The sequence below is a fragment of the Mycoplana ramosa genome, from assembly GCF_041930185.1.
Classification (GTDB): Bacteria; Pseudomonadota; Alphaproteobacteria; order Rhizobiales; family Rhizobiaceae; genus Mycoplana; species Mycoplana ramosa.
This window is the reverse complement of sequence record NZ_JBHEEW010000010.1, coordinates 56,609-111,419: the sequence shown is the minus strand read 5'-3', so window position 1 is coordinate 111,419 and position 54,811 is coordinate 56,609. Positions and strand designations below refer to the sequence as shown.

The following is a 54,811-nucleotide window of genomic DNA, read 5'->3' as shown; positions in this document are numbered from 1 at the left end:
GTGATCTGACCGAGGTCGCGGGCGTCGATGTAGCTCCAGGCGATCCGCTTGCGGAAGCCGGGATCGGCGAACCATTTCGGAAACAGCTCGTATTCGTGCGGTTCGATGACGTTGCCGATCCTCAGCGCATAAATGTCGAAGCCGCTGCGCAGGGCGAAGGCGCGCGCCGTCTTTTCGTTGACGACCTTGGAAAGCGCGTAGCTGTCCATCGGGTCGACGTCATAATCCTCGTCGAGCGGGAAATAGGCGGGATTGCGCGGTTCGTTGGCGAAAACGAGGCCATAGGTCGTCTCGCTCGAGGCGATGACGATCTTGCGGATGCCGAGCTTCACCGCCGCCTCGATGACGTTGTAGGTGCCGAGCGCGTTGATGCGGAACAGTTCGTTGTCCGGCGTCAGCATGATGCGCGGAACGGCGGCGAAATGGATGACGGCATCAACCGGCTCCGGGCGCAGCGACGGATCGAACTCGTGCAGGCCCATGTAGCTGGAAAGCGCGTTGAACACCTGGCCACTGTCGGTGATGTCGGTGATAAGGGTGCGGACTTTTGGATTGTCGAGCGGCCTTGTGTCGAGGTTGAGGACCTGGTGGCCCTGCTCGAGGAGGTAGCGGACCACATGTCGTCCCGCCTTGCCGCTGCCACCGGTGAACATGATCCGTTTCGCCATGATGCTCTCCAAGCCGACGTCGTGTAGGCTGTTCCGGGTCCCCTTGCGGAGAAGCGACGGAATAGGGGCGCCGCGTCCGCAGCGCCCCGGAGCCGATGCTATTTCTGGATGCAGGTGTCGACCGTATCCTTGGTGCATTCGTCAAGGCCGGTGAAGACAGGGTCTTCCACCGGTTTGCCGGCGATCAGGTCGAGCATCACGGATGGCGCCTTGTAACCCATCTCGAACGGCCGCTGGCCGACGAGCGCGGTGACGAGGCCCTCCCTGGCGATCGCCACCTCGTCGCCGATCGTGTCGGCGGCGCCGATGACGAACTCGTTCTTGGCGATCTTGTCGGCCATCGGCCTGAACAGGTCGCGATAGGGCTGCGGGGCGCCGAACAGCGGCCAGCCGCCCATGATGCCGAAGGCGTCGAGGTCGGGATTGGCGGCGAGGATGTCCGTCATCGCCTGCACGCCCTTGGCGCCGTCGTCATTGGTGAAGACCGGGCAGCCGGCCACTTCCGTCCAGCCGCCTTCGCCCTTCAGTTCGGTCAGGCCCTTCTGCCCGGTCAGCGTGTCGCGCATGCCCTGGGCGCGGCGCAAGATGTTGTCGGCGCCCGGATTGCCCTCGATCGTGCAGATCTTGCCGCCGTTGGGCTTGGCCTTCTTGATGTACTCGCCGATCCGGGCTCCCATCAGGTAGTTGTCGGTGCCGAGATAGGTCTTGCGCAGCGCCGAATCCTCCGCCGCGAGGTCGGCGTCGAGCGTCATAACGGGCACTTGCGGGTTGGCGGTCTTGAGGGTCTGGGCGATCAGCTTGGCGTTGGAAGGCGAGATCGCGATGGCGGCCGTGCTCGCCTTGCCGAGCATGTCCTGTACGATCTGTGCCTCGCCGGCTTCATCGGAGGTCGATGCCGGTCCGGTATAGAAGCACTCGTATTCGGAGCTGGCATTCTCCTTGTTCCATTTCTGGCAACCCTGGTTGATCGCCTCGAAGAACGGGTTGTCGAGGCCCTTGACGACGATCACGAGCTGCTTCTTCTCCTGGGCCCCGGCCTGGCTGGCAACGACTGCCAGCGCCGCGACTGCAAGCAATAATGCCTTCCTCATTGGTTCCTCCCATTGAAACAGGCGGGCGGCGCGTGCCCGCCACACGATCGACCCGGACATCGACGATGCGGGCACCGCTCGGCGGACACTCGCAACACGTCGCCGGATCAATAAGCATCTCGCGGTCGCGGCGGGGTGCTGGTCGGTCATGGAGGCAGGTGCAGATCTTCGCGCGGACAGCCCCTTGCCGCCATCTCCCTCGCTCAGCCGGACAAACGATCAGGCCGGGCATATTGGCGCTCCGCCGTGACGGCGCATATGAGCCACCGAAACCGATTTCTTGCCCTCCGCTACAGTGAATATCCGCAGGTTCGGCGCGTCAACTTCTATTTGTCATACTATAATAATATTTATTGCGTACGGGCTGCACAGCCGGTTGCATGATTGACGCTGTCGCAAGCCTTTGCGTAAATATGTCGATCGCTTGCTGAGGAAGCCGGCAAGCGCGATCGAGTCTGCCGGGACGCGTGGCGCCGGCAGGTCGCGAGCGGAGGGTTTCCGGGAGGCTGGACGCGGGTGGCCGTACTCGAGCTCACCGACATCTCCAAACACTTCGGCGCCATCCAGGCGGTCAACGACATATCGCTGTCGCTTGAGGCGGGGGAAGTGGTCGGCCTGATGGGTGACAACGGTGCCGGCAAGACGACACTGGTCAAGATGATTGCCGGCAACTTCCGGCCGAGCGGCGGGACCATGCGCCTGGATGGGCGCGAGATCGTCCTCCATCGCCCGCTGGACGCGCGTCGGCACGGGATCGAAATCGTCCACCAGGACCTGGCGTTGTGCGACAACCTGACGGCTGCGGCGAACGTCTTCCTCGGGCGTGAGCTGCGCCTCGGCCTCGGCCCGCTCAGTGTGCTCGACTACCGGTCGATGTATCGGCGCGCCGGCGCACTGTTCGCGGAGCTGAAATCCGAGACCCGCCCCCGCGACGTCGTCCGGCAGATGTCCGGCGGTCAGCGGCAGGCGGTGGCGATCGCTCGCACGATGCTGTCGGAGGCCAAGATCGTGCTGATGGACGAGCCGACGGCGGCGATCTCGGTGCGCCAGGTGGCGGAGGTGCTGAACCATATCCGGCACTTGCGTGACCGCGGCATCGCGGTGGTGCTGATCAGCCACCGCATGCCGGACGTCTTTGCCGTCGCCGATCGGGTGATCGTCATGCGGCGCGGCCGCAAGGTGGCCGACAAGCCGATCGCACTCAGTTCGCCCGAGGAAGTCACCGGGCTGATCACCGGCGCCATAGACATGGGATGATTGGAACGCCCCTGGCAGGCAAGGAAACGAGGTCGAGGATGGCAATAACCCTTGATCAGAGCATCGAGCAGAAGCAGCAATCCTTGCTGGGCTCCATCCTGGGCCACCAGACCTTCTGGGTGCTGGTCGCCGTCATCCTGGCTTGCATCTTCCTGTCGCTCACCACCGACGCGTTCGCGACCTCGACAAACCTCTACAACATCACCCGTAACGTCACCTTCGTCGCCATCATCGCGCTTGGGATGACGCTCGTCATCATCACCGGCGGCATCGACCTGTCGGTGGGCTCGGTGCTCTGCCTGTGCAGCATGATCCTCGCCGTCGTCATGCATGCCGGCTACGGCATCGGGGTCGGCATTGCAGCCTCGCTCGCCACCGCTCTGGTGATCGGCGCCTTCAACGGCGTGCTGATCGCCTATCTCAATTTTCCCCCCTTCGTCGTGACGCTCGGCATGCTGTCGATCGCCCGCAGCCTGGCCATGGTGGCGTCCAACAACACCGTCGTCTTCCAGTTCGGTCCCGACCACGACAAGCTGCTGGCGCTGGGCGGCGGCGCCTGGTTCTTCGGTATCGCCAATCCGGTGCTGTTCATGATCGCGCTGGCGCTGCTGACCGGGTTCGTTCTGCGCTGGACTCGGTTCGGCCGCTATCTGTTCGCTATCGGCGGCAACGAGCATGCGGCGACGCTGACCGGCGTGCCCGTCCGCAAGATCAAGGTGATCGTCTACATGGTCTCGGCGCTCTCGGCCGGCATCGCCGGCATCATCCAGACCGGATGGCTCGGCGCGGTGACGACCAATATCGGCGCCGGCATGGAACTGCAGGTGATCGCCGCAGCGGTCATCGGCGGCGCCAATCTCGCCGGCGGCACCGGCACGGCATTCGGCGCACTGGTCGGTGCGGCGCTGATCGAGGTGATCCGCAACAGCCTCGGGCTGCTCGGCATCAGCGCCTTCTGGCAGGGCACGTTCATCGGCGGCGCGACGATCCTCGCCGTCCTGTTCGACCGCATCCGCAACTTCCGCCAGAGTGAGTAGCGCTTGCAGGAAGAAGCTGTTCAGGGCCTACGCCAGAATTCGCTCCAGGATCATGTCTGCGATCGGGATGGCGGAGGTTGCGGCGGGCGAGGGGGCGTTGCACACATGCAGCATCCGATCGGTGCTGGCGAAGAGAAAATCGTGCACGAGCGTCCCGTCGCGCCTGACCGCCTGCGCCCGGATGCCGGCTTCGTGGGGATTGAGATCGGACAACTCCAGACTCGGGCAGTATTTGCGGCATTCCTCGAGATAGCCGCGCTTCCACAATGAGTTCCGCAGTTCAGTGACGGCGGAGCTGCGGTTGCGCAGGATCGTCCGCCAGAAGCCCGGAAAGAAGGCATAGTCGAGGACATCCCTTGGCGCGACCGACAGGCGCGGGTAACCTTCGCGCGCGAACCCGATGACGGCGTTCGGACCGACCGTCACGCTGCCGTCGATCATCCGCGTCAGGTGGATGCCGAGGAAGGGCAGGTCGGGATCGGGAATCGGATAGATCAGGTGGTTCACGATCCGGCTCTTGCTGGCCGGCAGCTTGTAGTACTCCCCGCGGAACGGAACGATGCGATGGTCGATCGCCAGGCCGGCCAACATCGCCAGCCGGTCGGACTGCAGGCCCGCGCAGGCGATCAATTTCCGCGCGCGCCAGCTCTCGCCGGCTGCGGAGATCGTCACGTCGCTCGACGCCTCCTTGATCGCACGCACCTCGGTGCCCAGACGGATCTCCCCGCCTCCGGCTTGAATGCAGCGCCCCATCGCGTGGCAAACTTCGCCGTAGTCGACGATGCCGGTCGAGGGAACGAACAAGGCGCCGAGCCCGGTGATCTTGGGCTCGCGTTCGCGAAGCTCGTCCGCGTCGACGCGGTGGACCTCGACGGCGTTGTTTCGTGAGCGTTCCAGCAGCGCTTCCATCCGCTTCATCTCCAGCGCGGTGGTCGCGACCAGAAGCTTGCCGCAGGTGTCGAAGGCGATCCCGTTTTCGGCGCAGAACTCCTTCGTCGCCTGTGCGCCCTTGCGGCAGAGCTCTGCCTTGAGGCTGCCTGGCGGATAGTAGATGCCGGCATGGATGACGCCGCTGTTGTGCCCCGTCTGGTGCCGGCCGAGGCTGCCCTCCTTCTCCAGCAGAAGAAGACTGCAACCGGGGCGTGCCTGGAGCAGCCGCATCGCGGTTGCCAGCCCGACGATGCCGCCGCCGATTACGCAGTAGTCATAGAGCATTGGCGGTCGATCCTTCAGCGGCGTGAGAGGGTTGCAGATCTTTTTCGATCATAGCGCAATCCAAAGCGTGCGGGAGTCCATCAGCAACCGTCGGCGGTGATCCTAACCATTCGGGCGGCTGAGGATAAACAACAATGGAAAGGCCAGGACCGTCGCAACAAAGATGGCCGTCATCACCTGCGGGGCGCTGAAGAACACAAACAGGACATAGCTTGTGGCCATGAGAGCAACCGAAGTCGCCTTGGCCCGCGGCGAAATGGCCCCCTTTTCGCGCCAGCGGCGCAAGGTCTCACCGAACACGGGATGGTTGAGGAGCCATTGCTCGAAGCGGGGCGACGAGCGGGCAAACAGGCCGGCGGCCAGCAGCAGGAACGGCGTCGTCGGCAGAAGCGGCAGAAATACGCCGGCTATGGCAAGCGCGACCATCAGCCAGCCAAGGCAAAGACAGAGGATCTGCAGCGGCAGCTTCATCGGCGACACCTGGCCTTCAGGATGGAGCCCCACTGTTAGCACGCTTGCGCGGCCGCCGACAGTTGCGCAAGCCGAAACAGAATGTCGCCCGTTAAAACGCGCGGAAATTCGAATTAACCCCGCTTTGCAACAGAGTTTTTCACGACTACTCTGTCTCCTGCATGAAAACAGAACCGAGCCGTATCCTCAGGAGGATGTCGCATGCGGGTTCCGGGACTTCAGGTCATCCTGTTTTTGCTGCTTGCGGTCCTGTCAGGCGACCCAGCCCAAGCCCAACAGGCTCCGGCGGTCATCGTCGTGCCAGCCAAGGTCATTGATCTCCGTGAGAGTGCGGACTTCACCGGGCGGCTCGTGGCGATCCAGAAGGTCGATATCCGCGCCCGCGTCTCGGGTTTTCTCGAAAGCATCAATTTCTCAGAGGGTCAGAAAGTAACGGCCGGTACCCTCCTTTATAAGGTCGAGGATGGCACCTATGCGGCCGCCGTGCAGGAAATCGAAGGCTCGATCCAGGCGGCGCAAGCGCAGCTTAACTTGGCCGTGATCGAGCGGGACCGTTCAGTCCGCCTGCTCGCGAGCAATACGGCGCCCCAGTCGCAGGTCGATATCGCCAAGGCGCAGGTGCAGAAGGCCGAGGCCGATCTCGTGCGGCTGAATGGAGCCAAGGCGCAAGCCGAACTGAACCTGTCCTATACGAGGATAACGGCTCCCTTCGACGGGGTCGTCGGGCTGACCGCGGTGAATGTTGGGGCCCTGGTCGGGCCTGAGGCGGGGGCGCTGACGACGTTGACGCGGCTCGACCCGATGTATGCCGAATTTTCCGTCGCGACGTCCCTGCTTCTCACCTATCGCGAGCAAGTCAGGCAAGGAAAGGTGTCCAGCGGCGCCAATGTGCAGATCATTCTCCCGAACGGAACCATTTACCCGTCGAAGGGAACGCTCAATTTCGTTTCGAGCAACGTGTCGCAGGGAACCGATACGGTTACGGTGCGGGCCGAGTTCCCCAACCCCGACGGCTTGTTGCTCGACGGCACGCTGGTGCGGGTCATGCTCGAGCAGTCCGACAAGCAGGAAGTGCTCGCAGTCCCGCAGGAGGCGGTGCAGCGTGACCAGCAGGGGGCCTTCGTGATGGTCGTCGGCCCGGATTCCAAGGTCGAGCTTCGCCGGGTCGATATCTCCCGTTCCACACGGGGTCAGTCGGTGGTCGCATCCGGGTTGAAGGAGGGTGAGAACGTCATCACCGATGGCGTGGGCAAGGTGCGGCCGGGCATGGTGGTGGATGCGGCGCCGGCGGCGGGTGGTTGAACGATGATTTCCGAGATCTTCATCGACCGGCCGCGGTTTGCCGCCGTCATCTCCATCGTTCTCACCCTTGCCGGTTTCATCGCACTGACCCAGTTGCCGGTGTCGCAATTTCCCGACATCGTCCCCCCGCAGGTCAGCGTCACCGCGAGTTACGCCGGTGCCGGGGCCGACGTGGTCGAAGCGACGGTCGCCCAGCCGATCGAGAGCAAGGTCGTCGGCGTTGACGACATGCTCTACATGAAGTCGACCAGTGGGGCAGACGGTTCGTACAATCTCACCGTGACCTTTGCCGTTGGCACGGACCCGGATATCGCGACCGTGAACGTGCAGAATCGCGTGTCGCTTGCGGAGGCGGGGCTACCGGCCGAGGTCAAGCAGACGGGCGTCAGCGTTCGCAAGAAGTCGTCCGCGCTGATGCAGGTGATCGCGATCTACGGCAAGGACGAGCAGTTCGACAATCTGTTTCTGTCGAACTATGCGACGATCAACGTGCTGGACACGATCAAGCGCGTTGGCGGCGTCGGCGACGCCTCGCTGTTCGGCGCGCAGGACTATTCGATGCGGATCGTCCTGGATGTCGACCGGATGACCAGCCTGAAGCTGACGCCAACGGACGTGGCCAATGCCCTGCGGGCACAGAACGTCCAGGCTGCAATCGGTCGTATCGGCGCGCAGCCGATGACCGATGATCCGCTGTTCCAGCTCAACATACAGACCCAGGGGCGCCTCACCGATCCGGCACAGTTCGAGGATATCGTCTTGCGGGCCGAGCCGGATGGCTCGTTCTTGCGGGTTAGAGACATTGCGAAGGTGGAGTTGGGAGCGGCGAGTTCGGACTCGCTCGCCCGTTTCAACGGCAAACCGGTCGCGATGATCGGAACCTACCAGGCGCCGGGCGCCAATGCGCTTGCCGCCGCGCGCGGCGTCAACGAGGCGATGGAGCGGCTCTCCAAGAGTTTTCCCGAGGGGCTGACCTATCAGGTCTCCTACGATACCGCCCAGTTCGTCGAGGCGAGCGTGGAGAATGTCCAGCACACGCTGATCGAGGCGTTCATCCTCGTCATCATCGTCGTCTTCCTGTTCCTCGGCAACTGGCGGGCGGCGCTGATCCCGCTCATTGCCGTTCCCGTCGCGTTGATCGGCACGTTCGCCGTCATCCTGGCACTCGGTTTCTCGCTCAATACGATCTCGCTTCTCGCTCTCGTGCTCGCGATCGGCATCGTCGTCGACGACGCGATCGTGGTCGTGGAGAACGTCGAGCGGGTGATGGAGGAAAATCCGGGAATGGCCGCGGGGCAGGCCGCGCGCCTGGCCATGGGCGAAATCACCGGCGCGATCGTCGCCATCACCCTCGTCCTGCTTTCCGTCTTCGTGCCGGTGGCGTTCATTCCGGGGCTCAGCGGGCAGCTGTTCCAGCAGTTCGCCGTCGCGGTTTCCGTTTCGATGGTGCTCTCGGCCATCAACGCGCTGACGCTCAGTCCGGCCCTTTGCGCGATCCTGTTGAAGCCGCACCATGGGCCGAAGCGCGGTGTCCTTGGCTGGATTTCGCGCGGCATCGATCGGGGCCGCGACGGATACGTCTATGTCGCGGGGCGCATCGCCAGAAGAGCGGTCATCGGCCTGCTGCTGTTGGCGGTCGCGGGCGGCGTGGCCGGCGGACTGTTTCGCATCGTCCCGACCGGCTTCCTGCCCAGCGAGGATCAGGGCGCGTATTTCGTCGAGATCCGACTGCCGGAAGGGGCCTCCTTCAACCGCACCGATGCCGTGGTCAAGCGCGTGGAGGCGATGCTGGGCGGCATCGATGGTGTCGCCAACGTGATCAGCGTCAGCGGCTACAGCTTCCTCGACGGTCTCTCCAAGTCGAATTCCGGCTTCGCCGTCGTGACGATGAAGCCGTTCGCGGAGCGCACGAGCGCCGAGGCCTCGGTCGATGCGGCAGTCGTCACCACGATGGTAAAGGGTGCGGCGATCCGCGAGGCGCAAATCTTCGCCTTCAACCTGCCGCCGATCATGGGTCTGGGCACTGGTTCCGGTTTTGAGTACCAGTTGCTGGATCTGCAGGGGCGATCGCCGGCCGACCTGGCAGCCACGGCGGGCGGTCTGATTATTGCCGCAAACCAGAATCCGTTGCTTGGGCCGACCTTCACCACCTATTCGGCGAGCTCGCCGCAACTATATCTCGACCTGGATCGCGATCGGCTGCAGGCGCTCGGGGTGTCGGTGAGTGATCTGTTCGCCACGCTGCAGGGCGCGCTGGGGTCCTACTACATCAATGACTTCAACATGTTCGGCCGCAGCTGGCGCGTCACCATGCAGGCATCGCAGGCCGACCGGCGCTCGGTCGATGACATCTCAAGGCTGCATGTGCGCAACGCATCCGGCCAGATGGTCCCGGTCGCCTCTGTTGCACGGGTCAGTTATATCGTCGGGCCGCAATCGATCGTGCGCTACAACAATTTCCGTTCGATCACGCTGAACGGCCAGCCGGCGCCAGGCGTGTCCTCCGGCCAGGCACTGGCGGCAATGGAAGCGATCTCGGCGGCGACGCTGCCCCCTGGATACAGCTATGAATGGACCGGAACCGCCCTGCAGGAATTGGAGGCGGCGGGCAAGACCAACGTCATTCTCGCACTCGCGATCCTGTTCGCTTACCTGTTCCTGGTTGCGCTCTACGAGAGCTGGACGATTCCGGTTCCCGTCCTGCTTTCGGTGACGGTCGGCATCGCCGGTGCGCTTGTCTCCATTCTCGTCGCCGGACTGTCGTTCGACATCTATGCGCAGATCGGGCTGGTGGTGTTGATTGCGCTTGCCTCGAAGAACGCGATCCTGATCGTCGAGTTCGCCAAGTTCCGCCGCGAGCGGGGCGAGAGCATCCTCGACGCGGCGATCGACGGCGCGCGTACCCGCTTCCGCGCGGTGATGATGACGAGCTTCGCCTTCATCGTCGGGCTGATCCCGCTGGTCACGGCGACGGGCGCGGGGATGCTGAGCCGCCGGGCGGTCGGCACCGGGGTCGCCGGCGGGATGCTCGCAGCGTCGCTGATTGGGATATTCCTGATCCCCGCGCTCTACGTCGTCTTCCAGTGGTTGCGTGAGAGGGCACATCGGCTGACGGGAACAGGGCGTGGTCCGATTGTCGATGCCGACCACCACGAGACGGCCGCGGCTGCAAGTGAGGATCAGGCCGCGCAATAGCGACCTTGCGGTGACAGTCTATCCACCCTGGGCGGGGCAGGGGATCCAGCGATCCGCCTGCCCCTTTCGGGTCTCAATACCGGCTGAGCGCGAGATCCGCAGCTTCGATGTCCGGCTTGCGGCCGCTGATGATGTCGGCGAGCACACGGCCTGAGCCGCAGGCCATCGTCCAGCCAAGGGTGCCGTGGCCGGAATTGATGAAGAGGTTCTTGAACCGCGTGCCGCCAATGACCGGCGTGCCGTCGGGCGTCATCGGCCGCAGACCCGACCAGAACGTCGCCTTCGACTGGTCGCCCGCGCCGCCGAACAGATCTTCCACCGAATGCTCCAGCGTAGCGCGGCGCGCGGCCGGCAGGTCGTGACTGAAGCCTGCGATCTCGGCCATGCCGCCGACGCGTATCCGATCGCCGAGGCGGGTGATGGCAATCTTGTAGGTCTCGTCCATGATCGTGGAGACGGGCGCGCGGCTTTCGTCGACGATCGGCACGGTGATCGAGTAACCCTTGACCGGATAGATCGGTGCATTCAGGCCAAGCGGCTTGATCAGGGCCGGCGTGTAGCTGCCGAGCGCGGTGACGAAGAGGTCCGCTTCCACGAGGCCATCGGCGGTCTCGACGGCGACGATGCGGTCACCGAGATGCTTCAGCCGGCGGATGTCGACGCCGAAGCGGAAGGTGACGCCGAGCGCTTCGGCATGCTCCTGCAGGATGGTGGTGAACTTGAAGCAGTCGCCGGTCTCGTCATTCGGCAGGCGCAGGCCGCCAACGAACTTTTGCTTGACGCGTGCAAGCGCCGGTTCTGCGGCGATGCAACCGGCGGGATCGAGAACCTCGAAGGGAACGCCGTCGGCGCGCAGCACCTCCACGTCCTTGCCGATGCCGTCCAGTTGCTTCTGGGTCCGGAACAGCTGAAGGGTGCCCTGGGTGCGATGGTCATAGGAAATGCCGATCTCCTCGCGAAGTGCGATCAGGCAGTCGCGGCTGTATTCGGCAAGGCGGACCATGCGCCCCTTGTTCGTGGCGTAGCGGGCGCTCGTGCAGTTTGCCAGCATCGACATCATCCAGCGCCAGGTGGCGGCATCGGCCATCGGCCGGATGATCAGCGGCGCATGCTTCATGAACAGCCACTTGATCGCCTTCTGCGGTATCCCGGGCGCAGCCCACGGAGAGGCGTAGCCGGGCGAGATCTCGCCCGCATTGGCAAAGCTCGTTTCCAGTGCGGAACCCGGCTGTCGGTCGAGCACGGTAACCTCATGACCTGCCTTGGCGAGATAGTAGGCGGTGGTCACGCCGATGACGCCGGCGCCCAGTACGGTGATTTTCATGATTGCCCCATTGATCTAGGTATGCGCTCTCGAACGATCATCGGTAATCGCGATGGTAGCGATCGCCGAGCCCCGTCAGGATTTCGTAGGATATGGTGCCCGCATCGGCGGCGAGGGCCTCCAGCGTCTGGTTCGGACCGATCAGTTCGACCAGGCTGCCGAGCTTCAGCGTGCCTGGCGGAAGGGCGCTGACGTCGATCGTGATGCTGTCCATCGACACGCGCCCGACGATCGGCAGCCGCACCCCGCCATGATAGGCCGCACCCTTGTGGCTGAGACTGCGCGGCAGGCCATCGGCATAGCCGGCCGCAATCGTCGCCAAACGGGTTTCGCCCGTCGTGACGTGCGCACCGCCGTAGCCGACATGTGTGCCGGCGGGAACCGTCCGCGTCTGGACCACGCGGACATCGAGCCGGACCACCGGGCGCATCGGGTTTTCGATGGCGTCGGTCGGGGCGCCGCCATAAAGCGCAATCCCCGGGCGCGCCATCGCGCCGTGGAAATCGCCGCCGAGGAAGATGCCGCCGGAATTGGCAAAGCTGAGCGGGAGCGAGGGGAACAGGGCCGAGGCGGCGCGTAAAGCCGCCAGTTGGTCGGCGTTTTGGGGATTCTCCGATTCGTCGCCACTTGCGAGATGGCTCATGAGAAAGAGCAAGTCTACGCCATCGAGCAGGCTCGGATCGGCCGCCAGCGCCGTCACCTCTTCAGGCGGCAGGCCGAGCCGCGACATGCCGCTGTCGATCTGCAGCATCGCGGGTAGGCGAGTCCGGCGTGCTTTTGCCGTCCGCGACCAGTTCTCGACCTGCTCAAGCGAATTGAGGACGGGGATGATCCCTTCGTCGGCGCATGTTTCCTCCGCGCCGGGCTGCAAGCCGTTCAGAACAAAGATCCGGGCTCTGTCGCCGATCGATGGCTTGAGCCGCAGCGCCTCGCCGATGTGTGCGACGAAGAAATCGCGGCAGCCGGCATCGTACAAGACAGGGGCGACGCGGGCTGCATCCAGGCCGTAGGCGTTCGCCTTGACCACGGCCGCGACGGCGGCCGGGGCTGCACGCTCGACCAACTGACGATAGTTCTGCCGCAAGGCCTTCAGGTCGATCGCAAGGTATCCCGAAGCGCCGTTCTGGTTGATGATCTCACGTGGTTGTGTGTTCACGTCCCTACTCCCGATATCGGAGTAGGCTATTGATACGATCGGTTGCTTTTCTTCGAATTATTGCTCTGTTATTGCATTTCGCAATAACGAACAGAATTTTGTGCGAATAGATGGAAGATTCTGCATGAGGGGTTTGGACTCGATCGATCGCAATATCATTCGCCAGCTCCGGTTGAATGCGCGCATCACAAACGCGAAGCTGTCGGAGGAGGTCGGCCTGTCGCCGTCGGCCTGCCTGCGGCGGATCAGCCTGCTCGAACAATCGGGCGTCATTCGCGGCTACACGGCGCTCGTCGGCAACTCGGAAGGCGAGAACCCGATCGCAGTCATCATCAACATCACGCTCGAGCGTCAGACCGAAGAACACCTGAACCGCTTCGAATCGGCGGTCAAACGGCATCCGGAAATCCAGGAATGCTATCTGATGACCGGCGGGTCGGACTATCTGCTGCGGGTCGAGGTGGAAAACGCCGGTGACTTCGAGCGGATCCACAAGGAGATCCTGGCGAAGCTGCCGGGGGTCCTGCGCATCCATTCGAGTTTCTCGATCCGCAACGTCCTGGCAACCCGGGTTCAGCCGCGCTGAGCGTGTCAAGCTGGGATCGCGAGCTTCGAGGCGGCTCCCTAGGCCTTCAATTCTTCCAGCGTCCTGTCCGACCGGGCAGACGGGTGTTTCGACGGCTTGGCGAATCTCACCAGTTGAAGACCCCGGGTAAAGAGCTTGTGGTCCGGAAGCGGCCGTCCGATGCTGACGATTGTCGAGCCTTGCAGGTCCTTTTGCAGGATCGACAAAGCCCGCCGTTGGGCCGGAGGTTCCATCGATTCCAGAACCTCGTCGATGAAGATCCAACGCGGCTTGTGCAGGGATAGCCTCGCAAACGAGAGAAGGCGCTCGTCCTCGTCGCTCAGTTCACGATCCCAACGCGCCTCGGTGTCGAGGTTGGACGCCAGGCGCTGGAGGCCGACCTTTGACAGCGCTTCGGACAGTTGCGCGTCGTCGAAAACGTCAGACTGGGGATAGGAGAGAACATCACGAAGCTTGCCGGGTGGCAGATAGGGGGTGCGCGGCAGGAAAGTGATCGGCTCGTCGTTGGGCAGACCGACGCGCCCGCTGCCCCACGGCCAGAGACCTGCCAATGCACGAAAAAGCAGGGTCTTGCCGGTTCCGGGATCTCCGATGATGACGATCCGCTCGCCCGGCGCGATCTCGACGCGGGGCTCTTCCAGGCGGGTATGGCCGCTCGGCGAGGCAACTTCGAGGTCGTCGATCGTCAGGCGGTTGCTGTCGTTCAACGAAAATTCGATGCGTCCCTCGGTGTCGTTCAGGGCGTCGGTGCCAATCAGGGCGCTTCGGAATGACGTGATCCGCTGCAGTGTCGCCCGCCAGTCGGTGATGGCGCCGATATTGGCGATGAACCAGCGCAGCGACGTGTGCACCTGGTTGAAGGCGCCGACTGCCATCATCAGCCCGCCGAAGCTGATATGTCCGGCAAAGTAGACGGGTGCGGCCACCAGGATCGGCGCGACGACCGTCACCCAGCCATAGCCGTCGACCACCCAGGCGAGGTTGATCTGTGCCCGAAAAATGTTGCGCATCGCCGTGAGGACGGATCCGAGGTCGTTTTCCAGCCGCTGCTGCTCGGCGGCCTCGCCGCCGGCAAGCGAAATGGAATCGATGTGCTCGTTGACGCGCATCATGGTGAAGCGCAGTGCCGCCTCGCGATTGTAGCGCTCGCCGTTGAGGTTGATCAGCGGGCGTCCGACCAGCCAGCTGAGCCAGGATGCGGAGCCGGCATAGATGATCGCCGCCCAGACCATGTAGCCGGGGATGTCGAAGCTCCGTTCACCGACGTGAAATACGAAACCGTCCGAGAGCGACCAAAGAACGCCGACGAAGGAAAACAGCAGGATCGACGACTGCAGCAGACCGAAGGCAAGGTCGGTCGTCAGGTCGGCGAGGTGGCCAGCGTCTTCCTGCATGCGCTGGTCCGGATTGATGCCGATCGCGCCGACACTGGCTAGTCGGAAGGCGCGTCGCGGGCGCATCCACTCGGCAATGAGGTCTCTGGTCAGGCCTTCGCGCAGCTTGAGGCGAAACATCTGGTTCAGCCATTGTTGCGAGACGTTGAACAGAACAAGCACGCCGGCAATTCCGGCAAAGATGGTCAACTGGTGAAAGAAGGCATCGGTGTCGCGGCGTTCGATCGCGTCGTAAAATGGCTTGTACCACTGGTTCAGCACAATCTGGCCGAGCGCCGTTGCCACGACGACCACGAAGCTGCCCGCGGAGATTGCAAAGAGCACCTTGAACACCGGCGATGCCATGTAGATCCGCCGCATCATCATCATTTGCGCCCACAGGCTTTCCTCCACTCCTGCGGGGTTGGCAGGTCTGGCATTCTCCGCGGTGACATTCGACATCGTCGGATCCTTCTTCGCAGTGCGCCGGCCCTGAGAACGGGCGGCCGATTGCGGGGGCATCGCAGCGCGCGAGTGACAGGGTCGATTTGGTGTCGAAGATTAGCGCCTGCCGCCGAGGCCGCCACATCATTTTGACGCTCGAACAATCAATTTTATGCCGAGCGTCCACGCGCCGAACTGAGGCAGGCATGTCGAGTGACACTGCTCGATGGGTGCGATGATCGGACAGGTTGCTTCCGGAGCGCAATTCGATACAAGCGGGGCGCACCCAAATACCCGGCGCCGCAGCGGCGCCCTGCCGAAGCTCGGAGAATATGATGACGACGCATGCATATCGAGACACGACGCTTTTGATCAACGGCGAATGGCGCGGCTCCTCGGACGGCGCGACGATTCCGGTGCTCGATCCGGCAACAGGCGAGGAGATCGGCAAGGTGTCGAAGGCAACGCGCGCGGACCTCGATGCCGCGGTTGCCGCGGCCGATGCCGGCTTCAGGGTCTGGAGCAACGTTTCGGCCTACGAACGCTCGAAGATCATGCGCCGGGCCGCCGACATCCTGCGCGAGCGCCGGGAAGGCATTGCCGTCCTGATGACGCGCGAGCAGGGCAAGCCGCTCGGCGAGGCGATGGGCGAAATCGCCGCCGCCAGCGACCTGATCGAATGGTTCGCCGAGGAGGGCCGGCGCACCTACGGCCAGGTGATCCCCGGCCGCAGCCCCAACGTCTCGCAGACCGCAATCAAGCTGCCCGTCGGTCCGGCCGCGGCCTTTACGCCGTGGAATTTCCCGATCAATCAGGTTGTTCGCAAGCTGTCCGGGGCGCTTGCCGCAGGTTGCTCGATCATCGTCAAGGCGCCGGAAGAAACGCCGGCTTCGCCTGCCGAACTGATCCGCGCCTTCGTCGATGCCGGGGTTCCCGCCGGCGTCATCGGGCTCGTCTTCGGCGTCCCTTCCGAGATCTCCGAATACCTGATCGCGCACCCGGTCATCCGCAAGATCTCGTTCACCGGCTCGACCCCGATCGGCAAGCAACTGGCGGCGCTCGCCGGCCTGCACATGAAGCGGGCGACGATGGAGCTCGGCGGCCATGCGCCTGCGATCGTGCTGGAGGATGCCGACGTCGAAAAGGCGGTGAAGGTCCTCGCCTTCTCGAAGTTCCGCAATGCCGGCCAGGTCTGCGTCTCGCCGACGCGCTTCCTCGTCCAGGAGAAGGTGTTCGATCGCTTCCTCGACGGCTTCGTCGAGGCCGCGCGCGCGGTCAAGATCGGCAATGGGCTGGAGGACGGCGTGACGATGGGGCCGCTCGCAAACGAGCGCCGCATCCCCGCGCTCGAGGCGCTGATCAACGATGCGGTCGAACGCGGCGGGCGGCTGGTGACCGGCGGCCGGCGGATCGGCAACAAGGGCAATTTCTTCGAGGCGACGGTTCTCGCCAATGTGCCGACCGATGCCCGGGTGATGAACGAGGAGCCGTTCGGCCCGCTCGCCATCATCAACCCGGTCGCAAGCCTCGATGCGGCGATCGAGGAGGCGAACCGCCTGCCGTTCGGCCTTGCCTCCTATGCCTTCACCTCGTCGATCGAAAGCGCGCACGCGCTTGCGACGCGCGTCGAAGCAGGCATGACGACGATCAACCATAACGGCCTGGCGCTGCCGGAAGTCCCCTTCGGCGGAATCAAGGATTCCGGCTACGGCAACGAAGGCGGATCGGAAGCGATCGAGGCCTATCTCGTGACGAAGTTCGTCTCGGTCGTCTGACCGTTCGACACCGCCCGCCCCTGAACGGGAGAAGGGCGGCTCAAGCAGCCGTTTCGGCGCGTCATGCGCCGGGGCGGCCAGAAATCTATAGGTTTGGTGGAAATTTCCACCGCAAACCGTTTCACGGAACGGATTTTTCGCAGGCGCCACGCCCAACAAATGACCATTCTTTGCTTCAAGAATGGGTATTTGCGATTTTCCGACCGCGACAACCGATGGTCCTCCCAAGACCGGCACAATGTGAAAGCAGGTAAATCCATGACCAAGACCGTTCTCCAACTTCTCGACAGCGTTCGCGTCACCCGCCGGGGAGGGCTTGCCGCGCTTCTGGCGGCAACCGTTGCAACCTTCGCCTCGACGATGCCGGGTGCCGCCCAGGCCGAGGACAAGACGACGGTCAAGGTCGGCATCATGAGCGGCGAGGACGAGGACGTCTGGCGCGTCGTTGTCGCCGAGGCTGCCAAGAAGGGCCTGACGGTCGAACCGGTCATCTTCAACGACTACACCCAGCCGAACGAGGCACTGGAGCGCGGCGAGATCGACGCTAACGCCTTCCAGCACGGTCCCTATCTCGAAAACCAGATCCAGGCACACGGCTACAAGATCGTGATTGCCGGCTACACGGCCGTCTGGCCGATCGGCATCTATTCCAAGAAGCACAAGAGCGTAGCCGATCTGCCCGAGGGCGCGGTGATTGGCGTGCCGAACGATCCGTCGAACGAAGGCCGCGCGCTACTGGTGCTGCAAGAGCAGGGCGTCATCAAGCTCAAGGACGGCACCGGCATCCTCGCGACCGTTGCCGATATCGCCGAGAACCCCAAGAACGTCGAGATCAAAGAACTGGACGCTGGCATCGTCGGCCGCACGGTCGATGACCTCGATGCCGCCGTCGTCAACACCAACTGGGCGCTGCAGAGCGGGCTTGCGATCGAGGATCGCATCGCGATCGAGACGATCGAGAACAATCCCTATCGCAACTTCATTGCGGTGCGCGAAGCCGACAAGGATCTGCCCTGGGTGAAGACGCTCGTCTCTTCCTACCAGAACGACGCCGTGAAGGCCGAATTCGATCGCGTCTACAAGGGCACCGGCACCGTCGCCTATTGACCTGACCCGCCTTCGGACATGAACATCAGGCGGCTCGCGACCCATTGGGCGTCGCGAGCCGCCTCGCCATTGCGAGATGGCGGAAAGGAACACCCATGACCTCCCATCATTCATTCGTCGGCCAGCCGGCGGATGCCGAAAGCGGACGTGACGCCGTCGTCCGGCTGTCCGGCGTACACCGCCATTTCGGCCAGACACCGGCGATCGACGGCGTGTCTTTGACGGTGCGCAAAGGTGAGATCCTAGGACTGATCGGCCGCAGCGGCGCCGGCAAGTCCACCCTCATCCGATGCCTCAACGGCCTGGAGCGGCCCGACCGCGGTTCCATCCAGATCGAGGGGCGCGAGATCACCGGCCTGAGCGAAGAAGAACTGCAGCCCGTTCGCCGCCGGATCGGCATGATCTTCCAGCATTTCAACCTGCTGTCGGCCAAGACGGTCGAGGAGAACGTCGCGCTGCCGCTGAAGATCGAGGGCTGGACAAAAGAGAAGCGGCTGGCGCGGGCCGCCGAACTCCTCGATCTTGTCGGCCTTTCCGGCAAGGCGAAAAGCTATCCCAAGGCGCTGTCCGGCGGGCAGAAGCAGCGCGTCGGCATCGCCCGCGCGCTTGCCGCAAAGCCGGCGCTGCTGCTTTCGGACGAAGCGACCTCCGCGCTCGATCCGGAGACGACCGCGGCCATTCTCGATCTCCTGAAGGACATCAACGCCAAGCTCGGGTTGACGATCCTGCTGATCACCCACGAGATGGAAGTGATCCGAACGATTGCGGACCGGGTCGCGGTGATCGATGCGGGACGCATCATCGAAGAAGGGTCCGTCTGGTCGGTGTTCGCCAATCCGCACACCGAGACGACGCGCAGCATGCTTGCCGGCATCCGGACGAAACTGCCGCCACATGTCGCCGCACGGCTGGAGGGCGAGCCAAAGGGAGAAACCATTCTCGGCGTCGATCTCTCGGGTCCAAATGCCGGCTATCTGCTGGCCGGCCTCTCGGGCGAATTGTCGGGCGGCTTTCGCCTGATCCATGGCGGCATCGACCATATCCAGCAGCAGTCGGTCGCCCGCTTCTTCATCGGTGTTCCGCCGTTGGCCGAGGGGCCAGCGCGGGCGATTGCATATCTTGAGCGCCACGGCGCCAAAGTGGAGGTTCTGGGCCATGTCCCCGGTCATGATTGAGCTCTTCATCCGCTCGTTCTGGGAAACGATCGTCATGACGGGGGCATCGGGGTTGATTTCCCTGGCGGCCGGCCTGCCGCTCGGACTCGTGCTGGTGGCGACCGCCAAGGGCGGAATTGCCGAAAACCTCTGGATCAACCGCATCCTCGGCGCGATCGTCAACGGGTTTCGCTCCGTGCCGTTCATCATCCTGCTGGTCGCGCTGATCCCGGTAACCCGGTTCATCGTCGGCACCTCGATCGGCATGTGGGCAGCGATCGTGCCGCTTTCGATCGCGGCCACGCCCTATTACGCCCGCATGGCGGAAGTCTCGCTGCGCGAGGTCGATCGGGGCTTGATCGAGGCCGTTCGTGCCATGGGCGGCAATCGCTGGACGATCGTGCGGGAAGTGCTGGTGCCCGAGGCGCTGCCCAGCCTCATTGCGGGGTTTACGGTGACCCTGATCACGCTGATCGGGGCGTCGGCGATGGCGGGCGCGATCGGTGCCGGGGGTCTCGGCGACCTTGCCATCCGCTATGGCTACCAACGCTTCGAGACGACCGTGATGATTGCCGTTGTTGCCGTGCTGATCCTGCTCGTCTGCGCCATTCAGTGGGCCGGGGACCGGCTGGTTGCACGACTGGACCACAAGGCTTGATCCAACCGCCTGTTCAGGGGCTCCGGGCTTGGCGACCGGGGGCCCTGAGCGGCCCGGTCGGCGTTCGTTCTGCTCTTCCGGCGGGCTTCTCCGCCTTGCCGCCGTCGGGTGGTGTGGCCGGCTGCAGCGGGATGTCCTCGTCGTAGAGGATGCGCTCGGCCGCCCCGTCCATGTCCTCGTACTGCCCGCTCCACAAGGACCACAAGAACAGCACCAGCGCACCGGTGCCGAGAATGAGAGAAATCGGGATCAGGTAGGTGAGAACATTCATGGCCTTGCCTCGCGGGTTCCGCTCGATGGAGTAACCGCCATGCGGCCACAGGGTTCCATCCCGGCCGAATGGGCGTCGCCTCAATCCTTGATCGCCTGATAGGCATGCCAGGTGGCGTGGCCAAGAAGCGGAAAGGTGATGATGAAGCCAAGCATGCCGGAAAGAAGGCTGACGACGGTCAGGACGAGGACGATGAAGCCCCACGTCAGCATCACCGGCAGGTTGTTCCAGGCAAGCGAAATACTGGTCCCCATGGCGGTGAAGGCATCCACGTCCTTGTCCACCACCATGGGCACGCCAAAGACGCTGATGGCGAAGGCGAAGGCGGCGAAGAGGGCGCCCACCACCGTGCCGACGCAAAGCAGCGCCAAGCCCGTCGGCGTGCTGAACAGTATCGGTACGATATGATTGAGGCCCTCGAACGGCTGCCAACCGGCGAATAGCGCGTACAGGATGACGGCTGCGCGCATCCACAGCAGCATCAGCCCGCAGAGGACGGCACCGACGAACAGCACGTGCTGACCCGTACCGGGTTTCGGCCGGATCATGGCGGCGAGGGAAACAGGCAGTCCTGCTTCCAACCTGCGGCTCTTTTCATAGAGGCCGGCGGCAAGCGCGGGGCCGACGACGAGAAAGCCGGCAAGCGCCGGGAAAAGGGCATAGTCGTAGCCGATCGAGTAGAGCCCGCCGACGATGATGATCGAGACGACCGCGACGCCGAGGCCATAAAGCAGGCTCGGCAGCGGCACGGTCCACAGATCACGCCACCCCTGCGCCAGCCACGTGAAAGCCCGTCGTCCGGGCAGGTTGCGGTTGCGGTCGACCGCCTTCGGCAGCGGGGGAACGGTTTCAGGCATCTTCATCTGAGGTCTCTCCGTAACCCGTTGAAGCATGCAGGCTTCTCAGCAAGCCGAGCCGGCCGCGCGGTATTCGCCCGGGGTGACCGATTCCGACTTCAGGTGCGCGACGCAGTCGGGCTCGGACACGACCGCGACATAGATCATATGGGCGTTGGCCAGCGCCAGAAGCGACAGCCCGGCGCCGGCCGCCAGAAGCACCCAGGTCCTCGGCCGGATCGCAAGCCCGCTCATGTCCCATTTCCGACAGCCGCATGCTGTTGCTCCCGGAGGTCCGTCAGGTAGAGGGCGAGTATCTTGATGGCGACCGGCGACAGGCGAAGGCCCCAGCTTGGCATGTGGCCCTGCCGGCCATTGAAGACCGTCTGATAGATCGCATCGCGGCTCGAGCCGTGGATCCAGAAGTGATCGGTCAGGTTCGGCGCGCCAACGTCGGTCTTGCCCTTGGCGTCGTCGCCGTGACAGCTGACGCAGTTGGCGGCGAAGATCTCCTTCCCGGCATCGATCGCGGCGGCGTTCGCCTCCGTTCGCTGTTCCAATCCGGAGAGCGAGCGCACATAGGTGATCACCTGCTGGATGGCCGGGCGGTCGAGCATCTGGTTGCGGCCGAAGGCCAGCATTTGCGACACCCGCGTGTTCGGATCGGCGCCGTTGATGCCAACGGTGATCGTTTCGGCGATGATCTCGGGGGTGTCACCCCAGAGCATCGGGGCTGCCACAATGTTGGGATAGCCCAGGTTGCCTTCTCCGCCCGTGCCGTGGCAGGCGGCGCAATTGTCGCCGAACAAGGTGTGGCCCGTCTCGCGCACGACGCCCATCAGGTCGGAATCTGCCTTGATCGCGGCGAAGTCCTCCTTTTCAATTCGTGCTGTCCAGGCGGCCCGGTCTGCCCTGCCTTCCTCCAGTTGCCTGGCAACGGTCTGCTTCTGGTCGATCCCGAGCCATCCCTTGAAATAGCCAGTCCCATATGGCCAGCTCGGCATGAACAGCGTCCAGATGACGCCGAAAAGCGTAAACGCAATCAGGAAGAACCAGACCGGCTTCGGCACCGGCGTGTGCAGCTCCTTGATGCCGTTCCATTCGTGGCCGGTCGTCATGTGGCCGCTGATGGGATCGCGCTCCCCTACTGACATGGCCGGTCCTCGTCATCCGAGATGATGGAGTTGGCCGCGTGGTCGAACCGTTTCCGGTTCTTCGGCCAGTAGGCGTAGATCACCACGCCGATGGACATGGCGATCAGGTAGAACAGCCCGAACGACTTGGCGAAAGCGGTGACGGTGTCGTGGTCGAAGCTCATGACGCTACTCCACTTTGGCCTGGGCTGATTGCTTGGCTGCATCCGTTAGCCGCCCGAGGATCTGCAGGTAGGCGACGATCGCGTCCATCTCGGTCAGCGTTTCGCCCCTGCCGTCGAACAGGCTGACATTTGTCTTGTCACCATAGCGTTCGGTCACGCCGGCGGCCTGGCCGCTGTCCGGATTGGCCTGGCCGTAGGCGTCCGCGGTGGCATTGGCGATCATCTCGTCGGTATAGGGAACGCCAACCTTGCGAAGTGCGGCCAGATGCTCTCCCAGATCGTCGATCTTGAGCGAATTGCGCAGCAGCCAGCGATAGGCGGGCATCTTCGATTCCGGCACGAGATCGCGCGGATTGTAGAGGTGGGCGACCTGCCATTCGTTGGAGTATTTCCCGCCGATGCGGGCGATGTCCGGGCCGGTGCGCTTGGAGCCCCACAGCATCGGATGATCGTATTTGGATTCGACCGCAAGCGAATAGGGGCCGTAGCGCTCCACTTCGTCGCGCAGGGTGCGGATCATCTGCGAATGGCAGGCGTAGCAGCCCTCGCGAATGTAGATGTTGCGGCCAGCGATCTCCAGCGGCGTGTAGACGCGCATGTCGGGCGCATCCTCCACCGTTTCGTCGATGGTGAAGAGGGGGGCGATCTCGACCAGGCCGCCGATGCCGCCGGCGATGATGATCGCGACCGTGAGGCCGATGGCATTGCGTTCGAGCCGGTAGTGGAAGTTGAACATCGGGCTACTCCCCGGCCTGCGCCCAGGCCTTCGGCGCTGGCGGTTCGAGCGGCAGGTCGACCGCCGCGCCCTCGTCTACCGGCGATGGCCGTCTGATCGTCATCCAGATATTGTAGCAGGCCACGACCGTTCCGGTTAGAAACAGTAGTCCGCCGAAGGTGCGCGCGATGTAGTAAGGGTGCATCGCGACAAGCGAATCGACGAAGGAGTAGGCCAGCGTGCCGTGTTCGTCATAGGTGCGCCACATCAACCCCTGCGTGATGCCGGAGTTCCACATCGAAAAGACGTAGACGACGGTGCCGGCGAGCGCGAGCCAGAAATGGACCTCCACGAGCCTGGCCGAATAGAGGGCCGGGCGCTTCCACATCCAGGGAACGAGCGCGTAGAGCGAGCCGAAGGTGATCATGGCCACCCAGCCGAGCGCGCCGGCATGGACGTGGCCGACGGTCCAGTCGGTATAGTGCGAAAGCGAGTTGACGGCGCGAATCGCCATGAACGAGCCTTCGAAGGTGGCGATACCGTAGAAGATCGCCGCCAGCATCATGAAGCGCAGCACGGCGTCGTCGCGCACCTTGTGCCAGGCGCCGTTCAAGGTCAGGAGCGCGTTGCCGGCCGATGCCCAGGACGGCACGAGCAGCACCAGCGAGAAGACCATGCCCAGCGTCTGCACCCAGTGGGGCAGGGCGGTGTAGTGCAGGTGGTGCGATCCGGCCCACATATAGATGAACGTGATGCCCCAGAAGCTGATGATCGACATGCGGTAGGAATAGATCGGCCGGCCGGCGCGCTTGGGCAGATAGTAATAGAGCATGCCGAGGAAGCCGGCGGTGAGGAAGAAGGCGACGGCGTTGTGGCCATACCACCACTGTGTCATCGCGTCCTGCACGCCGGAAAAGAGCGAGTAGCTCTTGGCGTGGCTTAGCGACACCGGAACCGCCAGATTGTTGACGATGTGCAGCACGGCAACCAAGAGGATGAACGCCATGTAATACCAGTTGGCGACGTAGATATGCGGCTCCCTGCGGCGCGCCAGCGTGCGCAGGTAGATCGAGAAGTAGACCACCCAGACGATGACCAGCCACAGATCGGCATACCATTCCGGCTCTGCGTATTCCTTCGACTGCGTCAGCCCCATCAGGTAACCGGTCGCCGCCAGCACGCAGAACAGGTTGTAGCCGAGCAGCACGAACCAGGGGCTCAACTGGTCGGGCAGACGGGCGCGCGTGGTCCGCTGCAGCACGTGAAAGGAGGTTGCAATCAGCGCATTGCCGCCGAAGCCGAAGATAACGCCGCTGGTATGCACCGGGCGCAGCCGTCCGAAGCTTGCCCAGGCGGCATCGAAGGTCAGGTCCGGCCAGGCCAGCAGGGCCGCGACCCAGACGCCGACGAACATGCCGACGACGCCCCAGACGAGTGCCAGTATGATGCCGGCCTTGGTCGGATCGTCATAGTATTCGCGGAAACGCTCTTCAGATGGCTCGGCCGCGTCTATTCCGCGTAGCAGAAGCCCTATCACGACCATTGTGAAGATTACGACGACCCAGCCATGCACGGCGAGAAGATCGCCCCGCCCGACGACGGCCATTGCTACGCCGACGCAGATGATCACGACTAGCATCATCACAGCGTAGGTGCGCTCCAGGGCGGTCAGCTGTGCAATCATGCCTGCTATCCCCCATTAAAGGGCGATCCGCATGCGACGGGATCACCGAGTGCAATCAGTCCTATCGAACAATCGCGTCAGTCCTCATCCGTATTGCCTGGCACGCCGGAAACCGACAGCGTGCAAGCGCGTCGATGGTTGCATTTTTTCTGCCGAGCGGCAATCCGGTTTTGCGCTCCCTGACTGTGGCGATTGCCCGCGTGGGCACAGTCGAAATCGATACTCGGGACGTTGGCAATTGCGTGCTATCAAGATGTCGCAACTGACGGATTCGCCACATCGCGGCGGCCGCTCCCTGTACAAAGACGCATGATGAGCCAGATACCGCAGATCGACTATACCGTTGCCAGCGATGCCGTTCGCGCCGAGCATGATCGCGAACTGGCCTTGCGTGGCCGCATGACGAACATGAAGCGCACGCTGCTGCATTCGCCAACCGCGCACCGCATCTATGCCGAATGGTTCACGCTCCGGGCCGAACTCGACCCCGCAATCACCGATCGCGAGATCTGGATCTTCTCGCATGCGATATCGAAGGCGGCGAAGTCGAAGATCGCCATCACGTTCTTCCGCCGCGCCTTGACCAATGCAGGCTTCGATCCCGATGCGCTGGAGCTCGCCGAAACGGAAGCGCTGCTCGACCGCTTCGGCAAGGCGATCGTCACCGATTCCAATGCGGTGCCAGCCGAGATCTGGGAAGAACTCAAGAGGCGCTATGACAGCAAGACGCTCGTCGACCTCGTTGCTTTTGCCGGCATCATGCTTGCAACCGCCGTCTTCAACAATGTCGTCGAGGTCGAGTTCGATCCGGACCTCGAACCGTTTGCCGAAAAAGCTGAGGGGAGCGAACGGATGCGAGCAGACGCGCAGGCTGACAGGTCCCCGTAGACCGTCTTTGCGCTGGCAGCTAGCCGGAAATCGTCGTCACGAATTTCGGATTTCCGCGTATGGTGTTGCTCACCGTGCAGATTTCGTCCTCGGCCGCACGGGCGATCGCCTCGCGGGTTTGCGCGTCGATGTCGCCGCGGATGGTGAAGGCGATGTTGAACCTCTGCACGCGCGACGGGCCCTCGGGGGCCTTCTCACCGGTGACGACGGCCGCGACCTCGGTCAACCTGACGAGGACGCCCATCTGGCTTGCCGCCATGCGTGCGCTCATGGTGAGGCAGGCGGACAGCGAGGCATAGAGCAGGTCAAGCGGGTTGAATCCCGGCTGCGAGGCGCCCGTCACGATGTCGAGCGTGCCGCCGGTTGCGGAGGTTACGTGGGGAAACCCCGTACGGCCGAGTGTGGCGGTGGCTCCCGTCGGCCTGGCCTTGATCTTGGCTTCACTCATGGTTTTGCCTGTCCGTCGCTGCTTTGGTTGGTGATAGGAAGATGCGCATGTCCTTGCAAGAGGAAAGCCGTTCGATCAACCTGCCGCCCCGCCAGAGCCGGCCCGACGGGCATGCACAAATCCATTCTCCGGCCGTCGATCTGTCGTATTATTGTCAGCCAGGAGCGACGCGGCTGGCGGAACAGCAGGCTGGTGCATCGCATTGACTTGGCAAGGGCCACGGAGGAAATCTATGCGCGCGGACGATAATGTGGCGGAGCCCCTGGAGGTTGTCGAGTTCTGGTGCGAACTGCTCGCGCCGGAGCACTGGTTCACACCGCCGCCGCAACTCGATGCCCACATCCGAACCCGCTATGCCACCACCCACCTCGCGCTTGCCCGACACGTCCCGAATGCCTGGCGCGAAACGCCGGATGCGCGCCTTGCCGCGGTGATTGTTCTCGACCAGTTTCCGCGCAATATGTATCGCAATACGCCAATGGCCTTCGCAACCGACTGGATCGCCCTGCGGGAGGCGAAGCTGGCCCTGGAGGCGGGCGCCGACGTCAAGGTCTCCTACGATCGCCGGCATTTTTTCTACCTGCCCTTCGAACATTCCGAAGAGATTGCCGATCAGGACCGGTCGGTTGCGCTGTTCAGGGCGCTCGGCGAGAAGACCTATCTCGATTATGCGCTCCGCCATCACGCCGTTATCCGTGATTTCGGTCGGTTTCCTCATCGCAACGCCCTGCTCGGGCGCCAATCGACGCCGGCGGAGCTGGATTATCTCGCCCTTCCCGGTGCAGGCTTCTGACGCAAGTTGCCTTCACTTCGCCCGGGTGGCGCAATAGTTTGCGCGCCGAATCCGGGTTTGCCGCGATTCTGCTGGTTGCGCTGCCAGCCAGACGTTGATTTTGCACACGATTCTGCCAATCATCCGTGTGCGCCGAAATGGAAATAGGGATTGTCCGTGACGACTCTCAAACGCGCTGTTCTTGCGCTACTGGCCGTTCTGCCGCTGCTCCAGCCTGCTTGGGCTTTCGCCCAGGAGCCGGCGCCGGACGGACAGACCGTCGCCGCGCCGGCAAGCCCGATTACCGAGGCGAACGATAAGGTGGACCAAGCGCGCAGGCAACTCAACGACCTGCGCAAGCAGATCGATGCCGCCCGCGATGACGAGCCGAAGCTCGCCGAACTGAAGCTCAAGGTGGAACAGCTTGGCCGTTCCGCCCTCGATGCCTCCGTTTCCACCCGCCCGCGCTTCAACGACATCAAGGCAAGGCTGGACGAACTGGGACCCGTGCCCGCTGAGGGGCAGGAAGCAGAGGCGATCAAGGAGGAGCGCGCCAAGCTCGCCGAGGAAAGAGCAGCGATCAATTCCGTCACAGGCAATGCCGAGGCATTGTCGATCGAGGCGACGCAGCTTGCCAATCAGGTGACGGAAATGCGCCGCACGCTGTTCACCGAGACGCTGTTGAACCGCACGAACATCAGCCCGGCCGTGTTGGAGGACGCGCTCGCCGCCGGCAGCCAGGAAGGGGCGGACCTGCAGAGGACCGTTGGCGGCTGGCTGCGTTTCGTCTGGTCGTTCAAACGGGAATCACTGCTTGCCGCCATCTCGCTGTCGCTGGTCATCGGCCTTGTGCTCTACTCCGGCGGACACCGCCTTGCGGGTCCGCTGATCCAGCGCAACAAGACCATCGAGAAGCCACATTATATCACCCGGCTGATGATCGCCTTCTGGTCGATCACTATTCCGACATTCGCAGTCGGCGCCTTCGCCTTCGTTTGCTACTCGCTGCTCAATAGCTTCAATGTTCTGCGGCCGGACATCGCGCCGATGGTGTCGTCGCTGTTTGCGGTCTGCGTCGGTCTCTATTTCGTCTCGGCGCTGAGTCGGGCGGTGCTCGCCCCCAAGCGGCCGGAGTGGCGTCTTGTCAGCGTGTCCAACGAGGGCGCCAGAAAGCTCGAGCGGTCCATCTTCGCGATGGCGTTTACCAATGCGCTCGATTATTTCCTCGGGGCTGTCAGTGTCGCGCTCGGGTCCGCCGTCGTGTTGACGGTGGCCAAGAGCATGATTGCCTCGATCGTCATCGGGGTGATCCTCATCTGGATCTCGTTCATCCGCCCGATGCTGAGGGAGGGCGAGGACCCCAGCAGCGATGGTCGACCCTGGCCGCGTACGCTGTCGATACTGCTTCTGACAATCGGTTTCGGCCTGATCGGCACGGCGCTGATCGGCTATGTGGGGCTCGCCCGTTTCGTCGCCAACCAGATCGTTGTCACCGGCGCGATCATGGTCACCATGTACATCGGGATTCTGTCCGGCCGGGCGATCGGTGCGCAGGGCGCTTTCGCCAGGACCTACCTCGGCCAGAGACTGGCGGAACGCTACCAGCTCAACGAAATTGGGATGGACCAGACGGGACTGGCCGCCGGTCTCGGCATCTACATGATCGTCCTCTTCCTCGGCGTTCCGGGCATCCTGCTGCAGTGGGGCTTCCAGATCGGCGACATCGAGAGCTGGGCCTACCGGATCTTCACCGAGATCAATATCGGCAGCATCTCCATCTCGATCGTCGGAATCCTGGCGGGGCTGGTGCTGTTCGCCCTTGGCCTGGTGGTAACGCGGTGGTTCCAGCGCTGGCTCGACGGGACGGTGATGGCGCGCAGCCACGTCGATCCGGGCGTGCGCAACTCGGTCAGGACCGCGATCGGATATGCAGGCGTCGGGCTCGCCGGCCTGATCGGCATCTCGGCGGCGGGTATCGATCTCTCCAGCCTGGCGCTCGTTGCCGGTGCGCTCTCGCTCGGCATCGGTTTCGGCCTGCAGAACATCGTGTCGAACTTCGTGTCCGGCCTGATACTGCTGGCCGAGCGTCCGTTCAAGGTTGGCGACTGGGTGGTCGCCGGGACGACGGAAGGCTACGTCAAGCGCATTTCCGTTCGCGCCACCGAGATCGAGACCTTCCAGCGGCAGACGATCATCGTGCCGAACTCGGTGCTGATCAACGGTACGGTCGGCAACTGGACGCATCGCAATAAGCTCGGACGCATCGAGGTTCCGGTCAGCGTCTATGCCGGCAACGACCCGCGCCGGATCACCGACCTCCTGCTCGAAGTGGCCGCCACCCAGCAGGTCCTGCGCAATCCCGAGCCATCGGTGGTGTTCGTCAATTTCACCGGTTCCACGCTCGAGTTCGAATTGCGCGCGTTCGTTGCCGACGTGTCGAACGCCGGAACTGTGAAGACGGAGCTGCGGACCGCCTTGCTCGAGCGGCTGCGTGAGGAGGATATCGCACTCTCGGCCCCGGCGGCCGCAACCGTGCCGGTCACCATCGACGCGCAGAGCGCAGAACTCGTCGCCGCCATGATCGACAGTGCGAAGACGGCGGCTTCCGCCGCGGCGCAGCCGACACAGAGGCCAAAGCCGAAGGTTGTCGAAGAGGGGGCCGACGAAACCGGCTGAACATGAATGCCGCATTCACGCCACATTCAGCGATCGCGTCATAAAACACATGCAAATCCTTCAAAGTGAGGCTAGGGTCTCACGGGGTTTGAAACAGGGGCGGCGTGTAGCGCCGGGCAGAAATGATGCGAATGCTTGCAGTGCTGCTTGTCTCGGGCGCGATGGTCGCGCCGGCTTTTGCGGCATCGATCACCAACAAGGATGGCGACGCGGTCGTTCTGACGATCGTCGAGAACGGCAGCCGCTCGGAACTGGCCCTTGCCTCGGGCGAAACCGAAACCATCTGCCCTTCCGGCTGCTTCGTCACCCTTCCCAACGGCGACCGCGTGGGTCTCAACGGCGATGAGAACGTCGAGATCAGTCGCGGTTCGGCTGTCATCAAGTAATCGCTTCACACCTTCGAAAGCGGTGCATCCAGTGGCCTTGCGCCGCTTTCGATGTCTCAAGGTCACGCCATGGGGCAAAAAGTCTTCCGACGGTTCGTTGCGTTATTCCTTGGATTGCTTTTCCATTTAATTGCGGAGCCATATTTTAACGCTTTCGCAAAGGGTTAGTCTTACCTCTTTGACTGTTGCCCGAAGCGTGGAAGTCCCCTTCGGATGGGACCATGCGCAGGTCCGGTGCTGTCACTTCTGTCGTCTTCCGACCCGCAGCACGCGAAACCCCTCAGCTTAGAAGGCAAGACATGTCATTCATCGGTATCTCCGGCATGCAATATTCCGGCGCGTCGCTGGCTCACCACCGCATCTTGCTGGCCGAAGATTCCAATGTCTTCACCTCGATGATCAGCACGCGCCTGAAGGAGTTGTTCGGGATCGAGGTCGAGGTCTGCCGGAGCTTTCTGGAACTCGAGGAGGCCTATGATGGGTCGACTGTCCCGGTCACGCTCGCCATATCCAACATCAACCTTCCAGGGGCCGAGAACGGCGAAGCGCTGAACTATCTCATCGATTTCAGCGTCCCGACGATCGTCTTCACCGGAACGTTCCATCAGCAGATGCGCGACCAGCTGCTTTCCAAGGAGGTGGTCGACTATATCATCAAGGACAGCGTATTCGCGGTCGAGATGCTTGCGGAGTCTGTCTGCCGGTTTTTGACCAATCACCGGCATCATGTCCTGATCGTTGACGACAGTCCTTCGGCGCGTGCGCTGCTGACCACGCGGCTGAAGCGCTACAATTTCCGTGTCAGCACTGCCGACAGCGGGGCGGCTGCGCTTTCGATCCTGAAGGAAAATCCGGATATCGGCTTGATGGTCACGGACTACAACATGCCCGATATCGACGGTTTCGAACTGACGCGGCGGATCCGGACCTCGATCGGCTCACACGAGTTGCGCATCATCGGCGTTTCCTCGTCCACCGATCGATTGCTGTCCGCCCGCTTCCTGAAGGCCGGCGGCAACGACTTCATGCTGCGTCCGTTCGTCGATGAGGAGTTCTACTGCCGGGTCAACCAGAACCTGGACACGCTGATGCAGATCAAGCTGGCGCATGCGCGTCAGGCAGGCGAGGGGAAACCTTGAAAGGCATCCCCGCTTTCTGAAATTCGTCAACCCTGGAAGCAGGGGCAGTGGTCATGGCGCGGCGGATCGAACGCCGTCAGCGCCCCGCCGCGGCGGTCGCAAGCGTCAGCTTGCGGTCTGCGCGTTCCTGCTGGGGCGAACGATTGTAGAGTTCGCGATAGCACTTGGAGAAGTGCGAGGCGGAAACGAATCCGCAGGCGACGGCCACCTCGACCACCGGCATGGAGGACTGAACCAGCAGGTGGCGCGCCCGGTCCAGGCGGATCTCGAGGTAGTAGCGGGCCGGGGAACGGCCCATCTCCTGGCGGAACAAGCGCTCGATCTGGCGGCGGGACAGATCGGCGCTATCGGCGATCTCCAAGAGCGACAGCGGCTCGGAGAGATTGTTCTCCATCAGTTCGATAATCGAGAGGACCTTGGCATTCTGGACGCCGAGACGGGCGCGCAGCGGCAGGCGCTGGCGGTCGTGCGGGCCGCGCACGCGGTCGGTGAGCGCCTGTTCGCAAACACGATTCACCAGGTTCTCGCCAAAATCCTGGTCGATCAGGTTCAGCATCATGTCCAGGGAGGCCGTGCCACCGGCGCAGGTATAAATGTTGCTGTCGATTTCATAGAGGTCGGCATAGACCTCGGCCTGCGGGTAGGCCTCGGCAAACCCCGGCAGGTTCTCCCAATGGATGGCGCAGCGCTTGCCGGACAGAAGGCCGGCCTGCGCCAGCACATGGGCGCCGGTGCAGAGCGAGCCGACGGAGACGCCCCGGTTGTAGGCTTCCCGCAGCCAGGCATTGACGGACTTGTTGTGAAACTCCTCGATGTCGATTCCCGAACAGACCAGGACCATCGACGGGCGGTTTTCGCCACCGAGAAATTTGCGTTCGTCCGCGAGCGATGAGTTGACCTCGATGCCGATGCCGCTCGACGATAGTACCTGCGTGCCGTCGACGGAAGAGAGCCGCCAGGTGTAGGCCTCATAGCCAAGCATCCGGTTGGCGATGCGCAATGTCTCGATGGCTGCCGACAGGGGCAGCAACGTGAAATTGGGCACGAGAAAAAACACAAGCGAACGCTTCTTCGCAGCTGTCTTGGTCATCGGAAGTTCCACTCTTATATTGTTGACCAAGCGTCTCTTGAAGGTGTCGCGCCTGGCGGTCTGTTTGCGACATTTGCATGGAACGATGCGACTGTGAAGCTCGCGTATTGACTTTATTGCTCAAGCCGTTCGTTGAGTGGGGCGCTTCGTGCATATGCTTGCGGCTGTAGGGCAAATGCGACACAGCCTGCGCTTGTTGCGCGCTTGTATAAAAGCAAAAAACTCCCGGTCTTCGACAGTCGACGATTGCAAAGGGCGTGGGGCCAGTCATCGATTCGCCGTCTCGGAATGCCGTGCCCTGTCGGCGCGGCAGCGGCCCGGCGTGCTTGTGGTGCTGGCGAATCCTCGCCGAAGGGCCGGCGGAATGGAAAAGGCCGGAAGGGAGGGGCATATGCGAAGCTGGACCGTTTCGCTTCGACTTGGGCGTTGCGGCGATCCCCGTCATCGGCCCTTACCGGTGACCGCGAGCCAAGTCTTCTGCGGCAAAGACAAATCGCCAGGCCGGTCCTTGCGCATTCAGGCCTGGCGATTGGACGCCGTCGTCTCGGGAGTTTGCGGGCGGCGTGCCATCATTCCGACTTGGGGGCGTGCAGTGTCATTGTTTCTTCGTCGGCGGACGGAAAACCGATGTCCTTGCGAATGTCGAAGGGCAGGCTTTCCAGTTCGCGCTCATCGCGGTGGTGGCGCCATGCGCTGGCGAGCCGGTCGGCGAGGCCACGCCATGACGAGTCGCGAACGTGGCGTCCGCCTGGCGCGTCATGAATGTATGAAAGGCTTGTCATGTTCAGGTTCCTTTCGATCTTGGGAGGATTCGAGAGGTCGCGACCCGTGCAAGCAGATTGGCGCGACCTCACTCATCAATCAATCGCATATATTTGATCCGTTTCATCAGTTTTTGTCATGTGAATATCGAGCCTCCGGCCAGCCAATGTCGCGTTGCAGTTCCGGCGGAAGATTGGCGATTTCGTATTCGCTCTGCCGCTGACGGCGACGGGCGGCGCGTGCATCGAGATATTGCCGGATTGTGAGAGAAAAACCTTTGCCGACGGCTCGAAGGGCGAACGGAGCGGCGTTTGCATGTGATTTTCCTGCGGTCATGGCCCATATCCTTTACCGATCAGGTTCCGATGGATTGACTATCGCGCCATATCAGTATTCAATCAAACGAAATGAAATGAGGTAATGGATCAGATAATCTGATAGCGGAGGATGCCATGAACGTGATGCTGCGCCAGACGCTCCCGCTGCTGGAGCTCGACATTCTCAGGACCTTCGTCGCGATCGCCGAGACTGGAAACTTCACGACGGCCGCCGAAACCGTGCACCGTACCCCGTCGGCGGTCTCGATGCAGATCAAGAAGCTCGAGGAGATGCTGGGCTGCATGCTGTTTCGGCGCGATGCCCGCTCGGTCGTGCTCACCCATCACGGCGAGGTTCTGCTCTCCTATGCGCGTCGGTTGATTGCGCTCAGCAACGAGGCCGTCGCGCGCTTCATGATGCCCGAAATGAACGGCGTCGTGCGCCTCGGTGCTCCCGATGACGTCGGCGAATTGATCCTGCCGGAAGTTCTTCGCCGTTTTGCCGAGACCTTCCCGTCGATCGCCGTCAACGTCTCGATCGAATCAAGTGGAAACCTGCGCCGCGCGGTGGCGGACCGCCGGTTGGATCTGGCGATCTTCAATTCGAGCGAAAATGCTGCGACGGTTCCCGGCGAGATCCTGTTGAAAGAACAACTGGTCTGGGCCGGCAAGAAATGCGGCACGGCTCACCTCAAGAACCCGCTTCCTGTCTCCGTATGGGAGGAGGGATGCATCTGGCGCGCGCGCGCGCTCGAGGAGCTCAGCAAATCGGGACGGGATTTCCGTGTGGCCTACTTCTGCGCCCATCACATGGGCCAGCGCGCGGCAATCCGGGCCGACCTTGCCGTTGCCCCCCTGGCGCGCTTCCTCGTGCAGGACGACATGGTGGCGCTCGGCGTGAAGGATGGGCTGCCGGAACTTGGGTACTACCACATCGGCATGGTGGTGGGGGACGATGCGGCAGCGCCGGCGCTTGCCGTGGCCGACTATATCCGCGCAGCCTTTGCACGCTTCGAGCGCAGCCCGAAGGAGATCCTGCCGCTGGCGTGCTGAGACGCCCGCACGTCAAGCCTTGGTCCCGCCGCGGCGTACCGGCTGAACGGTCGCGCCGCGCGTCGCTGCACGACCATGCAGACGTCATGCTTGAGCCGGTCTAGTGCTCCCAGCGATCGCAACCCCACTGAAGGCGCGGCTGTCGCGGACAGCCGCGCGGCAACAGTTGCGCCGCTATTCGCGGCTGCGCCGGCGCCGGCGCCCGCCGCCTTCACCGCCTTCGGCGTCCGCCAGGACCTTGCGTTCCGGTAGCGTGACCACGGTGGAGAGGTTGGGGAAGGCATCCACCTTGTTCGGCATCGCCATCGCGTTGACGAAGAGCTGCTGGAAATTGCTCTCGAGCGCCGTCTCGATCTTTTCGATCCGGTTGACCTGCTGTTCGATCTCGCGGCGGTGGTCGCGGTTGAGCAGCGCCATCAGCGCGCCGGTCCCGGCGGCGTTGCCGACCGCCTTCACCTCGGCGAGATCGCAATCGGGAATCAGGCCGAGCACCATCGCGTATTTCGGATCGATGAAGGTGCCGAAGGCGCCGGCGAAGCGGATCATGTCGACATGGTCGATGCCCTGCTTCTCCATCAACAGCTTGATGCCGGCATAGAGCGCGGCCTTGGCGAGCTGGATGGCACGGATGTCGTTCTGGGTGACCGTGATGCGCGGCTCGCCATCGTGCAGGAGATAGGAGAAGGTGCGGCCATTCGGAATGATGCGCGGGCTTCGCGCCGCCATCGAGCCGTCCACGACGCCGTCTTCCGAGATGATGCCGGAAAGGTACATCTCCGCCACCACCTCGATGATGGCCGATCCACAGATGCCGGTGACGCCGACGGAGGCGGCGGCTTCGGCAAAGCCTTCCTCGTCCGACCACTTGTCGACGCCGATGACGCGGAATCGCGGTTCGAGCGAAACGGGGTCGATTCGAACGCGTTCGATCGCGCCGGGTGCGGCGCGCTGACCGGAAGAAATCTCCGCGCCCTCAAAAGCCGGGCCGGTGGGCGAGGAGGCGGCGACGACACGGTCCTTGTTGCCGAGTACGATCTCGGCGTTGGTGCCGACATCGACGAGCAGCATCATCTTGTCCTGCTTGTAGGGGGCTTCGGCGAGCGTGGCGCCGGCCGCATCGGCGCCGACATGGCCTGCGATGCAGGGCAGCATGTAGACGCGTCCGCCGCGGTTGACGTCGATGTCGATGTCATGCGCCCAATATTGCAGCGCGCCTGAGACGGCGAGCGCGAACGGTGCCTGGCCGAGTTCCGTCGGGTCGATGCCGAGGAACAGGTGGTGCATGATCGGGTTGGCGACGAACACAGCATCGAGGATGTCGTGGCGGTCGACCTGCCCTTCGTCGCAGACCTTGCCGATCAGGCTGTTGACGGCCTCGCGGACCGCCTTCGTCATCGCTTCGCGGCCATCCGGGTTCATCATCACGTAGGAGACGCGGCTCATCAGGTCTTCGCCGAAGCGGATCTGCGGGTTCGAGGTGCCGGAGGAGGCGGCGATGCGGCCGGACAGCAGCGAGACGAGATGCATGGCGATCGTCGTCGAGCCGATGTCGCAGGCAATGCCGTAGGCCTCGTTCTTCAGGCCCGGCCAGAGGCCGACGATGAAGGGGCGGGAGGAGTCCATGTCGCGGTGGATCGCGGCGGTGACGCCCCAGTTGCCCTTGCGCAGGATCGCCTGGAGCTCCGGGATGAGATGCGGTGCGATCAGCAGGTCCTTCCAGCCCCAATCCTTTTCCAGCACCAGCTTCAGGCGGTCGAGGTCGCCAAGAGGCTTGTGCATGTCGGGCTCGTCCACCTCGACATAGCACAACTGGACGGCGGCGTTGCGCTCGATGACGCGGTCGGTTGCGGCCTTGCGCACGACCTGCGCATTGATGACGGTATCCTGCGGCACGTCGACGACGAGATCGCCGAGGATCAGGGCCGAGCACGAGAGCCGTCGGCCATCGGGCAGCCCGCGTACCTTCTCGTAGCGCTCCTCCTTCGGTCCCTTCTCCGAGATGTGGTCGAGCGAGGAGACGATCTTATGCTTGGCGAAATTGCCTTCCTGCACCTCGATCTGGCAGCGACCGCAGGTGGCGCGCCCGCCACAGACGCTTTCGACGTAGACGCCGAGCTGGCGTGCGGCGTCGAGGATCGGGGTGCCGACGGGGAAACGGCCGCGCTTGCCGGACGGCATGAACAGAACGAGAGGGTTCTTCTGCGCGGCTTCGCTCATGTTTGTCTCGTTTTCGGATGTGCCATCGATGCGCATGCTGCTTCGTCTTTCGTCAGAGCCGCTTCTGTCGGGGGACCGAAGCATGGGTAAACGCTACCAGACTGCACCGGAACGCTGCCTGATAGTTGTCAAATCCCGACATGCAAAGATCTGCCAGCATCATTTCCGCAGGCGAAGGCGTCTAAAGGCCAAAGGATCTGCAAGGGACGCCGGGCGTTGCAGGCGCAAGACCAGGCGCTTCAAGCCAGGTCAAGCGCTTGGGCAAGATCGGCGATCAGGTCGTCCGGGTGCTCGATGCCGATCGACAGGCGGATCGTTGAATCCAAGACGCCGATGCGCTGGCGCACCTCCACCAGCACGCCGGAATGCGTCATGGTCGCCGGGTGGCTTGCAAGCGATTCCGTCCCACCCAGGCTGACTGCGAGCTTGAAGATCTGCAGGGCGTTCAGGAAGCGGTAGGACGCCGGCTGCCCGCCCCGGATGTCGAAGGAGAAGGTCGAACCCGCTCCGCTGCATTGGCGTTGGAAAAGCCTGCCGGCCGGGCCGTCAGGATCTTGATACGGGAGATAGTGGATCGTTTCGACCTTGGGGTGATCGCGCAGATAGTCTGCGACCACCTGCGCATTGGCGTTCGCCTTCTCCATGCGGATCGACAGGGTTTCGAGCGAACGGCCGAGCATCCAGCAGGAGTGCGGGTCGAGTTGGGTGCCGATCGCGCCGCGCAGCGCCTTCACCGGTTTCATCACCGTTCTCGCGCCGAGTGCCGCGCCGGCGATAAGGTCGGAATGCCCGCCGACATACTTGGTCAGCGAATAGAGGGAGATATCTGCACCATGTTCGATAGGACGCTGAAACACAGGCCCGAGCAGTGTGTTGTCGCAGGCGACGATTGGTCGATGCCCCTGACTCTTGCCGACGGTGTCTGCAAGACGGCTGACCATCGCGATATCGACCAGGCTATTGGTGGGATTGGCGGGCGTCTCGATCAGGATGACGGATATGCGGCCCTTCCGCATCGCCTCATCGGCGGCTGTCCGCAGTGCCGACTCGTTCGTGCCATCGGCGAAACCAACGGCGTCGACGCCGAGGTTGAGCATCGTCCTGGCCAACAGGGTCTCGGTGCCGCCGTAAAGGGGCTGGGAGTGCAGCACGACGTCGCCCGGGCGGACGAAGGCCAGGAGCGTCGTGGCTATGGCCGACATGCCGGAGGAGAAGAGGGCGCAACTTTCCGTCCGCTCGTAGAGGGCAAGACGATCCTCGACGATCTCGCTGTTGGGGTGATTGAAGCGGGAGTACACAAGACCGCTCGCGGTTCCGGCCGGCGGCTCGCGGCGTCCGGCGGTGTAGTCGAAAAAGTCACGCCCCTCTTCGGCAGAACGGAACACGAAGGTTGAGGTCAGAAACACCGGCGGCTTGACCGCGCCCTCCGACAACTCCGGATCGTAGCCGTAGTTGAGCATTTGCGTTTCTGGATGGAGTTCGTGGTTTCCGATTCGGGTCTTGGGCGGGCGAGGAGCAGTCATGCAAGTCTCCCTTCGGCGTCGACGCGGCAGCGCATGGTCTTAGCTTCTCAGGGGACACAGAAAATTGCGAGCGAAATCATGCGCCGCAAACATAGTCCCTGCAACTTTCGGCTGCGCCGCGCGACCGTTACCTTAGGAGGAAGCGGGCTCACGCTGTCACCCTTCCGTGTCGACCAGCAAGACACGCAAACGGCCGCCAATGCCGAGGGCGGCGCGGGCGACCGGATTGGTAGCGGCGCATCAGGCCGGCAAGGGCCGATACCGCCGCTTTCACGCATTATGACCGCAGGATCACGCTGCAAGCGGGACCTGCCAACTGCTTCATCGCGGCGACGGGGTTGGGGCTACTCAGCCCTTACGCCCGCACCGGCGCGGGCAGCGCGGCCACCACGGCGACCTGCCGCGGGGGCAGGTGCGGCAGAGGCTGCTGCGCCACCCTCCGCGGCCGGCTTGTGGTCGCGGTAGGTCATGATCCAGTTGGTGCAGTTCGCATCGGTGCCGTTGAGGACGTTCGCGCCGCGCACGGCTTCCATTTCCTGCGGACGGCAGGGGTTCATGATCGCGGACGTCATGCCGGCGCCGATCACCATGGGGATGAAGGCGGAGTTGATGCCGTGGCGGTGCGGCAGGCCGAAGGAGATGTTGGAGAGGCCGCAGGTGGTGTTGACCTTCAGCTCTTCGCGCAGCCGGCGCAGCAACGCAAAGACCTGGCGACCGGCGTCGCCGAGCGCGCCGATCGGCATCACGAGCGGGTCGACGACGACGTCTTCCGGCTTGATGCCGTGGTCCATGGCACGCTCGACGATCTTCTTGGCGACGGCGAAGCGCACGTCCGGATCCATCGAGATGCCCGTTTCGTCGTTCGAGATCGCAACGACCGGCACGTCATACTTCTTGACGAGCGGCAGGATCGCCTCGAGCTTTTCTTCCTCGCCGGTAACCGAGTTGACCAGCGGCCGCCCCTTGGCGACCTTCAGGCCGGCCTCGATGGCGGCGGTCACCGAACTGTCGATCGCCAGCGGGATGTCGACGAGGCCCTGGACGATCTCGAGCGTCTTAACCAGCAGGCCCGGCTCGGTCTCGTTCGGGTTGACCGAGGTGACGCCGGCGTTGATGTCGAGCATGGTGGCGCCGGCGGCGACCTGTTCGAGCGCGTCCTTGATCACGGTGTCGAAATTGCCTTCGATCATCTCGGCGGCGAGCTTCTTGCGGCCGGTCGGGTTGATGCGCTCGCCGATCACGCAGAAGGGCTGGTCGAAGCCGATGACGATCTCGCGGGTGGCGGAAGCGACGATGGTACGGGTCATGAATTGTCCTCTGCTCGGGTGCGCAGACTCGCGCGGGAATGTGGTTACGGGGCGGCGCGTTTCGATTGCGACCGCGTCAATGGGTGTGCTGGGCGGCGATCTCCGCCATTTCCTGCTGGTTCTGTTCCTTGCCCTCGCGCACCGCCTCGATCCGTTCGGCGACCATCTGGTCGACGGGGTGCGGTTCGCGCTTCCAGGGCTTTCGACCCTTCAGGACGCCGGATTCATGGACGATCTCGGCGACATACTCCTCCTGGCGGTAGGCCATGACGTGGATGCCGGAAACGCCTTCGATCTCTTTCACCTCGTTGATGATGTCGATGCAGAGCTGCTTGCCTTCCTTCTTCTGGTCCTGCGCGCCCTCGAGGCGGGCAATCACGGAATCTGGAATGTGGATACCCGGCACGTTGGAGCGGATCCACCTCGCGGTTTTCGCAGAGGCCATCGGGCCGACGCCGACGAGAATGAAACATTTTTCATGCAGGCCGAGATCGCGCACCTTCTTCATGTATTCCCGGAACATCGGCACGTCGAAGCAGTACTGGCTCTGCACGAATTGCGCCCCCGCCTCGATTTTCTTGGCGAGCCGATAGGGGCGGAAGTCATATGGCGGGGCGAAGGGATTGATCGCCGCGCCGAGAAAGACCTTGGGCGGGGAGGTGAGCTTGCGCCCGGACAGAAACTTCGAATTGTCGCGCATGATGCGCACCGTTTCGAGCAGCGACATGCAGTCGAGGTCGAACACCGGCTTGGCGCCGGGCTGGTCGCCGGCCTGCACACCGTCGCCGGTCAGGCACATGATGTTGGCAACCCCCATGGCGGCGGCCCCGAGCACATCGCCCTGGATGGCGATCCGGTTCTTGTCGCGGCAGGCGATCTGCATGATCGGTGCGTAGCCCATGCGGGTCAGAAGCGCGCAGATGCCGACGGACGACATGTGGCAGTTGGCGCCGGAGGCATCGACCGCATTGATGCCGTCGACCCAGCCGTCGAAGATCGCCGCGCGCTCATAGACGTCTTCCGGATTGGCGCTGTCGGGCGGATTGAGCTCGGCGGTGACGGCGAATTCGCCGCGCCGCAGCACGCGTTCCAGTCGGCCGAGCGAGGAGTGGCCGGGCAGGGGATCGAGCGGCAGGTGCGCGCCGAGCGGGTTCTCGTCTCTCTGGGCCATGGTTCAGGCGTCCTTTCCGGCTGCGGCTTCACCGGCCGCGGCGGCTTCCGCCGTCACGCGCAGCCAGGATGAGGTTTGGCGCAGCGACTGGTTCACCGGCTTCTGCACGTCCATAATGGCATTTCCCTTCGCCATGTTCTGCGAGCCCTTCCACGCCTGCACCCAGACGCAGGGCATGTCCGGCTCGACCTCGCAATTGCCGTTTGCCCGCACACCGCCGCAGGGGCCGTTGCGCAGTTGCTTGGGACAGTTCATCGGGCACGACATGCCCGTGGACGACAGCACGCACTGGCCGCACATGCGACAGTCGAACAGGAAGCCCTTGACGTGCCGTTCGACGAAGGTGATCGGCCGCTCGACGCGCTCATAGCCGAAGAACTTCCACACCGGGTGCAAAAGAAGGAAGGCTGCGGCGAAGCGGTTGTAAAACCACTCGAAGAAGCGCGAATGGCGGACCGACCACAGTCGTACCGTGTATTTGCTCCGCGAGCGCCGGTTCGGCGACACGCCGGCCGGCGTGAAGGCGCCGGTCTTGGCCTTGGTCGCCGCCGCGGCATTTCCCGGCATCTGCCGTTGCTCAGCCATTTTCGCGACCCCCCGCCTTCACGAGAGCGACGAGGCGCTCACGGTCGTAGGCGGCCTCGAGTTCGGCGGCCGCGCTGTCGGCCTCCGCCTCGAGATCGTCGGAAACGGGCACCGGATCGGCCTTGCGCCACTCTGCGAGATAGTCGTCGGTTTCGGCGGCGCCGGTGCGCATGGCGCACATGTCGATCGCCTCGGTGAAGCGCAACGATAGCTCGCGCTTGGCGGTCGTGCGACCCTTCTTGATGATGACCTGGGCGGGGATGTCGCGCCAGTAGACGATGATGCGGTCAGCCATTTGGAATGTTCTCCTCGGCCCCGACAATGCTTCCAGACCGGGCACACGGGCTGCACTCGCCACGACCGGGCCTCGCTCAAAAGCGACGTCGAAATTGACCGGTGGGAAAATCTACCAGATGCCCCGCGTGATCCCGTTCCACACCCATGTCCAAATGGTCGGGTGATACCATTGCCGGGACTTCGTGGTCTTCAGTTCCTGCGGGCGCAGGTTGCCCGACAGGGCCGCGCCGACCGCGCGCACGGCGATGCTGGTTCCGGCCGCCGTCAGCAACAGCGGGTAGGTGTGCATCGTGTCCTTTGTGGAGGGCGTAACCCGTACCTGGAAGAGGACATCGCCGGTGTCGACTCCTGCGTCCACCAGGTGGACGGTGGCACCGAAATTCTCCTCGTCCCGCATCACTCGCGACCAGTAGCCGCCCTGCTGGCCACGATAGGCGGGGTTGATGCCGGCGTGGAAATTCAGCACGGGACACGGGATTGCTTCGAGGGCCGACCGCGTCAGGAGCCGGCAGCTGACGAGAAAGAGGACCGCCGGCTTCAGCTCATCGATAAGCCGCCGGAAATCCGGTCCGTTCGCGCTGTCGATCTGAAAACGCTTGAGCGAGGGATCCGGCTGCGGGTCGACATGAAACTGCTGGATGATCTCCTGTGCCCGCGTGCGCGTGAAGGGCTTGCCGAATTTCGACACCGCCATCGTTGCCATCTGGCCGATGGCTTGCAGCCAACCGAACCGGCGCGCCTTCTGCCGCAACATCCGCTTCTTCGATTCCGGCGCTTCTTCAATCACCACGAGATCGGGAAAGTGACGCTTCAGGGTGTTGATCAGAATTTCCGGATTGGGCCCGCCCTGGGTCAGGACGACCACACGCGCTCCCATGGTGGTCGGGACATCAGGCATCTGCGAGGGGATGCCGAATGAAGGGTTGGTTGTCGCCACAAAGTCTGGCTGCTGCTTGTCGACCGTCATTTCCGTCACGTGCCCCGGCCTTGCGCCTGTTCTTGCGTGAAAGCGCCGCTGGGCGGCTTTCCCATGCGAAGGAAGGCGCAAAAAAGTTAGGATTTCCTGACGATGGCCTAGAGACGGGTCAGGGCGGAAGTAAGGTCGCCATAGCCGGTAAAGCGATACTCGTATTCGAGGCCGAGATAGTCAGCGGCCTCTTTCGCTTTCCGCTTAAGGTTCTCGTCTTCCAGTTGGGAGAGATAGACGAGCTTGCGGTAATTGCCGAAGTACATCGGCTTCAGTTGCGGGTGCCGGTCGAGGCCGAGCGGCTCGATCACGAAGGCCGCGAACTGGCGGGCGAGGAAGTCGGTGAGGAAGAACGACGTCACGTCATCGTCGTTTTCGGCGAAGGCCGCGTTTCCGGCGAAGAACGAGTAGCAGTGCGGTCCTTCGATCCGCTGTACGCCCTCGCGCGCGCAAAGTGCATCCAGCAGGCCGCCGGTGCCGCAATCGGCATAGCCGACGAAGATGCGTTCAATTCCCTCGGCGCGTGCCTCGGCGATCGCGTTCTCGACGCCAGGCGTGATTTTTTCGGGATAGGCGTGCCAGATGGCCGGCAGACACTGGAGGTCGATGTGACCGAGGCGGTTGGCCTTGCAGATGGCGATGATCTCGCGCGCGATGGCGCCACATGCAATCACGCGAACTTTTTCTTCTTTCGCGCATTGATGCATGGAGCTTTCGCTCCATACTTCTGTATCAGCGGCATCCATCAAAAGGGACTCCGACCATGATCATGACTGCGAAATCCATCACCAAGATCAGTTTCATTTTCGCCGTGCTTCTGACGCTGAATGCATGCGGCAACACAATTCGCGGCATGGGTCAGGATACGGCGAACACCATTAACGCCACGGAAGCTGCCGGCAAGAAAGTTGCCAGGGCAGCTCAATAACATGTGATGCGTGGGCGGCGCGCCCGCAAGGGGTGCCGCCCACGGCTCTTCTCATAGGATTCAGGCGCCAGCCAGCATGTTGTGCTTGCGCTTCATGAACTCCTTGGCGGTCTCGACGGCGACCGCCGCGTCGCGGCAGTAGGCGTCGGCTCCGACAGCCTTGCCGAATTCCTCGTTCAGCGGTGCGCCGCCGACGAGAACGACGTAGTCGTCCCGCAGCCCCTTTTCCTTCATCGTGTCGATGACGACCTTCATGTACGGCATCGTCGTGGTCAGCAGCGCCGACATGCCGAGGATGTCGGGCTTTTCGCGCTCGATCGCTTCGAGGTAGTTCTCGACCGGGTTGTTGATGCCGAGGTCGATGACGTCGAAGCCGGCGCCCTCCATCATCATGCCGACAAGGTTCTTGCCGATGTCGTGGATGTCGCCCTTGACGGTGCCGATCACCATTTTGCCCTGCTTCGGCGCGCCGGTGGCGGCGAGCAGCGGCCGCAGGATCGCCATGCCGGCCTTCATGGCGTTGGCCGACAGCAGCACTTCCGGCACGAACAGGATGCCGTCGCGGAAGTCGATGCCGACGATGCGCATGCCCTCGACGAGAGCTTGGGTCAGGACGTCGTAGGGTGCCCAGCCGCGCTCGAGGAGGATGTTGGTCCCTTCCTCGATCTCCTCCTTGAGGCCGTCGTAGAGGTCGTCGTGCATCTGCTGCACGAGTTCTTCGTCGGAGAGTTCCGAGAGAATGATTTCGTCGTCTGCCATGTCGTGTTTCCTCTCCATTCGCGCGGCGGACTTGGGCCGGTCGTCCCCCAGTGTTAACTGCGTTGTCGGCGCGATCCGATTTTGAAAGCGACGTCGCACCGAGCAAAAAGCGACCAAGGCAAATCCTCTTCGCCGAATGCGGCTGATCTGTGGATCGACAGGCGGCGGACGGGCCGCACCGGCGCGTGTCGCGGTGTCTCGCCCGCGCCACTCGTTGGCGCATTGAGACCCGTCCCGAGTCGCTCGGTTGGTAGCATAAAGACTGAATGGCGCGGTCAGCGCGAGATAACTGAGGATGGACGGACATGAGTTTGACGACAGAGCAGCCGGAAGGCGAAGGTGGCGGTCGGCGCGCACGCGGCGAGGGACGGGGAGCGGCCGCTCGCCGTGCTTCGCGTTCCGGCGGCGGTCCCGGCCCGTCCTTGCCCTACATCACGCGCAAGATCCGCGAATACGAGGTGCTGGACGAGGAAGGCCTGCAACTGATCGAGCGCAACGCCGACATCGTCCTCGAAGAGGTCGGCATCGAGTTCCGCGACGACGCAGAGGCGCTGGCGCTGTGGAAGGAGGCCGGCTGCGAGATCAAGGGCGAGCGCGTGCATTTCCCGAAGGGCCTCTGCCGCGAGCTGCTCAAGACCGCGCCGAAAACCTTTACCTGGCACGCCCGCAATCCGGCCCGCAACTGCGAGGTCGGCGGCAAGGCGACGATCTTCGCGCCGGTCTACGGCCCGCCCTTCGTGCGCGACCTCGACGGCAACCGCCGCTACGCCACGATCGAGGATTTTCGCAATTTCGTAAAGCTCGCCTACATGGCGCCGTCGATGCATTCGTCCGGCGGCACGGTCTGCGAGCCGGTCGATATTCCGGTGAACAAGCGTCACCTCGACATGGTCTACAGCCACATCAAGTATTCCGACAAGCCGTTCATGGGCTCCGTCACAGCACCGGAGCGCGCCGAGGACACGATCGCCATGGCGAAGCTGGTGTTCGGCGACGAATTTGTCGAGAACAACTGCGTCACGCTGAACCTGATCAACGCCAACTCGCCGATGGTCTTCGACGAGACCATGGTCGGGGCGCTCAAGGTCTACGCCCGCCACAACCAGGCATCGGTCGTCTCGCCGTTCATCCTGTCCGGCGCGATGAGCCCGGTCACCGTCGCCGGCACGCTGACGCAGATCCTCGCCGAAGTGCTGGCGGGTGCGGCCTTCACGCAGCTGATCCGCGCCGGCTCCCCGGTGCTGTTCGGCACGTTTGCCGCTTCGATCTCGATGCAGTCGGGAGCGCCGACCTTCGGCACGCCGGAGCCGTCGCTGGTCTCCTATGGCGCCGCCCAGCTCGCCCGCCGCCTCGGCCTGCCGTTCCGTACCGGCGGCTCGCTCTGCGGGTCGAAGGTGCCGGACGCCCAGGCTGCGCACGAATCGGCCAACACGCTGAACATGACGCTGCTCGCCGGCACCAATTTCGTGCTGCATGCCGCCGGTTGGCTCGAAGGCGGCTTGGTGTCGTCCTACGAGAAGTTCATGATTGACCAGGACCAGCTCGGCATGATGCAGAAGATGGCCGAGGGCGTCGATCTGTCCGAGAACGCCCAGGCGCTCGATGCGATCCGCGAAGTTGGTCCGGGCAACCACTTCCTCGGCTGCGCGCATACGCAGGCGAACTTCCAGACCGCCTTCTACCGCTCGCCGCTGGCCGACAACAATTCGTTCGAGCAGTGGGAGATCGAGGGCAAGAAGCGGATCGAGGATCGTGCCAACGCGCTTTGCCGCTCCTGGCTGGAGCACTACGAGGCGCCCTATCTCGATCCGGCGATCGACGAGGCGCTGCTCGAATACATCGCCAAGCGCAAGGATTCGATGCCCGACGCCTTCACTTGAAAGGCTCCCGAACGCGCCAGGGAGCAAGGCGGAGCAGCAAGCGTGGCTGACATGATCCAGAAGGAAGTCTGGCGGCCGCACTACGAACTGCAGGGGCCGAAGCCGAAATGACGGCTTTGGTTCCCACGAGCGAAATGATCCGTGCGGCGTTCGCGCCGCACGGTCTTTTTTTGCGCGGAACCGTGAACTTTGCCGGCAACGAGCCCGCACCTGTGCTTTCGAGCGGCGAAAGGGCGGCAAGCATTGCCCTCATCGGCAATGTCGGCAGCTCGATCTGGCCGGCCTTCCGCGCCTGGCAGGAGGGCCGCAGCGACCGCGGCGGCATCGATCCGCTCGACGCCTGGTCGAAGGCGATCATAGGCCCGGTGGCCGTCGAGCTTGGCGCCACCGCCTGGTTTCCCTCCGATCCGCCGTGGCAGCCGTTTCAGCAATGGGCGATGCGGGCCGAGGGGCTGCGCGCCTCGCCGCTCGGCATCCTGATCCATCCGCAATACGGGCTCTGGCACGGCTATCGCGGTGCCCTCGGCTTCGCGCACCCGCTGGACGGCGTGGAACCGCCGGCGCCAGATCATCCCTGTGACCGTTGCCCCGACACGCCCTGCCTGACGCATTGCCCCGTCGCGGCCGTGGCGCCATATGGTTTCGACGTGGCCGCCTGCCGCAGCCATCTGCGCACAGAGGCGGGGCAGGCCTCCTGCATGGTGTTTGGCTGCCTCGCCCGGAATGCCTGCCCGGTCGGGGCGGAGCATCGCTATGTCGCGGACCAACTGCGGTTCCACATGGCGGCACTGGGTCTTTGATTGTACCTGGCAATGCTGCATGCTAGCTTACATGTAACCAGGGAGGCGCTTCCATGTCTGACAGGGCATCGGACAATCGCAACAAGGTGAACGCTCATCGCGAGCGGCTTCGCGAGAGAGGAATGCGACCAGTTCAGTTCTGGGTGCCGGATGTTCGCGCAACGCAATTTTGCGAAGAGGCGCGGCGACAGTCTATGGCCGCCCGCGACAGTGCTTGGGCCGCCGGCGACCAGGCCTTCGTGGAGGCCATTTCCGATTTTGCTCCCGAATGAGAAGGGGCGAGATTTGGACCGCTGCCGGTGGCGGCGACTACACTGGCAAACTGCGGCCTGTGGTCATCATCCAGGACGACGCGTTTGCCGAACTGTAATCCGTCACAGTCTGTCCATTTACAAGCGATCCGCTCGACGTTCCCTTGTTTCGCGTTCCCGTCGATCCCACCGATGAAAATGGACTTCTCGGGCCGAGCCGGGTCATGGCCGACAAGGTGACCACTGTGGCCAAGTCAAGGCTCCGCCAGCGGGTGGGAATATTGTCTGATCAGGAAATGAGGCGAATCAACCAAGCCTTGATCGTTTTCATCGGGCTGGCCCGGTGAATATGCACCACGCTCAACGGACCGGCCCTCGGAACCTGACATGACGTTACGCCATCGTTTATCCGCCTTGGCGCTCGCCTTGTCCGCCTTCGCCCCCGCGGCAGCCGGCGCCGGCCATCACTGCCGCGACGTCGACCATCTTTCCGGGACCTACACCGTCTGCACCTTCGACCCGGCACTGGAGGCGATGCGGATCTATGGAGTGCCCGACGGGTCTAGGGAACCTGCGACCTACGGAGCGCTCCGCGACCGGCTCCGCGACGACCGGGAAGCTCTGCTCTTCGGCATGAACGCCGGGATGTACCATCCCGACTACTCCCCGGTCGGGCTGCTGGTCGAGAACGGCAAGGAACGCAGCCCGCTCAACCGGGCAGACGGTCGGGGCAACTTCTTCCTGAAGCCTAACGGCGTGTTCTTCGTCGGCCGTGGCGCCGCCGGTGTGATGGAGACCGGCGCCTTTGCCGCGGCACGGCCGGAGGCGACCTACGCCACCCAGTCCGGGCCGATGCTCGTCATCGACGGCGCGATTCATCCCCGCTTCCTGCCGCAGGGCGACAGCCTGAACATCCGCAACGGCGTCGGCATACTGCCGGACGGCCGCGTCGCGTTCGCGATCTCCCGCCGGCCGGTGCGCTTCCACGATTTCGCGACGCTGTTCCGCGATCACCTGGGCTGCCGGAACGCGCTCTATCTTGATGGCAGCATTTCCAGCCTCTATGCGCCGGAGGTGCGCCGCAACGACCGGTTGGCGCAGATGGGAACCGTGGTCGCGGTCGTCGGTACCTTGCCCTATTGAGGGCGCGCACGACCTCTCGCTAACCGGGCCGTCAGGCCTCCGGATAGGCGCGGGCGAGGCCGCCGGAGCGGGTCAGCCCGGCGCGAAACGCCTGGTGGGCGGCGTGCTGGCTCGAGCGCGCGGCCTCCATGAGGCGCATCTGCAGGCGCGCCGGCGCGGCGTTGCCGAGCCACTCGCCGAGCTTCTCCAGCTTCAGCGAATTGAGGAAACGGGCCTCTGCGGCCCGGTGCAGGTGGAGTTCGAGCCCGGCCACGAGATTCTCGTCCTGCAGGGGATTTTCCATCAGCATGGCCAGAAACGAACGATCGTCCTCGCTCAGCGTCGAAAGCCTTTCTGTGATCGTCTCCCGGCCTTGCGGCACAGCGGCATGCCCTGCGTTCATCGTCCCGATCTCCCCTGCGAATCTCCTGTGACATGGGGATAGGACGGGGCAGGCGAGCGTGCAAGCGATTGGACGGCGTGGAAGAGGATCGGGTTCGGGTGTGCCGGGCCCGGTTCCTGGAAGCGGCGGTACGGGAGTACGACCAGTCCGGATCGCGCCTCATCCGCCTGCCGGCACCTTGTCCCTGCAAGCAGGGAGAAGGAAGGAAGTCGCGGCGTTCCAGTTTGTCTCCCTGCCCGTTGGGAGAGGGTCAGGGTGAGGGGCAATCTTCCGCCGCCCCGCAAGCAGAGGCCACGATCAGCCCCGGGCGCGCCGGCCGCGTTCGCGGGTCGGCGCGGATGCGCCCTCGTTTGCCGACTTGTTCCGCAGCGGGCCGATCGCCTCGACGATCGTCTCGAGTGTCGGGCGTTCGCGCGGCTCGTGGGCGTCGAGCGCCCGGCGCATTGCCGCGAGATGGTCGCACGAGGTGCCGCAGCAGCCGCCGATGATACGGGCGCCGGCGTCGCGGGCGAGGCGTGCGTATTCGGCCATCAGCGGCGGGGTGCCGGAATAGTGGATCTCGGCGCCGCGGTATTCGGGGATGCCACAGTTGCCCTTGACGACGATCGTCGCCGACGGGTCGGCGCTGGTCATATCCAGCAGCGACGACAGGATGTCGGAGGCGCCGACGCCGCAATTGGCGCCGACGGCGAGCGGACCCGGGCCGATGTCGGCGGCGACGCCATGGATGTCCTTCGGGTGCAGGCCCATCATCGTCTTGCCGGCGGTGTCGAACGACCCGGTATAAACGAAAGGCAGGCCGATCGTCACGGCAGCCTCGGCAGCGGCGCGGATCTCGTCCGGCGAGGACATGGTCTCGATCCAGGCAACGTCGGCGCCGCCGGCCTTGAGGCCCTCGATCTGCTCGGCGAAGGCGGCGACCGCATCCTCGTAGGTCATCGCCCCGAGCGGCACGAGCAGCTCGCCGGTCGGACCGACGGAGCCGGCGACGATGACCGTGCGCGGCGCCGCATCCGCAACCGCGCGGGCGATCTCCGCGGCGCGCCGGTTCAGGTCGAAGACGCGATCCTGCGCCTTGTGCAGCTTCAGCCGGTGGCGGGTGCCGCCGAAGGTGTTGGTCAGGATGATGTCGGCGCCGGCATCGACGAAGTCCTGGTGCAGCTTGGTGATGTTTTCCGGCCTCGTCTCGTTCCAGAGTTCCGGAGCCTCGCCGGCCTCGAGACCCATGGCGAAAAGGGACGTCCCGGTCGCGCCATCGGCCAGCAGGAACGGCTTTTCGGCAAGCAGGGCCGCAAGGGCATTGGTCTCGGTCGTCATGGAAAGGTCCTTTGTTTCAGGCCGGCCCTGACGTGCGGCGTTCCTGGTACCGGGGCGGCGGAAAAATGATTTAACGATATAAAGATTTCTTTATGTCAGCGCAAGCGCTACGGGCAGATGTGCCCCCGAAATACAAAAGGGGCGCCCTCCGGACGCCCCCGTTGTCTCTGCTGTTGCGCGTCAGGCTGCGGCGGCGTGCTGATCGTGCTCGGCCGGGGTGACCATGGAGGCGATGATCACCGCGAGCGGGAGCGCACCGATCGGCCGGTTGGATGCGTCAACGACATGGGCCGTCGCCTGGTTGGCTGCCGTCATGGCGCGGGCGGCGGTCTCGAGCACCGTGCCTGCGGCGATCGGCATGCCTTCCGGATTGCCGGACAACGGCGTCATGATGGTTTCGACGTTGATGACGCGGCCGCGGTTGACCTCCTTGACGAAGGCGGTGATGTAGTCGTCGGCGGGGTGCAGCACGATCTCCTGGCCGGTGCCCTGCTGGACGACCTTGCCATCGCGCAGGATGGCGATCTTGTCGCCGAGGCGAAGCGCCTCGTCGAGGTCGTGGGTGATGAAGACGACGGTCTTCTTCAGTTCCTTCTGCAGGTCGAGCAGCACCGTCTGCATGTCGACGCGGATCAGCGGGTCGAGCGCGGAATAGGCCTCGTCCATCAGCAGGATGTCGGCGTCGTTGGTCAGTGCCCGCGCCAGCCCGACGCGCTGCTGCATGCCGCCGGAGAGCTGGTTGGGATAGTGGTTCTCGAAGCCCGAAAGCCCGACGCGTTCGATCCAGTGGCGAGCCCGCTTCTGGCGCTCGGCGGCCGGCACGCCCTGGATCTCCAACCCGTAGACGGTGTTCTCCATGACGGTCCGGTGTGGCAGCAGTGCGAATTTCTGGAACACCATCGCCGTCTTGTGGCGGCGGAAGTCGCGCAGATCGGCCTCGTTCATCCGACAAACGTCGACGCCATCATAAAGCACCTCGCCGGCGGTCGGCTCGATCAGGCGGTTGATGTGGCGGATGAGGGTGGATTTGCCGGAACCGGACAGGCCCATCACCACCATGACGCCGCCGGCCGGCATGGTGATGTTGATGTCCTGCAGGCCGAGAACATGGCCGTATTTCTCGTTCAGTTCGGCCTTGCCGAGGCCGTTCTTCACCATGTCGATATAGTCCGCCCCCCGAGGGCCGAAGATCTTGTAAAGGTTTCTGATTTCGATTGCATGACTAGCCATGGACGACCTCCGAATGCTTTTGCAGCCGTTTGCCGTAGGCCTGGCTGGTTCGATCGAAAATGATGGCGATCGCGACGAGCGCGAAGCCGTTGAGAAAACCGACGGTAAAAAACTGATTGTTGATGGCGCCCAAAACGTTCTTGCCCAGACCGCCGACCCCGACCATTGAAGCAACGACGACCATGGCCAGCGACATCATGATCGTCTGGTTGATGCCCGCCATGATGGTCGGAAGTGCAAGCGGAAACTGCACGTTCTTCAGCTTCTGCCAGCTGGATGAGCCGAAAGCGTCTGCTGCCTCCAGCACCTCCTTGTCGACAAGCCGGATGCCGAGATTGGTCAGCCGGATCATCGGCGGGATCGCATAGATGACGACGGCGATCATGCCGGGCACCTTGCCGATCCCGAAAATCATCACGACGGGGATAAGGTAGACGAAACTCGGCATCGTCTGCATGACGTCGAGGATCGGATTGACCCAGGACTGGACCCGGTCGAAACGCGCCGCGAGGATGCCGATCGGAATGCCGAGCAGAACGGCGAAGATCGTGCATACGGTTGTCATCGCAAGCGTGACCATCGCATCGTTCCACAGGCCGAACAGGCCGATGAGGAGCATGGCGACCGCGGCGCCGAGCATGACCTTCAGGTCGCGGCTGCCGACGTAGACGATCGTCAGCATCAGCACCAGGATGAGAGGCCACGGAGAGGTCACGAACAGGCGTTCGAGGAAATTCAGAAACACCTGCAGCGGCTGGACGGCGGAATCGATCACCGACGCATAGGAGCGCACGAGCCCCTTGAAGCCGTCGTCAATGGCCTTGCGTCCCTCGCGAATCGTCGAATCGCTGAGGGCGGGAAACTTGCAAAGCAATGCTGGCATGTCGTCGCACAATGCCATCTCGATCCCCTTGTCCTGCCGGGCAACGCCGTCGCGTCTGCCCCGTCGCAGTGCCGGATGCGTCAGTGGACGCTTGCGTTTGTTGTCGTTCGTTCCGGCCCGGCCGCAAGCTTGTCACATGAAGCCGATTCCTTTCATGTGCTGTTTGCGACCTAGATTTTTCTCTCCCCGTTTTCGCCCTTGCGCAACCGGCTCAGAGGGCGGATTTGACCTTTTCTGCGACCTCGGGGATAACCCAGGTCGTCCAGAGTTGCGGATAGGTCTTCAGGAAATACTTCGCGGCGTCCTCGTTCGTGCCCTGGTTGTCGCCCATCCAGGCGAGCACCTTGCTGACCGTCTGGTTGTCCCATTTGCGCGTCTTGACGTAGTCCATGGCGACGCTCGCCTTTTCGGCAAACTGCTTGGTGACGATCGTGTAGACGCTGGCGACAGGATAGCCATTCAACTTGGGATTCGGGCAATCCGGAATGGCAGTGCACGAATCCCATTCCTTCTTGTCATGCTCAACGCCAAAGGGCAGCTTGATCATCTCGTACTTGCCCAGGATTGCCGTCGGCGCCCAGTAGTAGCCGAGCCAGCCGATCTTCTTTTCGAAGGCATTGGCGATCGATCCGTCCAGCCCGGCGGCCGAGCCGGTGTCAATCAGGTCGAAGCCCTTCTGTTCGGCTCCAATCGCCCTGTAGAGATTGGCGGTGGAAACCTGGCAGTTCCAGCCCGCGGGACAGTTGTAGACGGCCGCGCGTGCCGGGTCCTCCGGTGCGGGGAAGAGTTCGGGATGCTGCAGGGCGTCCTGCACCGTCTTGATGTCCGGGTGGGCGTCGGCGAGGAACTTGGGAATCCACCAGCCCTGCACGCCGCCTTCGGACAGCAGCGGCGCAGCCTGGATCAGGCGGCCCTCGGCGAGCGCGGCGTCGAGCGCGGTTCGCACCGAATCCACCCAGAATTCCGGCGCCATGTCCGGCTCGGACTTCTCGTTCATCGAGGCAAACGTCGGCATCGTGTCGCCGGTCACCAGGGTGACCGTGCAGCCGTAGCCGTTTTCGAGGATGAACTTGTCGACCTGGGCGGCGACGCCCGCCGATGCCCAGTTCATTTCTGCAATAGAAACGCTGCCGCAATCGGCAGCCTGTGCGGAGCCGGCGCTCGCATAGAGGCCGGCGGCTAGGATGGTTGAAGCGAGCAGCTTCTTCATGGTCTCAAGACCTCCCAGTTTCGATGCAGCAAACCATCTGGAGCAGCGGCAGGGCTCTGCATTTCCTGCACTGCCCGGTCGCACAAGCGCCAGGCCGGGGGCGATAAGCGCGTCAAGCCAAGTCGTTACGCTGCTTGCGGCGGCATCCATTTTTGCTGTTCGGCGATATCGAACCCTGTCATTGGCCGAACACTTTGGTCGCCTTTGCCAGCGTAAGGATTTCGGCAAGGAAATCAACCTTGCGGCGGTGGGGATTTCTTTCCGTCGCCGTCTCCTGCGCGGTGTCGCGTCGGCGGCGGACGAAAATGAACTTCGCGAGCAAACAAAAGTGGGCAATTCACCTTTGGTTAAGCTCTCAATAACGTTCCGGTAACGATGTGCGGCTAATTGTGTCGTCACGGCAGCCAAGTTACTGCCTGTCCCCGGATCAGGTAGTGCGTACCGGGGGCGAGTATCGCCGGTGCGTATCCGGCCTTGTCCGTATCTCGGACCAGCCGCAGGCAACTGCACTGCGGCTTTTTCTTTCAGTTCTTGCGCGAGAAGGCCCCTCGGAGCAATCGCGTCCGCGTTAGCCGACATTCCCAGTGCGGATGACGCGCAGGGGGCCAAACGGTGCGTCGGCGACGACATTGCGAACGCGCGACTGGTTTTGCGGCATGCGGCCGTTCCAGGCGATCTGAACGAAATTCGGTTTGCTGAAGATATACAGCATGGGCTTGGTCCTTCTGCCGCCGGCGCGCTTACACGTCGCATTCTGGCTGTGATATACGCTCGCGATTTGCTGAAATAGCAACTGTTTCCGGCGTGGTATGTCGCAGATGAGCTATCGCGTCGCGGCTGTGCCGGTGCGCCGCGGCGAGAGTGGCCCGCGGTGGCGGATAGCGGTGGCGAGGCGCCGTTTTCAGGACTTTGCGCCGAACGGACAAATTGCTACTGAAGGCGCATGACACGCAAGATCATGTTGCAGGGAACCGGCTCCGACGTCGGCAAGACGGTACTGGTCGCGGGCCTGTGCCGGATCGCCTCGAACCGGGGGCTCAAGGTCAGGCCGTTCAAGCCGCAAAACATGTCGAACAACGCCGCGGTCTCGGACGACGGTGGCGAGATCGGCCGGGCGCAGTGGCTGCAGGCGATGGCCGCGCGCGTGCCGTCGTCGGTGCACATGAACCCGGTTCTGCTCAAGCCGCAGTCCGACATCGGCAGTCAGATCGTCGTTCAGGGCAAGGTGTTCGGGCAGGCGAAGGGCCGGGATTACCAGGCCCTGAAGCCGAAGCTGCTCGGCGCGGTGATGGAGAGTTTTGAAGCGATCAGCGAGGGCGCCGATCTCGTCGTGGTTGAAGGGGCCGGCTCGCCAGCAGAGATCAACCTCAGGGCGGGGGACATCGCCAACATGGGGTTTGCGACCCAGGCCGGCGTGCCGGTCGTGCTGGTCGGCGACATCGACCGTGGTGGCGTGATCGCCTCGCTGGTCGGGACGCATGCGATCCTGCCTGCCGAGGACCGCGCGATGGTGACCGGCTACCTGATCAACAAGTTTCGCGGCGACGTGTCGCTGTTCGATGACGGCATCCGGGCGGTCGAGGCGCATACCGGCTGGCCCTGCTTCGGGGTCGTGCCATGGCTGAAACATGCCCGGCAACTGCCGGCGGAGGATTCCGTTGTGCTGGAACGGCTGGCGGCGGGCCGCGCGCGGCCGCTACGGGTGGCCGTGCCGGTGTTGTCGCGCATCGCCAATTTCGATGATCTGGATCCGCTGCGCCTGGAGCCCGACGTCGGTCTCGTCTTCGTCCGGC

56 protein-coding genes and 1 pseudogene (2 of these 57 cut by a window edge) are annotated in these 54,811 nt (G+C 63.4%); 24 read left to right on the top strand and 33 right to left on the bottom strand.

From position 1 onward, the window contains the following. Both JNC62_RS14355 and JNC62_RS14350 read right to left on the bottom strand, forming a co-directional pair. Positions 1–668, bottom strand: partial view of an NAD-dependent epimerase/dehydratase family protein gene (locus tag JNC62_RS14355; protein ID WP_374839697.1) — the 5' portion only. Its footprint begins 229 nt before the window's first position; the window shows 668 of its 897 coding nt (coding positions 1–668); it begins with the start codon at positions 666–668; the stop codon falls past the left edge of the window. Positions 669–766: 98 nt separating this feature from the next. Then, on the bottom strand, positions 767–1,759 hold the full coding sequence (locus JNC62_RS14350) for a sugar-binding protein (protein ID WP_374839696.1): 993 nt from the start codon (positions 1,757–1,759) through the stop codon (positions 767–769). A 516-nt stretch (positions 1,760–2,275) separates the two neighbouring features. Here JNC62_RS14350 and JNC62_RS14345 point away from each other — a divergent pair. Together JNC62_RS14345 and JNC62_RS14340 are read left to right on the top strand one after the other, a co-directional pair. Beyond that, complete coding sequence (locus JNC62_RS14345; RefSeq protein ID WP_374839695.1) at positions 2,276–3,016, top strand: ATP-binding cassette domain-containing protein; 741 nt, start codon at positions 2,276–2,278, stop codon at positions 3,014–3,016. Between the two features lie 38 nt (positions 3,017–3,054). Then, complete coding sequence (locus tag JNC62_RS14340) at positions 3,055–4,053, top strand: ABC transporter permease (protein WP_374839694.1); 999 nt, start codon at positions 3,055–3,057, stop codon at positions 4,051–4,053. A gap of 27 nt (positions 4,054–4,080) precedes the next feature. On the opposite strand, the gene lhgD is transcribed toward JNC62_RS14340, so the two are convergent. Together lhgD and JNC62_RS14330 are read right to left on the bottom strand one after the other, a co-directional pair. Continuing rightward, entirely contained in the window at positions 4,081–5,268 is a 1,188-nt protein-coding gene (lhgD, locus tag JNC62_RS14335) for an L-2-hydroxyglutarate dehydrogenase (RefSeq protein WP_374839693.1), read from the bottom strand. 102 nt (positions 5,269–5,370) lie between these two features. Next, positions 5,371–5,727 (bottom strand): YbaN family protein, encoded by a 357-nt coding sequence (locus tag JNC62_RS14330; RefSeq protein WP_374839769.1) that lies wholly within the window; start codon positions 5,725–5,727, stop codon positions 5,371–5,373. 213 nt (positions 5,728–5,940) lie between these two features. Between JNC62_RS14330 and JNC62_RS14325 the strand changes: the two genes are divergently transcribed. After that, complete coding sequence (locus JNC62_RS14325) at positions 5,941–7,041, top strand: efflux RND transporter periplasmic adaptor subunit (RefSeq protein ID WP_374839692.1); 1,101 nt, start codon at positions 5,941–5,943, stop codon at positions 7,039–7,041. A gap of 3 nt (positions 7,042–7,044) precedes the next feature. Beyond that, on the top strand, positions 7,045–10,236 hold the full coding sequence (locus JNC62_RS14320) for an efflux RND transporter permease subunit (protein WP_374839691.1): 3,192 nt from the start codon (positions 7,045–7,047) through the stop codon (positions 10,234–10,236). A 73-nt stretch (positions 10,237–10,309) separates the two neighbouring features. On the opposite strand, the gene JNC62_RS14315 is transcribed toward JNC62_RS14320, so the two are convergent. Both JNC62_RS14315 and alr read right to left on the bottom strand, forming a co-directional pair. Beyond that, on the bottom strand, positions 10,310–11,560 hold the full coding sequence (locus JNC62_RS14315; protein ID WP_374839690.1) for a D-amino acid dehydrogenase: 1,251 nt from the start codon (positions 11,558–11,560) through the stop codon (positions 10,310–10,312). A gap of 37 nt (positions 11,561–11,597) precedes the next feature. Continuing rightward, positions 11,598–12,716, bottom strand: a complete 1,119-nt coding sequence (alr, locus tag JNC62_RS14310) for an alanine racemase (RefSeq protein WP_374839689.1) — start codon at positions 12,714–12,716, stop codon at positions 11,598–11,600. Positions 12,717–12,840: 124 nt separating this feature from the next. On the opposite strand from alr, the gene JNC62_RS14305 reads away from it, so the two are divergent. Beyond that, positions 12,841–13,302, top strand: coding sequence for an Lrp/AsnC family transcriptional regulator (locus tag JNC62_RS14305; protein WP_310415960.1), 462 nt, complete (start codon positions 12,841–12,843; stop codon positions 13,300–13,302). A gap of 38 nt (positions 13,303–13,340) precedes the next feature. Here JNC62_RS14305 and JNC62_RS14300 read toward each other — a convergent pair whose 3' ends face one another. Further along, positions 13,341–15,137, bottom strand: coding sequence for an ABC transporter ATP-binding protein/permease (locus JNC62_RS14300; RefSeq protein ID WP_374839688.1), 1,797 nt, complete (start codon positions 15,135–15,137; stop codon positions 13,341–13,343). Positions 15,138–15,454: 317 nt separating this feature from the next. On the opposite strand from JNC62_RS14300, the gene JNC62_RS14295 reads away from it, so the two are divergent. The 4 genes from JNC62_RS14295 (at position 15,455) to JNC62_RS14280 (ending at position 19,813) form a co-directional block, all read left to right on the top strand. Continuing rightward, on the top strand, positions 15,455–16,894 hold the full coding sequence (locus tag JNC62_RS14295; RefSeq protein ID WP_374839687.1) for an NAD-dependent succinate-semialdehyde dehydrogenase: 1,440 nt from the start codon (positions 15,455–15,457) through the stop codon (positions 16,892–16,894). A gap of 258 nt (positions 16,895–17,152) precedes the next feature. Next, the gene (locus JNC62_RS14290; RefSeq protein ID WP_374839686.1) at positions 17,153–18,001 is read left to right on the top strand and encodes a MetQ/NlpA family ABC transporter substrate-binding protein; all 849 of its coding nucleotides are present in this window, start codon (positions 17,153–17,155) and stop codon (positions 17,999–18,001) included. Positions 18,002–18,096: 95 nt separating this feature from the next. Then, positions 18,097–19,176, top strand: a complete 1,080-nt coding sequence (locus JNC62_RS14285; protein WP_374839685.1) for a methionine ABC transporter ATP-binding protein — start codon at positions 18,097–18,099, stop codon at positions 19,174–19,176. Beyond that, positions 19,157–19,813, top strand: a complete 657-nt coding sequence (locus JNC62_RS14280; protein WP_374839684.1) for a methionine ABC transporter permease — start codon at positions 19,157–19,159, stop codon at positions 19,811–19,813. The genes JNC62_RS14285 and JNC62_RS14280 overlap by 20 nt, the downstream gene beginning before the upstream one ends. A gap of 13 nt (positions 19,814–19,826) precedes the next feature. On the opposite strand, the gene ccoS is transcribed toward JNC62_RS14280, so the two are convergent. The 7 genes from ccoS to ccoN all read right to left on the bottom strand — a co-directional run bounded on the left by ccoS (position 19,827) and on the right by ccoN (position 24,637). Then, positions 19,827–20,084: a cbb3-type cytochrome oxidase assembly protein CcoS gene (ccoS, locus tag JNC62_RS14275; RefSeq protein ID WP_374839683.1), complete on the bottom strand. Its 258-nt coding sequence runs from the start codon at positions 20,082–20,084 to the stop codon at positions 19,827–19,829. Positions 20,085–20,164: 80 nt separating this feature from the next. Further along, the gene (locus JNC62_RS14270) at positions 20,165–20,947 is read right to left on the bottom strand and encodes a DUF2189 domain-containing protein (RefSeq protein ID WP_374839682.1); all 783 of its coding nucleotides are present in this window, start codon (positions 20,945–20,947) and stop codon (positions 20,165–20,167) included. A gap of 39 nt (positions 20,948–20,986) precedes the next feature. After that, positions 20,987–21,175, bottom strand: a complete 189-nt coding sequence (locus tag JNC62_RS14265; protein WP_374839681.1) for a hypothetical protein — start codon at positions 21,173–21,175, stop codon at positions 20,987–20,989. Beyond that, positions 21,172–22,074, bottom strand: a complete 903-nt coding sequence (gene ccoP / locus JNC62_RS14260; protein ID WP_374839680.1) for a cytochrome-c oxidase, cbb3-type subunit III — start codon at positions 22,072–22,074, stop codon at positions 21,172–21,174. Before ccoP ends, JNC62_RS14265 begins: the two co-directional genes overlap by 4 nt. Continuing rightward, entirely contained in the window at positions 22,065–22,238 is a 174-nt protein-coding gene (locus JNC62_RS14255; protein WP_374839679.1) for a cbb3-type cytochrome c oxidase subunit 3, read from the bottom strand. Before JNC62_RS14255 ends, ccoP begins: the two co-directional genes overlap by 10 nt. A gap of 4 nt (positions 22,239–22,242) precedes the next feature. Continuing rightward, positions 22,243–22,974, bottom strand: a complete 732-nt coding sequence (ccoO, locus tag JNC62_RS14250) for a cytochrome-c oxidase, cbb3-type subunit II (RefSeq protein WP_374839678.1) — start codon at positions 22,972–22,974, stop codon at positions 22,243–22,245. 4 nt (positions 22,975–22,978) lie between these two features. Continuing rightward, positions 22,979–24,637 (bottom strand): cytochrome-c oxidase, cbb3-type subunit I, encoded by a 1,659-nt coding sequence (gene ccoN / locus JNC62_RS14245; RefSeq protein WP_374839677.1) that lies wholly within the window; start codon positions 24,635–24,637, stop codon positions 22,979–22,981. 312 nt (positions 24,638–24,949) lie between these two features. Between ccoN and JNC62_RS14240 the strand changes: the two genes are divergently transcribed. After that, positions 24,950–25,525, top strand: a complete 576-nt coding sequence (locus tag JNC62_RS14240) for a carboxymuconolactone decarboxylase family protein (RefSeq protein WP_374839676.1) — start codon at positions 24,950–24,952, stop codon at positions 25,523–25,525. A gap of 19 nt (positions 25,526–25,544) precedes the next feature. Here the strand turns inward: JNC62_RS14240 and JNC62_RS14235 are convergent, their stop codons facing one another. Further along, positions 25,545–25,973 carry an OsmC family protein gene (locus JNC62_RS14235; protein ID WP_374839675.1) on the bottom strand — a complete coding sequence of 143 codons (429 nt, stop codon included), beginning with the start codon at positions 25,971–25,973 and terminating at the stop codon, positions 25,545–25,547. A gap of 47 nt (positions 25,974–26,020) precedes the next feature. Between JNC62_RS14235 and JNC62_RS14230 the strand changes: the two genes are divergently transcribed. From JNC62_RS14230 to JNC62_RS14210, 5 genes are all read left to right on the top strand, one after another. Beyond that, complete coding sequence (locus tag JNC62_RS14230) at positions 26,021–26,179, top strand: hypothetical protein (RefSeq protein ID WP_374839674.1); 159 nt, start codon at positions 26,021–26,023, stop codon at positions 26,177–26,179. A gap of 26 nt (positions 26,180–26,205) precedes the next feature. Beyond that, positions 26,206–26,766: a DUF924 family protein gene (locus JNC62_RS14225; RefSeq protein ID WP_374839673.1), complete on the top strand. Its 561-nt coding sequence runs from the start codon at positions 26,206–26,208 to the stop codon at positions 26,764–26,766. A gap of 156 nt (positions 26,767–26,922) precedes the next feature. Continuing rightward, the gene (locus tag JNC62_RS14220; RefSeq protein ID WP_374839672.1) at positions 26,923–29,421 is read left to right on the top strand and encodes a mechanosensitive ion channel domain-containing protein; all 2,499 of its coding nucleotides are present in this window, start codon (positions 26,923–26,925) and stop codon (positions 29,419–29,421) included. A gap of 125 nt (positions 29,422–29,546) precedes the next feature. Further along, the gene (locus JNC62_RS14215; RefSeq protein WP_374839671.1) at positions 29,547–29,807 is read left to right on the top strand and encodes a hypothetical protein; all 261 of its coding nucleotides are present in this window, start codon (positions 29,547–29,549) and stop codon (positions 29,805–29,807) included. Between the two features lie 299 nt (positions 29,808–30,106). Then, a complete protein-coding gene (locus JNC62_RS14210; RefSeq protein ID WP_374839670.1) occupies positions 30,107–30,946 on the top strand; it encodes a response regulator in 840 nt (279 codons plus the stop codon). A gap of 76 nt (positions 30,947–31,022) precedes the next feature. On the opposite strand, the gene JNC62_RS14205 is transcribed toward JNC62_RS14210, so the two are convergent. The 3 genes from JNC62_RS14205 to JNC62_RS14195 form a co-directional block, all read right to left on the bottom strand. Further along, entirely contained in the window at positions 31,023–32,036 is a 1,014-nt protein-coding gene (locus JNC62_RS14205; RefSeq protein ID WP_374839669.1) for a GlxA family transcriptional regulator, read from the bottom strand. 569 nt (positions 32,037–32,605) lie between these two features. Next, complete coding sequence (locus JNC62_RS14200) at positions 32,606–32,818, bottom strand: hypothetical protein (protein ID WP_374839668.1); 213 nt, start codon at positions 32,816–32,818, stop codon at positions 32,606–32,608. Positions 32,819–32,924: 106 nt separating this feature from the next. After that, positions 32,925–33,134, bottom strand: coding sequence for a hypothetical protein (locus JNC62_RS14195; RefSeq protein WP_374839667.1), 210 nt, complete (start codon positions 33,132–33,134; stop codon positions 32,925–32,927). A 116-nt stretch (positions 33,135–33,250) separates the two neighbouring features. Here JNC62_RS14195 and JNC62_RS14190 point away from each other — a divergent pair, with 116 nt between their 5' ends. After that, positions 33,251–34,168, top strand: a complete 918-nt coding sequence (locus JNC62_RS14190; RefSeq protein WP_374839666.1) for a LysR family transcriptional regulator — start codon at positions 33,251–33,253, stop codon at positions 34,166–34,168. Positions 34,169–34,342: 174 nt separating this feature from the next. Here the strand turns inward: JNC62_RS14190 and JNC62_RS14185 are convergent, their stop codons facing one another. From JNC62_RS14185 to JNC62_RS14150, 8 genes are all read right to left on the bottom strand, one after another. Then, a complete protein-coding gene (locus tag JNC62_RS14185; protein WP_374839665.1) occupies positions 34,343–36,385 on the bottom strand; it encodes an ASKHA domain-containing protein in 2,043 nt (680 codons plus the stop codon). Positions 36,386–36,624: 239 nt separating this feature from the next. Then, a complete protein-coding gene (locus tag JNC62_RS14180; RefSeq protein WP_374839664.1) occupies positions 36,625–37,908 on the bottom strand; it encodes a cystathionine gamma-synthase family protein in 1,284 nt (427 codons plus the stop codon). Positions 37,909–38,252: 344 nt separating this feature from the next. Then, complete coding sequence (locus JNC62_RS14175; protein ID WP_374839663.1) at positions 38,253–39,215, bottom strand: methyltetrahydrofolate cobalamin methyltransferase; 963 nt, start codon at positions 39,213–39,215, stop codon at positions 38,253–38,255. 76 nt (positions 39,216–39,291) lie between these two features. After that, complete coding sequence (locus tag JNC62_RS14170; protein WP_374839662.1) at positions 39,292–40,386, bottom strand: methylenetetrahydrofolate reductase; 1,095 nt, start codon at positions 40,384–40,386, stop codon at positions 39,292–39,294. 3 nt (positions 40,387–40,389) lie between these two features. Next, on the bottom strand, positions 40,390–40,971 hold the full coding sequence (locus JNC62_RS14165) for a methylenetetrahydrofolate reductase C-terminal domain-containing protein (RefSeq protein WP_374839661.1): 582 nt from the start codon (positions 40,969–40,971) through the stop codon (positions 40,390–40,392). After that, positions 40,964–41,266, bottom strand: coding sequence for a virulence factor (locus JNC62_RS14160; protein ID WP_374839660.1), 303 nt, complete (start codon positions 41,264–41,266; stop codon positions 40,964–40,966). Before JNC62_RS14160 ends, JNC62_RS14165 begins: the two co-directional genes overlap by 8 nt. Before the next feature lie 111 nt (positions 41,267–41,377). Beyond that, positions 41,378–42,166, bottom strand: coding sequence for a formyl transferase (locus tag JNC62_RS14155; protein ID WP_374839768.1), 789 nt, complete (start codon positions 42,164–42,166; stop codon positions 41,378–41,380). A 176-nt stretch (positions 42,167–42,342) separates the two neighbouring features. Then, positions 42,343–42,942 (bottom strand): DUF1638 domain-containing protein, encoded by a 600-nt coding sequence (locus JNC62_RS14150; RefSeq protein WP_374839659.1) that lies wholly within the window; start codon positions 42,940–42,942, stop codon positions 42,343–42,345. A 62-nt stretch (positions 42,943–43,004) separates the two neighbouring features. Between JNC62_RS14150 and JNC62_RS14145 the strand changes: the two genes are divergently transcribed. Continuing rightward, positions 43,005–43,163 carry an entericidin domain-containing protein gene (locus JNC62_RS14145; protein ID WP_374839767.1) on the top strand — a complete coding sequence of 53 codons (159 nt, stop codon included), beginning with the start codon at positions 43,005–43,007 and terminating at the stop codon, positions 43,161–43,163. A gap of 60 nt (positions 43,164–43,223) precedes the next feature. On the opposite strand, the gene JNC62_RS14140 is transcribed toward JNC62_RS14145, so the two are convergent. Then, complete coding sequence (locus JNC62_RS14140; RefSeq protein WP_374839658.1) at positions 43,224–43,922, bottom strand: cobalamin B12-binding domain-containing protein; 699 nt, start codon at positions 43,920–43,922, stop codon at positions 43,224–43,226. A 305-nt stretch (positions 43,923–44,227) separates the two neighbouring features. Between JNC62_RS14140 and JNC62_RS14135 the strand changes: the two genes are divergently transcribed. From JNC62_RS14135 to JNC62_RS14115, 5 genes and pseudogenes are all read left to right on the top strand, one after another. Beyond that, positions 44,228–45,802, top strand: a complete 1,575-nt coding sequence (locus JNC62_RS14135) for a trimethylamine methyltransferase family protein (RefSeq protein WP_374839657.1) — start codon at positions 44,228–44,230, stop codon at positions 45,800–45,802. 107 nt (positions 45,803–45,909) lie between these two features. After that, positions 45,910–46,602, top strand: coding sequence for a ferredoxin (locus tag JNC62_RS14130; RefSeq protein WP_374839656.1), 693 nt, complete (start codon positions 45,910–45,912; stop codon positions 46,600–46,602). 53 nt (positions 46,603–46,655) lie between these two features. Next, entirely contained in the window at positions 46,656–46,874 is a 219-nt protein-coding gene (locus JNC62_RS14125) for an antitoxin MazE family protein (protein WP_374839655.1), read from the top strand. A gap of 113 nt (positions 46,875–46,987) precedes the next feature. Then, positions 46,988–47,200 (top strand): annotated as a pseudogene (locus JNC62_RS14120) (type II toxin-antitoxin system PemK/MazF family toxin); the annotation flags it as partial. 40 nt (positions 47,201–47,240) lie between these two features. Next, the gene (locus JNC62_RS14115) at positions 47,241–47,996 is read left to right on the top strand and encodes a phosphodiester glycosidase family protein (RefSeq protein ID WP_374839654.1); all 756 of its coding nucleotides are present in this window, start codon (positions 47,241–47,243) and stop codon (positions 47,994–47,996) included. Between the two features lie 31 nt (positions 47,997–48,027). Here JNC62_RS14115 and JNC62_RS14110 read toward each other — a convergent pair whose 3' ends face one another. The 5 genes from JNC62_RS14110 to JNC62_RS14090 all read right to left on the bottom strand — a co-directional run bounded on the left by JNC62_RS14110 (position 48,028) and on the right by JNC62_RS14090 (position 53,018). Continuing rightward, complete coding sequence (locus JNC62_RS14110; protein WP_374839653.1) at positions 48,028–48,378, bottom strand: hypothetical protein; 351 nt, start codon at positions 48,376–48,378, stop codon at positions 48,028–48,030. A 297-nt stretch (positions 48,379–48,675) separates the two neighbouring features. Further along, the gene (gene bmt / locus JNC62_RS14105) at positions 48,676–49,695 is read right to left on the bottom strand and encodes a betaine--homocysteine S-methyltransferase (RefSeq protein WP_374839652.1); all 1,020 of its coding nucleotides are present in this window, start codon (positions 49,693–49,695) and stop codon (positions 48,676–48,678) included. A 180-nt stretch (positions 49,696–49,875) separates the two neighbouring features. Then, entirely contained in the window at positions 49,876–50,925 is a 1,050-nt protein-coding gene (locus JNC62_RS14100; RefSeq protein ID WP_374839651.1) for a quaternary amine ABC transporter ATP-binding protein, read from the bottom strand. Next, on the bottom strand, positions 50,918–51,826 hold the full coding sequence (locus JNC62_RS14095) for an ABC transporter permease (RefSeq protein WP_374839650.1): 909 nt from the start codon (positions 51,824–51,826) through the stop codon (positions 50,918–50,920). Before JNC62_RS14095 ends, JNC62_RS14100 begins: the two co-directional genes overlap by 8 nt. Positions 51,827–52,019: 193 nt before the next feature. Then, on the bottom strand, positions 52,020–53,018 hold the full coding sequence (locus JNC62_RS14090) for an ABC transporter substrate-binding protein (RefSeq protein WP_374839649.1): 999 nt from the start codon (positions 53,016–53,018) through the stop codon (positions 52,020–52,022). Between JNC62_RS14090 and JNC62_RS14085 the strand changes: the two genes are divergently transcribed. Continuing rightward, positions 52,993–53,391, top strand: a complete 399-nt coding sequence (locus JNC62_RS14085) for a hypothetical protein (protein ID WP_374839648.1) — start codon at positions 52,993–52,995, stop codon at positions 53,389–53,391. The two genes, JNC62_RS14090 and JNC62_RS14085, sit on opposite strands and share 26 nt — an antisense overlap. A 195-nt stretch (positions 53,392–53,586) precedes the next feature. On the opposite strand, the gene JNC62_RS14080 is transcribed toward JNC62_RS14085, so the two are convergent. Then, positions 53,587–53,730, bottom strand: coding sequence for a hypothetical protein (locus JNC62_RS14080; protein WP_374839647.1), 144 nt, complete (start codon positions 53,728–53,730; stop codon positions 53,587–53,589). A 231-nt stretch (positions 53,731–53,961) separates the two neighbouring features. Here JNC62_RS14080 and JNC62_RS14075 point away from each other — a divergent pair, with 231 nt between their 5' ends. Then, on the top strand, positions 53,962–54,811 hold the 5' portion of the coding sequence (locus tag JNC62_RS14075) for a cobyric acid synthase (RefSeq protein WP_374839646.1). Its footprint extends 611 nt past the window's final position; 850 of the gene's 1,461 nt are visible here — the first part of the coding sequence; the start codon lies at positions 53,962–53,964; its stop codon lies off the right edge, out of view.

Excerpts from the sequence above, each read along its gene's own strand:
- JNC62_RS14350 (WP_374839696.1), bottom strand. The coding sequence starts at position 1,759 with ATGAGGAAGGCATTATTGCTTGCAGTCGCGGCGCTGGCAGTCGTTGCC.
- JNC62_RS14340 (WP_374839694.1), top strand. The coding sequence starts at position 3,055 with ATGGCAATAACCCTTGATCAGAGCATCGAGCAGAAGCAGCAATCCTTG.
- lhgD (WP_374839693.1), bottom strand. The coding sequence starts at position 5,268 with ATGCTCTATGACTACTGCGTAATCGGCGGCGGCATCGTCGGGCTGGCA.
- JNC62_RS14325 (WP_374839692.1), top strand. The coding sequence starts at position 5,941 with ATGCGGGTTCCGGGACTTCAGGTCATCCTGTTTTTGCTGCTTGCGGTC.
- JNC62_RS14320 (WP_374839691.1), top strand. The coding sequence starts at position 7,045 with ATGATTTCCGAGATCTTCATCGACCGGCCGCGGTTTGCCGCCGTCATC.
- JNC62_RS14315 (WP_374839690.1), bottom strand. The coding sequence starts at position 11,560 with ATGAAAATCACCGTACTGGGCGCCGGCGTCATCGGCGTGACCACCGCC.
- JNC62_RS14305 (WP_310415960.1), top strand. The coding sequence starts at position 12,841 with ATGAGGGGTTTGGACTCGATCGATCGCAATATCATTCGCCAGCTCCGG.
- JNC62_RS14300 (WP_374839688.1), bottom strand. The coding sequence starts at position 15,137 with ATGTCGAATGTCACCGCGGAGAATGCCAGACCTGCCAACCCCGCAGGA.
- JNC62_RS14295 (WP_374839687.1), top strand. The coding sequence starts at position 15,455 with ATGACGACGCATGCATATCGAGACACGACGCTTTTGATCAACGGCGAA.
- JNC62_RS14290 (WP_374839686.1), top strand. The coding sequence starts at position 17,153 with ATGACCAAGACCGTTCTCCAACTTCTCGACAGCGTTCGCGTCACCCGC.
- JNC62_RS14285 (WP_374839685.1), top strand. The coding sequence starts at position 18,097 with ATGACCTCCCATCATTCATTCGTCGGCCAGCCGGCGGATGCCGAAAGC.
- JNC62_RS14280 (WP_374839684.1), top strand. The coding sequence starts at position 19,157 with ATGTCCCCGGTCATGATTGAGCTCTTCATCCGCTCGTTCTGGGAAACG.
- ccoS (WP_374839683.1), bottom strand. The coding sequence starts at position 20,084 with ATGAATGTTCTCACCTACCTGATCCCGATTTCTCTCATTCTCGGCACC.
- JNC62_RS14270 (WP_374839682.1), bottom strand. The coding sequence starts at position 20,947 with ATGAAGATGCCTGAAACCGTTCCCCCGCTGCCGAAGGCGGTCGACCGC.
- JNC62_RS14265 (WP_374839681.1), bottom strand. The coding sequence starts at position 21,175 with ATGAGCGGGCTTGCGATCCGGCCGAGGACCTGGGTGCTTCTGGCGGCC.
- ccoP (WP_374839680.1), bottom strand. The coding sequence starts at position 22,074 with ATGTCAGTAGGGGAGCGCGATCCCATCAGCGGCCACATGACGACCGGC.
- JNC62_RS14255 (WP_374839679.1), bottom strand. The coding sequence starts at position 22,238 with ATGAGCTTCGACCACGACACCGTCACCGCTTTCGCCAAGTCGTTCGGG.
- ccoO (WP_374839678.1), bottom strand. The coding sequence starts at position 22,974 with ATGTTCAACTTCCACTACCGGCTCGAACGCAATGCCATCGGCCTCACG.
- ccoN (WP_374839677.1), bottom strand. The coding sequence starts at position 24,637 with ATGATTGCACAGCTGACCGCCCTGGAGCGCACCTACGCTGTGATGATG.
- JNC62_RS14240 (WP_374839676.1), top strand. The coding sequence starts at position 24,950 with ATGAGCCAGATACCGCAGATCGACTATACCGTTGCCAGCGATGCCGTT.
- JNC62_RS14235 (WP_374839675.1), bottom strand. The coding sequence starts at position 25,973 with ATGAGTGAAGCCAAGATCAAGGCCAGGCCGACGGGAGCCACCGCCACA.
- JNC62_RS14230 (WP_374839674.1), top strand. The coding sequence starts at position 26,021 with ATGTCCTTGCAAGAGGAAAGCCGTTCGATCAACCTGCCGCCCCGCCAG.
- JNC62_RS14225 (WP_374839673.1), top strand. The coding sequence starts at position 26,206 with ATGCGCGCGGACGATAATGTGGCGGAGCCCCTGGAGGTTGTCGAGTTC.
- JNC62_RS14215 (WP_374839671.1), top strand. The coding sequence starts at position 29,547 with ATGCGAATGCTTGCAGTGCTGCTTGTCTCGGGCGCGATGGTCGCGCCG.
- JNC62_RS14210 (WP_374839670.1), top strand. The coding sequence starts at position 30,107 with ATGTCATTCATCGGTATCTCCGGCATGCAATATTCCGGCGCGTCGCTG.
- JNC62_RS14205 (WP_374839669.1), bottom strand. The coding sequence starts at position 32,036 with ATGACCAAGACAGCTGCGAAGAAGCGTTCGCTTGTGTTTTTTCTCGTG.
- JNC62_RS14200 (WP_374839668.1), bottom strand. The coding sequence starts at position 32,818 with ATGACAAGCCTTTCATACATTCATGACGCGCCAGGCGGACGCCACGTT.
- JNC62_RS14195 (WP_374839667.1), bottom strand. The coding sequence starts at position 33,134 with ATGACCGCAGGAAAATCACATGCAAACGCCGCTCCGTTCGCCCTTCGA.
- JNC62_RS14190 (WP_374839666.1), top strand. The coding sequence starts at position 33,251 with ATGAACGTGATGCTGCGCCAGACGCTCCCGCTGCTGGAGCTCGACATT.
- JNC62_RS14185 (WP_374839665.1), bottom strand. The coding sequence starts at position 36,385 with ATGAGCGAAGCCGCGCAGAAGAACCCTCTCGTTCTGTTCATGCCGTCC.
- JNC62_RS14180 (WP_374839664.1), bottom strand. The coding sequence starts at position 37,908 with ATGACTGCTCCTCGCCCGCCCAAGACCCGAATCGGAAACCACGAACTC.
- JNC62_RS14175 (WP_374839663.1), bottom strand. The coding sequence starts at position 39,215 with ATGACCCGTACCATCGTCGCTTCCGCCACCCGCGAGATCGTCATCGGC.
- JNC62_RS14170 (WP_374839662.1), bottom strand. The coding sequence starts at position 40,386 with ATGGCCCAGAGAGACGAGAACCCGCTCGGCGCGCACCTGCCGCTCGAT.
- JNC62_RS14165 (WP_374839661.1), bottom strand. The coding sequence starts at position 40,971 with ATGGCTGAGCAACGGCAGATGCCGGGAAATGCCGCGGCGGCGACCAAG.
- JNC62_RS14160 (WP_374839660.1), bottom strand. The coding sequence starts at position 41,266 with ATGGCTGACCGCATCATCGTCTACTGGCGCGACATCCCCGCCCAGGTC.
- JNC62_RS14155 (WP_374839768.1), bottom strand. The coding sequence starts at position 42,166 with ATGCCTGATGTCCCGACCACCATGGGAGCGCGTGTGGTCGTCCTGACC.
- JNC62_RS14150 (WP_374839659.1), bottom strand. The coding sequence starts at position 42,942 with ATGCATCAATGCGCGAAAGAAGAAAAAGTTCGCGTGATTGCATGTGGC.
- JNC62_RS14145 (WP_374839767.1), top strand. The coding sequence starts at position 43,005 with ATGACTGCGAAATCCATCACCAAGATCAGTTTCATTTTCGCCGTGCTT.
- JNC62_RS14140 (WP_374839658.1), bottom strand. The coding sequence starts at position 43,922 with ATGGCAGACGACGAAATCATTCTCTCGGAACTCTCCGACGAAGAACTC.
- JNC62_RS14135 (WP_374839657.1), top strand. The coding sequence starts at position 44,228 with ATGAGTTTGACGACAGAGCAGCCGGAAGGCGAAGGTGGCGGTCGGCGC.
- JNC62_RS14130 (WP_374839656.1), top strand. The coding sequence starts at position 45,910 with ATGACGGCTTTGGTTCCCACGAGCGAAATGATCCGTGCGGCGTTCGCG.
- JNC62_RS14125 (WP_374839655.1), top strand. The coding sequence starts at position 46,656 with ATGTCTGACAGGGCATCGGACAATCGCAACAAGGTGAACGCTCATCGC.
- JNC62_RS14115 (WP_374839654.1), top strand. The coding sequence starts at position 47,241 with ATGACGTTACGCCATCGTTTATCCGCCTTGGCGCTCGCCTTGTCCGCC.
- JNC62_RS14110 (WP_374839653.1), bottom strand. The coding sequence starts at position 48,378 with ATGAACGCAGGGCATGCCGCTGTGCCGCAAGGCCGGGAGACGATCACA.
- bmt (WP_374839652.1), bottom strand. The coding sequence starts at position 49,695 with ATGACGACCGAGACCAATGCCCTTGCGGCCCTGCTTGCCGAAAAGCCG.
- JNC62_RS14100 (WP_374839651.1), bottom strand. The coding sequence starts at position 50,925 with ATGGCTAGTCATGCAATCGAAATCAGAAACCTTTACAAGATCTTCGGC.
- JNC62_RS14095 (WP_374839650.1), bottom strand. The coding sequence starts at position 51,826 with ATGGCATTGTGCGACGACATGCCAGCATTGCTTTGCAAGTTTCCCGCC.
- JNC62_RS14085 (WP_374839648.1), top strand. The coding sequence starts at position 52,993 with ATGGTTGAAGCGAGCAGCTTCTTCATGGTCTCAAGACCTCCCAGTTTC.
- JNC62_RS14090 (WP_374839649.1), bottom strand. The coding sequence starts at position 53,018 with ATGAAGAAGCTGCTCGCTTCAACCATCCTAGCCGCCGGCCTCTATGCG.
- JNC62_RS14080 (WP_374839647.1), bottom strand. The coding sequence starts at position 53,730 with ATGCTGTATATCTTCAGCAAACCGAATTTCGTTCAGATCGCCTGGAAC.